The sequence below is a fragment of the Bacillus sp. DB-2 genome, assembly GCF_003315125.1.
Lineage (GTDB): Bacteria > Bacillota > Bacilli > Bacillales > Bacillaceae_G > Bacillus_A > Bacillus_A mycoides.
The window spans coordinates 1-57,671 of sequence record NZ_QNRN01000010.1 but is presented as its reverse complement, the minus strand read 5'-3'; the positions used below and the strand labels follow the sequence as shown (position 1 = coordinate 57,671).

Annotated in this window: 37 protein-coding genes and 5 pseudogenes (1 of these 42 running past the window's edge); 29 read left to right on the top strand and 13 right to left on the bottom strand. The window is 31.2% G+C overall.

Features of this window, described 5'->3' with window-relative positions; translation table 11 throughout:
- Positions 1-679: the 3' portion of a quorum-quenching N-acyl homoserine lactonase AiiA gene (gene aiiA / locus DET63_RS17725; RefSeq protein ID WP_113937346.1), read on the top strand. It extends 74 nt beyond the left edge of the window; 679 of the gene's 753 nt are visible here — the last part of the coding sequence; its start codon lies beyond the left edge, outside the window; it ends in the stop codon at positions 677-679.
- Positions 680-1,565: 886 nt separating this feature from the next.
- Here the strand turns inward: aiiA and DET63_RS17720 are convergent.
- Entirely contained in the window at positions 1,566-2,054 is a 489-nt protein-coding gene (locus DET63_RS17720; protein ID WP_113937345.1) for a hypothetical protein, read from the bottom strand.
- A gap of 836 nt (positions 2,055-2,890) precedes the next feature.
- On the opposite strand from DET63_RS17720, the gene DET63_RS17715 reads away from it, so the two are divergent.
- Both DET63_RS17715 and DET63_RS17710 read left to right on the top strand, forming a co-directional pair.
- Positions 2,891-4,072, top strand: coding sequence for a DUF7018 domain-containing (lipo)protein (locus tag DET63_RS17715; RefSeq protein WP_113937344.1), 1,182 nt, complete (start codon positions 2,891-2,893; stop codon positions 4,070-4,072).
- Positions 4,073-4,346: 274 nt separating this feature from the next.
- Positions 4,347-4,661 (top strand): fucose 4-O-acetylase, encoded by a 315-nt coding sequence (locus tag DET63_RS17710; protein WP_113937343.1) that lies wholly within the window; start codon positions 4,347-4,349, stop codon positions 4,659-4,661.
- 88 nt (positions 4,662-4,749) lie between these two features.
- Here the strand turns inward: DET63_RS17710 and DET63_RS17705 are convergent, their stop codons facing one another.
- The gene (locus DET63_RS17705) at positions 4,750-4,860 is read right to left on the bottom strand and encodes a YjcZ family sporulation protein (RefSeq protein ID WP_000540371.1); all 111 of its coding nucleotides are present in this window, start codon (positions 4,858-4,860) and stop codon (positions 4,750-4,752) included.
- 247 nt (positions 4,861-5,107) lie between these two features.
- Here DET63_RS17705 and DET63_RS30700 point away from each other — a divergent pair, with 247 nt between their 5' ends.
- Together DET63_RS30700 and DET63_RS17695 are read left to right on the top strand one after the other, a co-directional pair.
- A complete protein-coding gene (locus tag DET63_RS30700) occupies positions 5,108-5,242 on the top strand; it encodes a hypothetical protein (RefSeq protein ID WP_258550636.1) in 135 nt (44 codons plus the stop codon).
- A 1,144-nt stretch (positions 5,243-6,386) separates the two neighbouring features.
- Positions 6,387-7,913, top strand: coding sequence for an FAD-dependent oxidoreductase (locus tag DET63_RS17695; RefSeq protein WP_113937342.1), 1,527 nt, complete (start codon positions 6,387-6,389; stop codon positions 7,911-7,913).
- A 297-nt stretch (positions 7,914-8,210) separates the two neighbouring features.
- On the opposite strand, the gene DET63_RS17690 is transcribed toward DET63_RS17695, so the two are convergent.
- Both DET63_RS17690 and DET63_RS17685 read right to left on the bottom strand, forming a co-directional pair.
- Positions 8,211-8,483: an HU family DNA-binding protein gene (locus DET63_RS17690; RefSeq protein ID WP_001043941.1), complete on the bottom strand. Its 273-nt coding sequence runs from the start codon at positions 8,481-8,483 to the stop codon at positions 8,211-8,213.
- 138 nt (positions 8,484-8,621) lie between these two features.
- Positions 8,622-8,987, bottom strand: a complete 366-nt coding sequence (locus tag DET63_RS17685) for a hypothetical protein (RefSeq protein ID WP_113937341.1) — start codon at positions 8,985-8,987, stop codon at positions 8,622-8,624.
- 859 nt (positions 8,988-9,846) lie between these two features.
- On the opposite strand from DET63_RS17685, the gene DET63_RS17680 reads away from it, so the two are divergent.
- Positions 9,847-10,734, top strand: coding sequence for a hypothetical protein (locus DET63_RS17680; RefSeq protein ID WP_113937340.1), 888 nt, complete (start codon positions 9,847-9,849; stop codon positions 10,732-10,734).
- Positions 10,735-11,027: 293 nt separating this feature from the next.
- Here the strand turns inward: DET63_RS17680 and DET63_RS31055 are convergent, their stop codons facing one another.
- Together DET63_RS31055 and DET63_RS17670 are read right to left on the bottom strand one after the other, a co-directional pair.
- Positions 11,028-11,180 carry a protein NO VEIN domain-containing protein gene (locus tag DET63_RS31055; protein WP_113937457.1) on the bottom strand — a complete coding sequence of 51 codons (153 nt, stop codon included), beginning with the start codon at positions 11,178-11,180 and terminating at the stop codon, positions 11,028-11,030.
- On the bottom strand, positions 11,177-11,452 hold the full coding sequence (locus DET63_RS17670) for a hypothetical protein (protein ID WP_113937339.1): 276 nt from the start codon (positions 11,450-11,452) through the stop codon (positions 11,177-11,179). The genes DET63_RS31055 and DET63_RS17670 overlap by 4 nt, the downstream gene beginning before the upstream one ends.
- Before the next feature lie 365 nt (positions 11,453-11,817).
- Between DET63_RS17670 and DET63_RS17665 the strand changes: the two genes are divergently transcribed.
- From DET63_RS17665 to DET63_RS17650, 4 genes are read left to right on the top strand one after another with little or no spacing between them, the layout of a single operon-like run.
- Positions 11,818-12,858: a Wadjet anti-phage system protein JetD domain-containing protein gene (locus tag DET63_RS17665; RefSeq protein ID WP_113937338.1), complete on the top strand. Its 1,041-nt coding sequence runs from the start codon at positions 11,818-11,820 to the stop codon at positions 12,856-12,858.
- A 17-nt stretch (positions 12,859-12,875) separates the two neighbouring features.
- On the top strand, positions 12,876-14,387 hold the full coding sequence (locus DET63_RS17660) for a hypothetical protein (protein WP_113937337.1): 1,512 nt from the start codon (positions 12,876-12,878) through the stop codon (positions 14,385-14,387).
- Complete coding sequence (locus DET63_RS17655; protein WP_113937336.1) at positions 14,380-15,129, top strand: DUF6063 family protein; 750 nt, start codon at positions 14,380-14,382, stop codon at positions 15,127-15,129. Before DET63_RS17660 ends, DET63_RS17655 begins: the two co-directional genes overlap by 8 nt.
- Positions 15,130-19,689, top strand: a complete 4,560-nt coding sequence (locus DET63_RS17650; RefSeq protein ID WP_113937335.1) for a coiled-coil domain-containing protein — start codon at positions 15,130-15,132, stop codon at positions 19,687-19,689.
- Between the two features lie 188 nt (positions 19,690-19,877).
- On the opposite strand, the pseudogene DET63_RS30695 reads toward DET63_RS17650, so the two are convergent.
- Together DET63_RS30695 and DET63_RS30955 are read right to left on the bottom strand one after the other, a co-directional pair.
- Positions 19,878-20,160 (bottom strand): annotated as a pseudogene (locus DET63_RS30695) (RNase A-like domain-containing protein); the annotation flags it as partial.
- Positions 20,149-20,557: pseudogene (locus DET63_RS30955) on the bottom strand (recombinase family protein); the annotation flags it as partial. The pseudogenes DET63_RS30695 and DET63_RS30955, both read right to left, overlap by 12 nt.
- Before the next feature lie 247 nt (positions 20,558-20,804).
- Between DET63_RS30955 and DET63_RS17640 the strand changes: the two are divergent.
- Together DET63_RS17640 and DET63_RS17635 are read left to right on the top strand one after the other, a co-directional pair.
- Positions 20,805-21,497 carry a hypothetical protein gene (locus tag DET63_RS17640; protein WP_113937334.1) on the top strand — a complete coding sequence of 231 codons (693 nt, stop codon included), beginning with the start codon at positions 20,805-20,807 and terminating at the stop codon, positions 21,495-21,497.
- Positions 21,498-22,002: 505 nt separating this feature from the next.
- Positions 22,003-22,329: a hypothetical protein gene (locus DET63_RS17635; RefSeq protein ID WP_113937333.1), complete on the top strand. Its 327-nt coding sequence runs from the start codon at positions 22,003-22,005 to the stop codon at positions 22,327-22,329.
- Between the two features lie 133 nt (positions 22,330-22,462).
- Here DET63_RS17635 and DET63_RS17630 read toward each other — a convergent pair whose 3' ends face one another.
- Positions 22,463-23,713: a hypothetical protein gene (locus DET63_RS17630; protein ID WP_113937332.1), complete on the bottom strand. Its 1,251-nt coding sequence runs from the start codon at positions 23,711-23,713 to the stop codon at positions 22,463-22,465.
- Positions 23,714-24,343: 630 nt separating this feature from the next.
- Here DET63_RS17630 and DET63_RS30685 point away from each other — a divergent pair.
- The 4 genes from DET63_RS30685 (at position 24,344) to DET63_RS17610 (ending at position 29,427) form a co-directional block, all read left to right on the top strand.
- Positions 24,344-24,487 carry a hypothetical protein gene (locus DET63_RS30685; protein WP_235661802.1) on the top strand — a complete coding sequence of 48 codons (144 nt, stop codon included), beginning with the start codon at positions 24,344-24,346 and terminating at the stop codon, positions 24,485-24,487.
- 1,573 nt (positions 24,488-26,060) lie between these two features.
- A complete protein-coding gene (locus DET63_RS17620; protein WP_113937331.1) occupies positions 26,061-27,905 on the top strand; it encodes a P-loop NTPase fold protein in 1,845 nt (614 codons plus the stop codon).
- A 228-nt stretch (positions 27,906-28,133) separates the two neighbouring features.
- A complete protein-coding gene (locus DET63_RS17615) occupies positions 28,134-28,439 on the top strand; it encodes a hypothetical protein (RefSeq protein WP_113937330.1) in 306 nt (101 codons plus the stop codon).
- A 52-nt stretch (positions 28,440-28,491) separates the two neighbouring features.
- Entirely contained in the window at positions 28,492-29,427 is a 936-nt protein-coding gene (locus tag DET63_RS17610) for a hypothetical protein (protein WP_113937329.1), read from the top strand.
- Positions 29,428-29,594: 167 nt separating this feature from the next.
- Here DET63_RS17610 and DET63_RS17605 read toward each other — a convergent pair whose 3' ends face one another.
- The gene (locus DET63_RS17605; protein WP_097807950.1) at positions 29,595-29,921 is read right to left on the bottom strand and encodes a helix-turn-helix domain-containing protein; all 327 of its coding nucleotides are present in this window, start codon (positions 29,919-29,921) and stop codon (positions 29,595-29,597) included.
- A 144-nt stretch (positions 29,922-30,065) separates the two neighbouring features.
- Here DET63_RS17605 and DET63_RS17600 point away from each other — a divergent pair, with 144 nt between their 5' ends.
- Both DET63_RS17600 and DET63_RS17595 read left to right on the top strand, forming a co-directional pair.
- On the top strand, positions 30,066-30,284 hold the full coding sequence (locus tag DET63_RS17600; protein ID WP_098618351.1) for a helix-turn-helix transcriptional regulator: 219 nt from the start codon (positions 30,066-30,068) through the stop codon (positions 30,282-30,284).
- A gap of 125 nt (positions 30,285-30,409) precedes the next feature.
- A complete protein-coding gene (locus DET63_RS17595; protein WP_113937328.1) occupies positions 30,410-30,820 on the top strand; it encodes a hypothetical protein in 411 nt (136 codons plus the stop codon).
- A 530-nt stretch (positions 30,821-31,350) separates the two neighbouring features.
- Here the strand turns inward: DET63_RS17595 and DET63_RS17585 are convergent.
- The 3 genes and pseudogenes from DET63_RS17585 to DET63_RS17575 form a co-directional block, all read right to left on the bottom strand.
- Positions 31,351-31,995, bottom strand: a complete 645-nt coding sequence (locus DET63_RS17585; RefSeq protein ID WP_113937327.1) for a GNAT family N-acetyltransferase — start codon at positions 31,993-31,995, stop codon at positions 31,351-31,353.
- Between the two features lie 104 nt (positions 31,996-32,099).
- Positions 32,100-33,752 (bottom strand): pyridoxal phosphate-dependent decarboxylase family protein, encoded by a 1,653-nt coding sequence (locus tag DET63_RS17580; protein WP_113937326.1) that lies wholly within the window; start codon positions 33,750-33,752, stop codon positions 32,100-32,102.
- 483 nt (positions 33,753-34,235) lie between these two features.
- Positions 34,236-34,611 (bottom strand): annotated as a pseudogene (locus DET63_RS17575) (aldo/keto reductase); the annotation flags it as partial.
- Positions 34,612-35,924: 1,313 nt separating this feature from the next.
- On the opposite strand from DET63_RS17575, the gene DET63_RS17570 reads away from it, so the two are divergent.
- The 11 genes and pseudogenes from DET63_RS17570 to DET63_RS17520 all read left to right on the top strand — a co-directional run bounded on the left by DET63_RS17570 (position 35,925) and on the right by DET63_RS17520 (position 57,140).
- Positions 35,925-36,092, top strand: coding sequence for a type A2 lanthipeptide (locus DET63_RS17570; RefSeq protein WP_016090584.1), 168 nt, complete (start codon positions 35,925-35,927; stop codon positions 36,090-36,092).
- A 91-nt stretch (positions 36,093-36,183) separates the two neighbouring features.
- On the top strand, positions 36,184-39,012 hold the full coding sequence (gene lanM, locus DET63_RS17565) for a type 2 lanthipeptide synthetase LanM (protein ID WP_113937325.1): 2,829 nt from the start codon (positions 36,184-36,186) through the stop codon (positions 39,010-39,012).
- Positions 39,013-39,026: 14 nt separating this feature from the next.
- Positions 39,027-41,129: a peptidase domain-containing ABC transporter gene (locus DET63_RS17560; protein ID WP_113937324.1), complete on the top strand. Its 2,103-nt coding sequence runs from the start codon at positions 39,027-39,029 to the stop codon at positions 41,127-41,129.
- 72 nt (positions 41,130-41,201) lie between these two features.
- Positions 41,202-42,107, top strand: coding sequence for an ABC transporter ATP-binding protein (locus tag DET63_RS17555; RefSeq protein WP_078205483.1), 906 nt, complete (start codon positions 41,202-41,204; stop codon positions 42,105-42,107).
- A gap of 2 nt (positions 42,108-42,109) precedes the next feature.
- Positions 42,110-42,835: an ABC transporter permease gene (locus tag DET63_RS17550; RefSeq protein ID WP_002016820.1), complete on the top strand. Its 726-nt coding sequence runs from the start codon at positions 42,110-42,112 to the stop codon at positions 42,833-42,835.
- A 15-nt stretch (positions 42,836-42,850) separates the two neighbouring features.
- Positions 42,851-43,564, top strand: a complete 714-nt coding sequence (locus DET63_RS17545) for an ABC-2 family transporter permease (protein WP_033729679.1) — start codon at positions 42,851-42,853, stop codon at positions 43,562-43,564.
- Between the two features lie 331 nt (positions 43,565-43,895).
- Complete coding sequence (locus tag DET63_RS17540) at positions 43,896-44,204, top strand: helix-turn-helix domain-containing protein (protein WP_078175295.1); 309 nt, start codon at positions 43,896-43,898, stop codon at positions 44,202-44,204.
- Positions 44,205-44,449: 245 nt separating this feature from the next.
- Positions 44,450-44,929: pseudogene (locus DET63_RS17535) on the top strand (IS3 family transposase); the annotation flags it as partial.
- Positions 44,930-45,196, top strand: a pseudogene (locus DET63_RS30680) (ArpU family transcriptional regulator); the annotation flags it as partial.
- Positions 45,197-45,736: 540 nt separating this feature from the next.
- On the top strand, positions 45,737-53,335 hold the full coding sequence (locus DET63_RS17530) for a non-ribosomal peptide synthetase (protein ID WP_113937323.1): 7,599 nt from the start codon (positions 45,737-45,739) through the stop codon (positions 53,333-53,335).
- A gap of 1,039 nt (positions 53,336-54,374) precedes the next feature.
- The gene (locus DET63_RS17520) at positions 54,375-57,140 is read left to right on the top strand and encodes a hypothetical protein (RefSeq protein WP_113937322.1); all 2,766 of its coding nucleotides are present in this window, start codon (positions 54,375-54,377) and stop codon (positions 57,138-57,140) included.
- Positions 57,141-57,671: the final 531 nt, after the last annotated feature.

Genomic DNA, 57,671 nt, shown 5'->3' with positions numbered 1-57,671 from the left:
TACACCGGGTAAACTACTAAACTTACCTGTTTGGTGTTATCTTTTGGACACAGAAGAGGGACTTATTTTAGTAGATACAGGTATGCCAGAAAGTGCTCTTAATAATGAGAATCTTTTTAAAGGTACATTTGTTGAAGGACAAGTTTTACCTAAAATGAATGAGAACGATAGGATCATAAATATTTTAAAGCGTGCCGGATATGAGCCAGAAGATCTTCTTTATATCATTAGTTCTCACTTGCATTTTGATCATGCAGGAGGAAATGGCGTTTTTACAAATACACCAATTATTGTGCAGCGTGCTGAATATGAGGTAGCACTCCACAGAGAGGAATATTTGAAAGAATGTATATTGCCGAATTTAAACTATAAAATCATTGAAGGGGATTATGAAGTAGTGCCAGGTGTGCAATTAATATATACACCGGGACATACGCCAGGGCATCAGTCATTATTAATTGAGACGGAAAAATCAGGTCCAGTGTTGCTAACTATTGATGCATCATATACGAAAGAAAACTTTGAAGATGAAGTACCGTTTGCTGGATTTGATTCGGATTTAGCTTTATCTTCAATAAAACGTTTAAAAGATGTTGTTAAGAAAGAAAATCCGATTATTTTCTTTGGACATGATATGGAGCAAGAAAAGGGCTGTAAAGTGTTCCCAGATTATTTGTGATATAGCATATAAAAAGTCATAGGCTCGTTTGAGGTGACCCCCGAAAGTTAGCTCATGACTTTTTGTTTTGAGGTGTTATAAAATTCGTAAGTTGATGGGCATGGGGTAATAATATGAATTGGAGGTTCCTTTCTAAGAGTAGGGAGTCTCTTTGATCTTGCTACCGATAATCAAATGATATGTTAATTAGATTTGATTATTGTATGCATCGTTTTTTCTTCAATAAATATTAAGTGATAAACTTCATATGTAGTATATAAGGAGATTATCTCATGGGTTATTTGCAAATATTAGATGGAGAGTATAGGAATATTAAATAATTGTTCAGCTTTTGAGATGCTTTGAGGGAATTTAGCACCTTACGCTAGCTTTGCTGCTTTTCTAGCCTCTTTAGCCTCCAGTAGACCTAATCCAGTTATGTATTGGGGAAACGGTGAAGAAATAGAAACTTTAGTTGATAGTGAATTTTTATCTTAATGTGGAAGAAAAACAGTTTTGGAAGGTGCTCAATTATATACCATATTCATTGGCAAGAGGGAGAAAAAAAGTAAAGAATCATGAATGAAAAGGGGGGAATATACTATATTACGACAAATGAAGCCTTTGTATATGTGAAGTAGAAAAAGTAAAAGATCACCTGTAAAGGGTGGTTGAAAATTGGTCTTACTATTTATTTTTTTAAGCTCTTTTTAAGAGTTCAACTATTTGTACTAGCTATTCTATAGGAGTGAGGTTTAAAGCAGGAAAATAAATTTCGGTATTATATGTAATGAATTCTTCTTTTTCATGAACAGATAAACCACTTTGTAGGATAGCTGTAATAATAAAACTACTATTTTATAGGAATACATTTCCGAATAATCTATTACCATCAATTTAATATTTTTCAAGTTTCCCAAAAACTGAAGTAATTACTAAAGTCTTTATAAGGAAATAGAAAGCTTTTTAATTCTTGACTAATATCCTCTAGATTCCCATATATATTATCTGCGGCTAAATTAATTTCCTCATTAAAATTATATAGCTGTTCATCTACATAACTGAATCCCTCACAGCAATTATTATGTATCAAATTAGATATAAATGGTTTTATTTTCAATACATTTTCTTCATTTAGGATAAATTTATCCCATAACAGCCCCAGTATTATTTTTACTGGTAATTTTTTATCATACGTTCCTTTTACGTTTTTTAATTTCGGTACGATGTCAACCAACTTATCATTACTAGATAGAGAAACTTCTATAATTTCAATAGAAGGGCTATCTAATGCTTCAATTGTCTGATCAGCCCAATCAATTATTTCAGTTTTTGAAAATAAACCAATTTGTAACCCTATACTCAGAACCTCAGCTATTATTTTTATATTAGCCATATATATAACTCCTTAGATTTTTTGATAATTATACATCGGAGTAACCTGAATTTCAAAAGGTTGTTGCTAGTATGTAGTAACTAAAGGGATTTTTAAACCTAGGATATCTCCACATTGTTATCAAGCTAAAAAACAAAATCTCTCCTAAAACGAAAAAAATGAACAAAATAATAAAAAAGGCTCATTTCTATTTCTTTTTTAGATTCCATTTCTTAGTAAGAAAACTTAGTAGATGAAAAGGTTAGAATGCACAATTAATTGGGAGATAAGTACGAGTAACTTTGAATCTCTTGAACAAATAGTTCTAATTTATTTTAGGGTGTATTTTGTTTTGTTAGGTTGATAGCGATGTGGCGGTAACCCATGCACATCAATTTAAGAATTCAGAATTTCCCCGAAACGAAAAAATGAGGTTTTTTGTCACAAGTTAGCACAAAATTATGTTTGGTTATTTGCTTTCTTAGGTTGATGAAGACATGTTGCTACTCCTGTAAAGATAGTAGAGGGTACTACAATGAGAAATTCTCTAGTATCTTATTGTGGTACCAAGCATAACTTGACAAGTAACTAATAAATTATGCCTGTTTTGTATAATTTTCGCAAAATCACTTTGACTCATTAATTATTATCATTATAAAATAATATAAGGATATATCTTACTAGCAGTTATATGTTTAGGTATATCCTTTTTGTAATTATAAGGAAGAAATTCAAGTTAAGACTGAAACAATAAGTTAGGAAAGCTAAACTGACGCAGCAGACAATGTAAAAACTCATGAAGGCCTGTCTATTGTTGAAGAAAAGAATTACTAAAAGAAAAAGGGGATAAGTTTAAAATGAGTATTAATAAATCATTTAAGGGTATCGCAATAGCAGGGTTAAGTGTTAGTTTCATGCTAGTAGGTTGTACATTAAATACATATGGACTTACACAGTCAGAGTATAGAAAAGTAGATAAGTATTATGATGCAGATAAAATGGTATCTGACCTAAAGAAATTGCACTATAGTGATGAGCACATTGAAAACCAACTAAGAAACGCATTGTCTAGAATTGAGTATGAAAAGGGAAGTAAGGAAGAGGAATCAAGTAGTAAAGAAAGTAAATCAAATGTATTAGACACGGAAGTTGAAAAGAAGGTAAAGGTATCTGAAAATGATTACCCTTATCGTTTGACTGAACTGCACTTAGAATTCCAGTATCATTTGAAAAAACTAGAAAAGAAAACTGATGAATTATTTACAGAAAAGAGTGTCTACATAGGTGAGATAGATTCTTTAATTAGTCACATTAGTTTGGATATAAACCGTTTTGAAAAAATCAAGCCACCTACAAAGTATGAAGACTACCAATTCTTAATACAAGAAGGGGTAGAAGAGATTAGAAAACACCTAATAAAAGTAGAAGATGCAGTTAGACAGTATGATGACCGTAAGTATGATAGTGAATATAATAAGGATAAAGCAAAAGAAATCATACAAACCGGTATGTTTGGGATAGATGATGGTGTTTCTAAATGGGAGACAGTATTTAAGGGGATAAACGAGAAATACCCTGATATAGAGCAAGAGGTAAAGGAAGAGAACCAGAAACATGCGAAAGAGGGTCATCGTGAGGATGATTTAAATGAAAAAGTTAGTGGTTCAGAAGTTGATAAATACAAAGCAGCCATCATAGGAAATACAAATAAGATGGATGAAGTTATCAGACTGATACAAGATATAGGACATTCAGATGTAAAGGATTATGAGTCAAAGAAAAGTGAAATCCAACTGAGTTTGGATATGGCAAAAACACACGTAAGAGACATGAAATACCTTGAGGCACCTAAAGAGTTAGAAGTTGAACAAGAAAAGATAAAACAGGCAATGGATAATTACTGGGATGCTCTGCGATTACTTTCAGAAGCATTAGAAGAACAAAATGATAGTAAGTTGGAACAGGCAAATAATAAAGCAGAACAGGCAATGAAACTATTTAAAAAAGCAACTGAGAGTATTAAAAGTAAAACGAACTAATCATGAGAATGGGTGTATGGCGGTAGCCCTATTGCAAATTAACAAATAAAAAAAGGTAAGATCGGAGCTAGGATCTTATCTTTTCACAAAAAAGAAAAAAACTTAAGGGGTCTTCGGGCGACTTGAATTATTTTATAGTAAAGTATATTAATTAATAAAACAAACTATACAAATAATTTATTATACTTCTGTGTACTCTTGCTGATATAATGTTTAAGGTAATTATTGGCTAATTAGTAATACATATATGTTATATTAGGGGGATACATAAGTAATGTTAGATGCTATTTTTGCAGTTGTAGAAATACTCTTAGGTTTTTTCGCATTTATAATAGCTTTATTTGCTTATCTCTTTTCAACAGGAGAAGAAAAGCGACAAGCAAAAGAGGATTTAAAGGAGCTTTCTAAAACTGCTCTCATCCCATTTGTTGTGTTTGTAATCGTAATATTATTTTTTGTTATTAAGGTGATTGATCATGATAATAAAGTTGAACAAGAACAACAAAGGCTACATGAAGAGAACTACCAACGCTACCATAATGATAGTAATTCTAATCTTGATAAAAATCTGGAACAAGATATTAAATAATATAGGTAAGAACCTCGTCATTTCCATAAGATGGCGAGGTTCTTACGCATAAAGAAAAGACACCCTAAGGTGCTTTTCTAATAGTTTTTTAGCAGAAGCAACTGCATCCAATAATGATTAAAAGTATAAAGAGTACAACGAGTAAAGCAAAGCCTCCAGCAAAACCGCAGCCTTCGCCGCAACTACCACCATATCCCATAATAATAGTTCCTCCTTTAGATAAGAGAAAAAGACTAGGGGTCATTCCATGTGTTTTAATGGGTTCACTTTACCTTATGTTTTTACGTATGAATTGAGCAGGTCCTTTTGAAAATAAGGGAGAGATCATTTAATGTGCTTCCCCGGAATATTGATTACCCATTTTCTAAAAAACAAAAAATTTAATTATATTAATAATAAGATTATTTAATATAATGTATTAATCCTAACAGAAGGGAGGATTAGCCATGCAATTAGTTTGTTTTAAATTAGTAAATGGTCAATACTTTTTAGTTGTAGAAGGTATCGAGATTCCTGCGCCAATTCCAGCGTTTGCTGCAGCTTTATTAATTGGTTTAAGAGTAATCCCGCTTTGTTCTTAATTTAAGGAATTCCAAACGGCACTAACTTTCAATCGATAAACCCTTAAGCATATGAATGCTTAAGGGTTTTCTATTAATAAAAAAAGACGCCATAAGGCGTCCCCACAATTAGGTAGATAAAACTTTAGTTTTCCAATTTAAAGAAATTTTGTATCAGCTCTTTGAAAGTATATCATAATATCTGATTGGCTTATTATGCATTATTACATACTTTTATCAAATCCTCTATTTTCTATTTGATAAAATAGAATTCTAATATTACTAAAAATCAAATAAATATTTCTAAAAACCCAAAATATTTAAAAGGATAACAAAAGTGATACATTTAAGGTGCAAATTATAAAAAATATTAAAGGGGGAAAAAGCAGTATTAAAAAAGCAATTATAAGCGGTGGGCAGTTATACAAGTTATATGAACCTGAATTTTGTTGAAAAAGGATACTCATTTAAGTGTACTTTTTCTGACTTGGACCAACTTAATTTTAATAATATGAATGTTGGATACAGATCTAATATGGGTATATTGAAAGGAATTACCAAGATTGCTTTAGGTATCCTAGCATACAGTATAATCTTATTATTTAAATGAATTGTATTACCTAAGCCAAAGGGTTGAAAAACGTATTTAAAATTGTAATACCTTTGCAGAGATAATAAAGTTATCTAATTAAAGCACCTGTTCGTTAAAGTGAGTTTTTCAACAGATTACTATTTTAGGGTGAACTTTGCAATGTAATGATACGGGGGCATTTGTCAATTGAGTTTTCAGAAGGATTTAAAATCGTATATCTAAAAAAATGTAAACATATATATTTAAGAGAGAATTAAACTTCAAAGTATAACTATAAAATGTGCTGGGTGTACTGACACATTTATTACTGGAAAAACAAACTATTTAAGAACAGTGCTATCAGATACTACAATTGTACTGGTCACGTTAATTATTTCTCACTTGTAATAGCTTATAATAACAGGGGGAATTGTAGTGTTTTGATATGTATCTGTTTCACTATATTAACTATTATTTCATCGGGCTCCTTACTGAAATAATGAAGAATCATTATTTGTTTATTCTGATTTCTGGAAAAGTTTTAATAGATTCATGCTGAACAAATATACTTTTTAGGAAGAGGAGAGATTATTGATGGATAATCAATTACTATATCAACAGCAAAAAAGAGAAAAGGCACTCGTGATTGGAGCTGGTATTGCAGGTTTGCTTACTGCACGCGTGCTTTCCAGTTATTTTGAGACAGTGATAGTTGTTGAAAAAGATGAGTTACCTCAAAAACCATCTCAACGTCCAGGTACACCCCAAGACTTTCATCCTCATCGTGTATTACCACGCGGAGAAATAATTATGAACCGTTTCTTTCCTGGATATGTTGATGATTTATTAAATCTAGGGGCCCATAATGTCAAGAATGATAAAATGATTCGATTTTCTCCTTATGGGGCACTTGAACTAGTTATAGAACGAAAAGGTGCAGCGAGCAGTCGAGCGTTGTTAGAATGGACAATCCGCCAACGTGTACAAGAAATTCCTAATGTACATTTTCATTCAAAGCAAGCGGTGACAGGTCTTCTAACTTCGTCTGATCACAAGCGCGTTATTGGAATCAATATTCAAGAACGAGATGAATTAAAAACAAAGCGAACTGTGTTAACTGATTTGGTAATTGACACATGTGGTCGTCAATCTAAACTTAATAAATGGCTTACATCTATGGGATATGATGTTCCAGAACCAGAACGTTTAAAGGTGAATTTTGGATATAGCACGAGATATTATAAAGTACCCCCACATATCAAAGAGAAATTGAGTGCAATTTCTGAAGGAGATCCTGCTAAAAGCGTTGGTGCTGTAGGACTATTATATATTGAAGATAACATAGCTCAAGCGCTACTATTTGTTGCTGGAGGTACGCACTATCCGCCAACCAATTCAAAAGAATATGAAAAAGAACTGGATTCATTAGTTACCCCTATGATGAGGGAGTTAATCAAAGAGTTAGATCCAATTAGTGTCCCAAGAGGATTTAGAGCGCATGAATCAACTCGTCAACATTTTGAACAAATGGAAAATTGGCCATCTGGATTATTAGTGTTAGGTGATGCTTTTTGTAACTTTGATCCCATTTATGGACAAGGGATGACCGTAGCCGCCATTGAAGCTGAAATGTTAGATACTTGTTTAAAAGAACATTCTACTCATAAACCCGGATTCGAACGCAAAGTGCTGCAACGTATGCAAAAGGCTATTGAGCCGGCATGGTGGTTGAGTTCAATTGCGGATTTACGTTGGAACGGTGTTGAACATGTAGGAGCCGTTCCACTAAAAGGTGTGAAATTTGCACAGAAATATTTTGATTTATATCTTAAACAAGCTTTGAAGCAAGCAGATGAGGGTAATTCATCCATGCTTCAAAAATATATAATGATGAATGGGCTAGTCCATTCACCTCATGAAGTGATTAACTCAGATATGTTAAACATGTTAATCACTGGAGATAAGTCTTCGGAAGAGAATGAACTTTTAGACGAACTTGGAGCAGCAGATAAGAGACCACTGCAAGAAAGAATACATGAACTAATCCCTTCCTTTACATTAGCTTTTGAGAATAGCATTCCAAATCTATTCTCTTCCATTTCAATTTCTAATGCCAAATGAGGAAAAGGTAGTACAAATCAATGAATATTTGTATTAGATATACTCTAATTTTGTATATCTTACACACTATATCAAAGAAGAAACATAACCTCTTATTTTCTGCAGGTATATGTTTCTTTTTATCATTTTAGCCAAGAAGACTCCTTCCTTAAGGAACGTGAAGGGTCACAGACCAGTGGGTAGGTGGGAGAGGAGGAATCATCTAATATATATTGGATGATACTTTTTTATTTTATGAACAAAAAGGATATTGAAAGGGTCTTGATATGAATATCAAACCCTTTTCAATATGTATAATTATTTCACTGCCTCTTTTAATTCTTTTCCAGCCTTAAAAGCAGGTGCTTTTGAAGCCGCGATTTGCATTTCTTCACCTGTTTGTGGGTTACGTCCTGTACGTGCAGATCTTTCACGTACTTCAAATGTACCAAAACCAAGAATCTGTACTTTCTCTCCATTTGCTAACGCATTTGTTATTGTATCTAATAACGCTTGTGTTGCTGCAGCAGCATCTTTTTGTGTAAGTTCAGCTTTTTCTGCTACTACTTTTGTTAATTCTGTTTTATTCATTTTCTGCACCTCTTCATATGTAATTAGGTGACTATTATAACGTGTGATTACTCATGATGCAATTATACTGTACATAGGAAAAGCCATAGCAAGAGCTAGAGGACAATTTCTGTGTAAAAGGCATAAGAAGGATATTAATTATCGCGCTAAACTCTGTTCATATTTCTTTACATCTTCCAAAGTTTTAAATATTAACACATCAAAAACTCCTTTTTCATTCCCACATACGACAACAAAACCATCTGTCGCTTCCAAAACTCTACCGACGCCACCATCTGTAAGTGTAATACTGGTGAGATGTTTTACGTTCAGTTTTTCTTCTTTTCGAATGTAAGTAGTTATGGGTGTTCCTACAGGAAATGCGTCTGTGATCTCTTTTGTTGTATATGTGCCATCATCTACTGATTGAGTTTTAGTTGTAATAGAATCAGTTTGAGTGGCACATCCTGTTGAACATATTAAAAGAATTCCAGTAATAATACTTACACAAGCTGTTTTTACCATTAACAAAATCCTCCTATAACTGTTCGTATTGTCAACCCATTTAGGGTAACAAATTATATATACGAAGTTTGTTGGTTTATGTGAGTCGTAAATTAACAAAGATACAGGTATTTTGCCAGAATGTGTTTCAAACAAAAGAAAAGACACCCAAAGGTGCCTTCCTGCGACTGGAACCATCGTAATATGGTATTGAGTGCCAACCCGATTATTATTTTACCAGATTAAGTAATTTGGGTTGTTGAGAAATATAATTCAAATCTATATTTTGTTTATTTTTGCTTCGTTAGCTTTTTTGTAGTGGATTCTTCAATCTGTTCAGATTTACTTTTAATTTCATCGGTTATTGCTATCTTGCTACCCGGGCGCACACAATAACAGTATTTGTTGCACCAGAACCGAAGAGAAAGATGATTAATATTTATTTTTTGTTACTAATTTATCCAATACGGAAGAATCTTAAGTAGCGATATCAATCTATTTATCCATAAAAAGGCTGTTTTTACTTCATAACTTACTTGTACTTTGCTATTATGTCTTCTCGAGTTTGTACACAATATACTGTATTTTTTGCACTCATAATTACGATAGAATGTAAATTTAGTTTTTGTATCGGATCTGTATATTTAACGATGTATTTCTATGGAAAGAATATTCCTATAGATTGAGATGGGATGCGACTTTTAATTACTATATTTTGATTTATAAATATTTATGATTTGTATTTTGTTATTTTCGGCCGGTTTAAACTTATTTAGTAGATTTGAATCATTTAAAATAATTTAAATTACGTTTATTGTATTAATCTATCAACGTAATTTATTATTGATAATAAATATAAATATCAGGGAGGGATATTAGTATGGCTTTTGAAAAATATTCTGAATACACATGTGTGAATTTCAATCTTTTAAATAAAAATTTGAACACCAATCAACAAGGATTATATTATTCTCAGTGGAAGAAAAAATATGATAAGATTCTGGCAGATAACAATGCAATCATAGAATGGGATATTAGAAGTAGAAAAGCATTGAAAGAGATAGCTACATCTGCAACTTTCTTTAAAGAAGCTGAACTGGTTAGAAAATCTAACTGTTATTCAGCATATTATTTTCTTTGTAATTATTCACTGTTCCATGCTATGTTATCAACACTGTATTTAAATTGTGAAATTGAATTAGAAAAACTAATAAACATTTCTCACAAAAAGGTTCAAAGTATATTTGTTAGTACTTATAGAACTAAAAATAATCCTATTATTTCAACTGATATAAATAAACATTTTACTTTGTTAAAGTCATTACGAGAATATTATTCGTACTCAATGCCTATGAACGAATTTTTCCCCGATTATGACTTTGAACAACCAGGTACTTTTTTGGAAATAGATATAAAACAATGTTTCCAACTTACTAGCCTTCATTCCTTAATATTATCAAATAGTTGCCTAGGGGAGCACAAGGTAATTAGAACAAATGAGTTAAGTCAAAGTGAATTACATATGTTTAGAGGTTTATTTGAAAAAGTTAATGCAAAAAAACACCCACTAAAAAATTACTATATATTAGACCCGGCTGATAAAAATGTATTAGATGAGATGTATCATTATGGGTTTAAAGTCGAACATATAAACTTGGACATAGATCATTTCATAGATGAATTTAAAACATATCAATCGGGCCATGATAATGAAAATAGTTTATCCATAAGTGAAATTGATAGTTTTTTTTATAGCACGTTAATATAAAAAAGCATTTGAAGAAAAAGGACCGTTGAAGACGGTCTTTTTTAATTGGATATGATTATTTGGAAGTTTCAAGAGTTTTTAGTGACGTATATCTTTTTTAGGGGAAACTGCAACAGGTTATACGTGAGGAGAAATTTATTTCACTTAAAGAAAAAGAGTATTAAGTACTTTTAGTACAATTTATATTCAGTAGGAACAAGTAATCTATACTTAGATACGTCTCCTTGTAGAATATAAAAATCACCTGTATTCGTATTTTTGTCGTAGTTGAATACACGATAAATATAATAATTCTAAGCTTTTAAATTTGAAAAAGCTACCTCATTTGCACTGATCATAAAAGGAGTTCTTTTACCACCATTAGTTGTTTTAACTTCAATATATTTTGGATTGCCATCTAGATCAAAGGACGATATATCAAATCCTACACGATTACCTTCAACTATAGATGTAGATTTGCTAAGTCATAACGTCCATTCTGTGTTAAACAATCTATCTCATATTTATAAACAAGCTTTTCTCCGGTTACCCCTAATTTTTTATTTTGTTTCATCGCATCTGCAAAATCTATTTTCTCTGCTTTAAAGCCTGTAGAGGTATTTCCTTGTTTATTTGTAACCCGATTTTTTACGGGTAGTGTGCTTTCATTTAATGACGAACCAGATTTTTTTGTTACGGAACCGCTTTTTACAATTTGATGTTTACTTGAAAGTTCCAATCTTGACAAACTTGCTAAAGTAGCTTCTTTATCCCATTCTAGTATTTGCCACTTAAAATAGACTGGTTCTTAGAATTAATTATCATGTGTTATGTAGGCCAATTTCCCTAAGTATGTATATGGTTCAGTTTCTTTGGTTATCATTCTTTGCTAAGTTTGAGATTTGTTCACGAAGCTTGAATCTTTTCATAAATTTTGAGACGGTCATGAGTTACCCCTTGATATAACAACTTCAAATAACGGCTCAGGAACTATACGAAAACAGCCGTAATCTTATACTTTCGCACCAAACTTAGTAATGTTTACCAGGTTTGGTGTGACCTGAAAAAGGGGAAAATATCGTCATCTTACTAACAGGTGATGTCATGTATTCAAAAATGCTGAAAGTTATTGTCGATATAACAAAGAAAAAGACGAAAAAGACAAAGCATTCCGTAAAGGCTTTGGAACTATCCGTAAAGAATTCTTATTATAATGAGAAGGAATATCAAGAGGCCGGAGGGTACCGCCGTTTCTATGAATCCCTCCTACAAATAGAGGAAGAGGGATTGGTCCAACGGGTTAAATCATCCAGATTAAACAATCTTGCCCCGGTACTACACGAACAATACTGGTTATTTGGTAGGAAACAAAAACAGAGATGGAACGATAGCGTGATTTTAATGCTATTGGATGAACTGAATGTAAGGAAATACCGCTCACTATCTTTTCTTCAAACGGAAGACAACTTATCTAAACTATTAGCCCTATATCGTTTTATGAAAACGAAAGATGAGTATAACTGGATAAATAGAGAAGAGCGGTCACTGATGCTTTTTGGTGACGAAAAATTTTTGAGCTCAAATAAGGGGAAGTTGTTTTTAAAACGCATTGACCTAACTCTTCATGATTTGAAAATAGAGGAGAAACAAAATGAATTTGAATATTGGATATCTGCCGATTTCGATAAGATGTCCAACATTCGCGTGTTGATTATTGAGGGTAAAGCGACGTATCGCACTTTAAAAAAACAATTAGCTAAGAACGAATGGATTTTTGAAAAACGACCGGGTTTATTGATTTTTGGTCAAGGCAATGGGATTGTTTCTACCTTTCCATATATCGAGAGGCTGTTGCGAGAAAAGAATTCTACCATTAGCTACGCTGGAGATATTGACCCTTCTGGCCTAAGCATTTATTACACTTTAGTCCACCGATTTCCCGATTATCACATACAATTAGCTGAAGATATCTATGACTTTATGATGAAACAACAATATTATCCACAACAAACCAGTCAAGTCTTGGCGAGCGGGGCTGAACAATATTTCAAAACTCATTTTCCTCATCTTTATCATCAAATTGAACCTCTTTTTACAGAGGGCTTGCGAATACCGCAAGAAGTGATAAATTTTGACACTATATAAAAGTTGGAGGTTAAATTGTGGAGGTAGATTACAATAATATTGAAAGTCGTGGAAAACGATTAAATCCCATATGGAGTTTAGGGACAGGGATGGAAGTCGGCGAATTGTCACCGTATATACGGCACATTTGTCTCGACATTTTATTAGAGATTTTTAAACGTGAAGTACGAACAGATGAGAGAAGGACAATACCCGAATTAGAGCATCTAACCAAACAAGTCCTGACCAAATATAATTTTCAAGCGAGTAAGGGAAGAAGTGAGCGCATTGTTGAAGGGCTTATCTGGAGTGGGGACCCACGCTACTTGAATGCTTTTAAAGCCCCTTATTTCAACGAAAAAAAACAACAATGGGAAGAACATTCCTTTCGATTTTTAGAGGATGAACTTGAAAGTAGCAACTTGGAAGAACAAATCTATGTCTATAAATTAACAGAAGAATCATATGAAATTATCTTTATGAGCCATGAAATTCTAGATGAATTAGATATTGATATTCAATCCTGGGTGGCATTGCAATTAATAAAGAGCGGGAATTATCGGGATGCACTGGATAGATTACAGAGGTTAATTATACGGGTTCGAAAATTAATCAAAAAAGAAAGCATATTTTCTATTGAGATTAAACGGAACCCTAAAATTATCAATAGTTACACTCGTCTCACCGGTCAGGACCATAAGAGGAATGTCGAAACTCAATTTGCTGAAGAAAAAGAGCGGTATATGGAAATGGAACGGTTGTTAATTAAAATTAATGATGTGCCTGATTTAGAAGTAGAGGTCACAGCACTTCTTGAGAAAATCAATGAAACAAGAGAACTTCACGATAACCTTGCGCAACTGGTCATTGAAAATATTAAAACGGAAATCACAATTCGAAAAAATCATTTCCATCTGCTTTGGAAAAAACCTCGTATCTCCTTTAAAGAATCCATCTGGGAGGATTTAATCCTTCAAAAAGGTTTTGCAGAACCAGATGACATGTTTAAACTACTCTCCATGTTATTTTCACCTAAGAAACCATTGATTTACCCTTTAGATTGGTCGATTGACCAAGATGTGACGATGCCTGCCATCGACATAGATGGCGATGACGATGATGGTTCTTCGGATGATGACGATGAATTCATTATTCCTCCTACTGATTGGAAGCCGTTGGTGGAGCTATGGAAACCTGTTTTTTATGAATTGTTGAAAAAAGGCACCATTCATCTTCATTCCGTTTTTGATAGTGTTGAAAGCAGGAGCGTTTGGTTAAACAATAAGTATGCCATCGAGCTATGGAATCAATTTGTGAATAACTCGCTTTTCGTTACCAAGCAGGACCTTCTAAATTCTAGTGATCAGCGAATTCGCCTTTTAAAAGAGCTCATACATGAGGATGAAACCTTTGAAGAATTATTAAACCAGTACATTGTAACGGGATTCGTAGAAGGGGAACATGTTTCATTTACATTGGATGACCGTACGGGATTAATCATAACCGACTACCAGCTGCATTTAAAGGAGGGTGTCAAAAATCATGCTTAACATGGAAAGTGTGGAAGTCGCCAATGAGATTTATAGTGCTTTGTTGGAAAAACGTGCCCTTAAGGATGAAGATGCATTGGTTTTTAAATATAAACAAAATGAATCAGCACGACTTATTCTTAAAAATCGCTGCAAAGTAGAAGGAACTGAGATACTACTCGGCAAAGAGTATCTCCACTTGGTTACCAAAGACGGTTCATTATATTCCTCTGCGTTTTCACAAATGAAAGAAAAATACTATGTGATAGAAAATAAGAGGATTTTACATTTAATTGGTTTACTACACTTTGTCTTTTTCTCCGAAGCTAGTATCGAAATTTCCACTACTCAAATAGAATGGCTTCAAAACGGTGTTTCGTACTATAAACTTATCGAACAAGCTGACAAAGTTTTCAAACAGTTCTATGATACGCAGGTAAAAAGCAATGGTGAGTTTTCAAAAAAATTCTCTATTGCCATTGACGAAATATATCATATGTGGAAAGACCTTGACATTGATTATCCTTTACGCCAGCGTGTGACCATGAATCGTAAAACGAAATTTGGATTGATCCATACAGCTATGAAAATATTAGAGGATGACGGATTGGTTTTTATCAAAATCTTCAAGAAAAACGCCGAAGCGATACCAACTCGTATTCTCAATGAGCGTTTGGATTTGCAATTTAATAACAATGCGAAGTTTCATGAAATTAAAAACTTGATAAATCAAATTAAAGATGATGAGAGGAAAGATGAATAGATGGATTCCTTGATAAAGCAAATACGAATCGTGGGTCTGAAATATGCCAAGATGCAAAAACAATATAAAGATACGTTGCTCCCTTTTCACCGTGATGGGGAACCGGTAAATACGTTGATTACACTAGTTAATATGGGCGGGAAAGGTGTTTTGCTACAAGCCATCTTTCAATTGCTAGACCCTCTCATTCGTTGGGGAAAAGAAGAGAAGATGGTGGACAGCTTCTTTTTTAATGACAAGCGTAAATTTGTTCCTTATTCCTTTCACGTACTCATTGAATGGCTAGTCGGTTGGGAACCCCATACGAAGATTATGACAGGAATCGCTGTATCCGCCAAACCAAAGATTAGCAACAAAAGAGATGCTTCACCTATTGAACCGGAATATCTCTTATATATTGTGGAGCAGAACGAACAGACTCCCTTTGATATCGCCTCTATTCCGGTATGGAATGAGGACACTCAAATCGCGTTATCGATTGATGATTTAAAGAATTACTTAAAAAAACATGAAGACCATGTGAAAATCTTTAATCGAAATCAAAAACGAGAGTATTTTTCCACTCTCAAAAACTACGGGATTGACCCGAATGAGTGGCGTGTATTGAAGAGTATCAATAAAGAGGAAGGGGATGTCTCTGCTTTTTTTGCTAGAGCAAATGATAACCATAGTCTCATGTCTAATCTCATCATCCCGACACTTGATAAACAAATTGAGCCAGACTATAAGAAAAGCTATGTCGAATCCAAAAGCTTAGCTGAAACTTTCAAGGATGTAGCGATAGCCAATCAAGAAATGCCAAAACTGTTGGAACGGGAACTTACGTACAAAATTATGATGGACGAACTAACACCGGTGGCTGTCTATTTAAAAAAATGCGCTGAGTTAGAAAAAAACCTACTAGAACATCGTAAAAACGGGTATATCATCAAGGAGTTTATGAAAGGTCAAGTTCAAATCAAAGTCGAAACCGACAAGGCGATTGCCAAAAAACTTGAGGGTATCGAGAACCAGCTGCAAGAACTAAAGTGGGAATCGGCAAATCTTGGCTATGCAAATGCGTTCCAAAAAGTATCCGGTTTAGAACAAGAGATTAATTCACTATCAGTCAAGTATGAAGAAGTAATGGGTCTTCTAACTAAAGAAGAAGGTCTCTTTAATGAATATACCGTTAAATTACGTTTATTCGAACACGCCAAATTAAACAAAAATCGAGATAACAAACGCCAGCAATATAATGAGTTGAAAAATCTGCTTGAAATAGATGACTTAGAAAATGAAATGAAAAAATTTAAAGGGAAATTAAAAAACAATTGGGATCTTATTCAAGGGGCGTGGTCTTCTATTAAGCAACAACATCTTGATTATATGAAACTATGCGATGAAGAAATTAAAAAAGACAAGCTGTTGCTTAAAAATATCGAAGATTCCATTAAAGGGTTGGAAACCAAAATCATTCAAATCAACACACTCTTGGAAGTACATGAAAAGAAAAAAGAGGAGCTTCAAGGTCTCATCGGCGAAATGGTTGCCGATGACCCCCATTCTCTTCTTGATAATTTGAATTTAAAAAAACAATCACTTCAAGAGAATTATGACGTCTTAATTACAGAACAAAATAATTTGCAGACAGAGCAAAGAGGACTTCTGCCTAAGAAAGGTGAAAGTTACGCAATGGTTTCTTCCCTGAATAAAAAGATCAAGGACTTAAACCGGGGCATCCAATTAAAAAGTCAGAAGGAAAACACTTTAATTGAAGAGATATCGGATATCACCAATGAACGGGTAGAAGCTTACTCAAAAGAAGTTATGGGTACTTCCATTAAAATATTAGAGAAATTATGTACGTTAACGGAAAATATCATTGATTCCAAATCAAAAGAACGATGGTCATTGGAATCCCAATATGATTTACTAAAAGATTCGGATTATTGGATACCGAATAAAGATATCGTTTCGGTAAAAGAACAGATTTCTTCCCAAGGTATCACCTGTGAATTGGGCATGGAGATTTTATATAAAATATTGGATAACCTAGGCGAAGAATTAACAAAAAAAGAAATGGAAAAATACCCTTTATTCCCGTATGGTGTAGTGGTTCATTCTGAGGATTTAGAGGATATTGATTTCTCGTTCCTGGAAAAACAATATTATCAATCTACTGTTCCCATCTTTGTTCGTGAGGATATGAGAAAGCATGGAGCTGACATAAAGCAGGAACATGAACGTCTCTATCCGTTCCAACAGGGATCATTTGTTGCTATTGATGGGTGGCTACATCAGGCTCTTGATTTGTATTCCTTCAGAGAGAAGAAAATTGAGTTGGATAAAAAAGTGGATGATTACGCTTATTTGGTCGACCATCAAAAAGAGTATTTAGCACGTTTGAAGGAATTGATTGGGAAATGCAAACTATCACTAAATGAACCGGACTCTCACTTTCTTCTCTTAGCTCGTAATGGACTAGTTGAGGATCTACAAGTACACACCAGCTTGTTACAAACGATTAGTGATCGGTTGCCGGAAATAGAGATGAAGACAAAAGAAAATGCGGCTCAATTAGAAAAAATCAAAAACGACCTAGGTTTGGTAAAAGACGACATCAAAGTCGTCACTTCTTGGATAGAGGAAATGAAGGGAAATAAACTACTGATAAAAGAAAAGACCGGAATCCACAACCAAATTAAAAGTTTCAATGAGCAATATGAGTCAATGGGGCGTGTGATTCGGAATAACGAGTCTAAAGCTGCAAGTTACCGTGAGGACTATAAAGAGTGGAAAAGGGAAGCTGAAGAACAATTTAAACTCCTGGTACATATTTTTCCTTGGGCAGAAAATCCACTGAATAAAAACAGCGATTTTTCAGTCAAGAAAAAGGATGTGAAAACCCCTACCTACCGAACAGAGGAAATTGACTTGCTAAGAAATGAAATCTTTAAGTACAACAGTTTAAATAATGAAATCGAGAAAAAGAATTTCGACCTACAAGCTATTTCCAATGATATTCGCTACTTAGATGAAAAAATTCTTGATATTCAGACAAAACTTGATGAACTTGATAAAAACTGGAGGACTTTAACGGCACCAAAGGAATCAAAAAACGTGATAGCACAGTCCATTCGAATTCATGAAAAGAATGCTACCGAGTTTAAAGAAAGAGCAGACAACTTAAAGATGGGATTTACTAAAAAACAGGGTACTAAAGAACTAGCCGATGAGTTTTTACAAAATGAAAAAACAAATGTCATGAAAATCAATCCGACTAAGGAGCCGGAAAATTGGTCTGAGATAGATTTGGATGAAAAAGATAAAGAAATCAAAAGGAATCGTCAGCAAGTCCTTGCCTTGAAAAAGAAAACCGAAGATGCTCGAAAAATCAATCAGGGAGCAATGAATACATTAAATATCAATATTACACAACTAGAGGACATGGATTTAGAAAAGACCAACATCAAAGATTTTAATGACATCGAATGGCTACAGGGAATCAAGGAGAACTACCAGCAGAAAACTTCTTCTTGGACCAAGGAATTCACTTATATGAGCAAACAATTGCAGAAATCTGGAGCGGAGTTTAAAGCGAAGTATGATGAATATCGCAGAGCCATCGCCCAAACAAAGGATATGGATAGGGAAATTGTCTCGAGAGTAGATGCCTATTTCGATGACATCAATACACAAGATTATCTGCTACGGCACGAAGGGGTCAACAGCATACTTGAATCTTTTGAGGTGGAACTACAAAAAATTCGCGAGAATAAGAATGAAGGTCTCGCTGTATTAAAACAGTGGACAGATAGAGCAACCTATCGAGTAAATCTTATCGTGAAGAAAATGAAACAAATGGTTCATAAAATGAAAATAAAAAACTATCAAGACCACTCTTTTCCACTAGTTAAATATTCAAATCATTACAAGTTTAATGAAAGTTTGGAGCAGTACAATAGTATTCTAACGGATTTCTTTATTAAAGTTTTGGACGAGCTTCAGAATGACTATGAAGACATCAATGATGTTCCTATCTTTGACATCGAAAAACGAATTGAAGTCAGTATATTGGTGCTAAAAGTCTTAGGAAATCAGTATCCCACGCTGTTTATTTACAATCCTGGTGGCAAAAATCACTTGCTATACGAGAAGCCGAGAGACTCCTATTATTCTGATTGGGAAACCATTATGAACGGGGATTATGCTGAAGCTTCCGGCAGTGGTGGTCAAAAGTTGATGACCCAGATGATTATCATGGCAATGTTGATGAAGAGTAATAAAAAAGGCTGGTCTGTTTTAATATCGGACAATCCTTTCAGTAAAATGGTATCGGAACATGTCATTACACCAATTTTCGCATTATGTGAATTGTTAAAAATACAATGGATTGTAGTATCTCCTCCTGAACTGACATCGACGTTTGAATTGACAAGAAGATTCCCAGTCATTCATCGTTTGTCCTTTACACGAGATAAAGGGAAGGACTTTATACAAGAAGATATTCAAATGAATACCCGTATCTATATAGATAAAGACAACATACTAAATGAAAAGCATGCAGTGTCCGAATAAATACCTAATTTAAATAAAAGTCAATCTCTAAGTAAACAGTGCTGGTCTTATATTAAACAGTGCTGTTTTTCTTATGTTATGGTTCTATTTAGAGGTTTATACTCTGTAATAACAAATCACAGAATTGAAGGAGTTTTTAAGATATAGCACGTATTCATACGTGAGTGTATATAATTTAATCATTTTAGAATAATCACTTGGTTTCTAGAATTATATAAAATATTGTTGGCTATATTTTCAGCTGTCGCTCTATCTGTAAAGGTGGATGCACCTGTTAGTCTAGTATTGCTTTCCATTATTTGCAATAGCTCTTCGTCCGTTTTCCTACATGTTTTTCTAGTAAATGCTCACTCCAAGCTTCATGAGCCTCAGTCCTCCTTCTGGGGCAAGTGAACTGCTATCACCAGGTTTTATAGTGGTATTTTCACCTTTAGCAAACTGGTAAGTTGAAAGTTTTTCTTCGGCTTGTCTTTGTCTTATTGTCACACGCTCTTGCTCTGCCATGGACGTATAAACCTCGATAATTATATTGTTTATCACATACCCATTCATGGCCAGGTGGAATGTCTTGCATTATTGTAGGTAGATCAATGATTTTAACTCGTATTCCTTCCAGCTTAAACTATTCAAGGTATTCTTTTATTTGTTGTTTGTTACGTCCTAAGCGGTTGATAGACTTAATATAAAGTGTATCGTTTTCACGTATAGCTTTGAGCATATTTTGAAACCCTTCACGCTCCATGTCTTTTCCGCTCGCTTTATCGCTGTAAATGTATTTCTTATCTACAAATTGTTTTAGTGTTTCTACTTGTCTGTTTAATTTTTGTTGATCTGTTGAGACACGAATGTATCCAAAATTTCTACTCATTTTCAAAAGCATCTTCCTATACTAAGTATATATAAATAGTATATAAAGATCGATTTTTAAATAGACATTTAATAAGGTTTATTTTTATATATTATATACGTGTATAAATAACTTTTATAGACAGTATAAAAAGATACACCTTTCTAGAATCTAAAAACAACAAGTTAATAAAACAATAAAAAAATATTGTTTTATTAACTTTTTTGATGTATGATTTATTTAATTACTATGGGAGGGGATAATTTTAATGAAATCAAATCAGATTCAACGTACAGTTAACCAAACACTCTTAAGTCAGTTACGGCAAGCATTTTCAGAAGAAGGTGAGATTACTAAAAATGTAACATTTTCCCTATCGGATGATGTAATACAAAAAATTGAAGAAATCAGCAAGAGTAATAAGCTTTTAGAAGATAAATATGGAGTTTCAGGGCTGCCGACCACAAAATCAGATATTTTATCTAATGCAATTGAAACATATAGTAATGGTTATTTTGCTGCTTTAAATAATTTAGAATTAGAATTTGATGGAGAAAACCTTATTGAAAGTGGTGAAAAAAACAGTAATACTGATTCACCGTTATCAGCAGATACTTTGATTGCTGCTGGCCATGTTGGTGGATTTAACGAAGTCTTTTTAAATAATCATGAGTGGTATGAAGTTAGGATGGCTTCATGGAGATTACAACATCTTAAATATTTGGGTATATATGTTAGTGCTCCAGTATCAAAAGTAACACACTATGCACCAATTGAAAGCTTCCAAGTATTAAAAAATAAAAAATATAAATTTAAGCTAGGAGAGCCTATTCGATTAGAACAGCCAATTGAATTATCGGAATACGATCTTGTAGGTGTACGACAAACTTTATATACAACACTAAAACATTTGAAAAAGTCTAAGCATTTGTATCAATTATCTGACTGGTGGCGTGAATAGCGGGAATATATATAAATAAGCGGAGAACAGATTTAATATAAACATGTTCTCCGCTTATTTATAAATGATTTTTCTATTATCGTACAAAAAAGCACGTTATATTATCGTTCTACTTCGTGACATATTTATGTATTTTTCCATTTGGGGAAATGATGGCTTTTACCTATCATTTGCTATCGTAAAAACTCAACAAAATAATAGACAAGAAGGATAATAATATGAAAGATCTAAGAAATTTAAAGAAAGCAGAGCTAATTGAAATACTAGTGAGGGGGGTGGTTACGAAAAAGTAGATTTGAAAAATAAGGTGAATAATGAATTGAAAGATATGATACGCAAAGAAGAGGAATTTTCGAAAAAAGAAAAACACAAATAGAATGGAATCGGAACGTTTGACGATGACTACTTAGTACAAGTGATGTGTTCTACGTCGGGGAGGGTTTCATATGATTCTGATGTTACGCAGAATTTTTATGTGTGGGTTAATTACGGTGACATACAAATCATGGCATATTGTGAGCTGGTAGAGATTAAAAGACGTGATCCACGTTACTTAGATAAGGGTGGGTTATTTATTTTGGACGATGACGTGCGAGCTAATTTATGCAGTGACGACTCTATCTTTATTAAGCCGGAGGAGATTGAAAGAATCTTTAATCTACCAACAAAAGAAATGGTAGAAGAGATACGAAAACGTAAGTACGCTGCATATGGAATTTTAGCCCACAATGTATTTTTGAGATGTAAGAATGGGGAAATCACTGACTTAGAAAAAATGAAAGCATTAGTCAATGATTTTGGATATTATCTTGAAAATTTTCTAGAGTCTTAATATGAGGGCTCTTTTTTTATGAAACTATATGAATTGATAGTAGGATTTAAATAGCGGATACAAAAGAGTCCCACTCTATTTGAGAAGGAGAGGGACATGTTTTTTTCACTCAGTAATCATTATTGATTTACTATTACTCTTTAGACTTTTTAGTTTGCTGATTATTTCTTTTGAATCTGCATTTTTGTGTAGTTCTACCTTTTGTATTTCCTTGAGGATTTCTTTTTGCTCTTCTTATTCGTCTTTGTCTAATTACTTCCTTACTTTTTTCAATATCCTGATATGACCGATTTAGTTTATCAAAAATATAATCAAATACTAAAATTGCTTTTAAAGAATTAATTTTCGTTCCGTAATTTATATCTCCCCCGTGTAAAATTGCATGACGACTTAAATCAGATTTGATTTCTTTTCCTCTATCAAATCGAGCTAAAATTGTTTTTATGTAAAAATTCTCAATCTGCTTATCAAAAGAAAATGAACTATTTTGTCCTAATAAAAATTGGCGTAAAAAATCTTTTTGATCTATATATCCAATATCTTCATCTAAATCAACTGCTTCAAGTTTAAGCATACCATCTACTAAAATCCCTTCGGTTTGTGCAAGAATAGTAGGTATTGTCAAAGAATAATAGGAGTTGATATGACCATCAATAGCATTGTCTAAAATCGCCATACGTTTTCCTAACCATTTTGCACATTGCCAAGAATCACGAATTTCCTTCAAAGTATTATTATTAAAAATAAAAAGAGTCATGTACCTTGTAACAAAGCGTTTTGTATATTCCATACCTTTTTCTTCATATAACATAACAATTCGTTTCATACCTGACAGTGGTATATCATCATGTGGAGGGAAATCCATTTTTAGCATAATAGTTTTGAAGTTTAAAGTGGTTTCTTCTGCTAGTTTAGCTTGTTCACGTAATACTTTTAATTCTTCTTCAAAGTTAAAGGTTTTTAAAGCCTCTCGAATAGTTTCTCCTATGGAGCCAACGGAATTAAAAGCATCTCTAATTGTATGGATGGTGTCTCTCAATTCCACTCCTAAAGAGGGAATAGCGAGTTTTATTTGTTCTTTGACAGACGCAACTTGTCTAAAAGCTTTCGTCATTTCATTCTGAACCAATTGTGCAGTTTGGAATAGTCCTCTAATATTAGCACCTACCTGTATAGGCTGTAAGATATCCTTTAAAGGTGATTCGAATATAAAAATTTTAGGAAACAATCTTGTTAATGAATCAGTATTTATTTCTCTTTGATCATTTTCATGTTCTATATTATCTTGTTTATCTGTATTTCCTTCTAAACTTTTGATTAATTTAATTTCCTCAACGGGTGTTGTATTCTCACTATGTTTTTCTTGCTTTTCGTTTTCTTCCATACCTGCAAAACCTCCATAGTAAAATATTTCTAATTTAATTTTACTACAAATCCATGTTTAATGTACTGACTATCGATTTTATTACTATTGATTATAGCTTAGAGTAATTAAGGGTTTGAGCACCAAACAACTCCCTTAAAACAAAAAAAAATCCAAGTAAAAACAGACAATGACTAGTACCTAGTCCAAAAAAAAATGATTACGAAGTTACTGTATATATGGAATAGAAGTGTCGTTGTAATATCGTAGGAGATACAATGTGAATGGCGAGGGTTCAAAAAAAGATTGATAAAAAAGGAAATAGTCTATATGTGCATCTTCGTTTTAGAAAAGAAGGAAGCAATGGAAGAATGTTAAACAACGATGAAAGGCAAGGTGTCTGATTTGGAAATAAATAGAGGTATGACCTGCGATATACAATTTGTAAAAAACATACTGTATGTATTAATGTGAGAGGGAAGAGGGCTGTGTTAAAATTGGATAAACGTTTTATATTACAGCAGACCCAATATCTCTTAAAGTAATATAAAGTTTTTATATATAGGAGCCTGCTTCTTTTTAGTTTGGAATTATTTACGATATGATTTTGATTGTACATAAATTTACATGAAAGGTTTTAGAGGAGATATAATGAATAAAATAACAATTGAAACGTTTGCGGAAATAATTTCAGTGCATAATACAGGACTAATTGTAGGGAACGGATTTAGCATGAATTTTGATAGTTGTTTTAGAAGCATTTATGACTCTTTAAAAGAAGGGGATAACATTTAAAAAAGTACGGAGAATTTACAATTTCCCCAGCAGCAACCTTCAATACAAGAAAAAAATACAGATAATTACAAAAATGTAGTGAAGTATGTTCTCAAATTTAATCAAAAGCAATTTGAGAAGATCTTTGAAGACGCTATAGATTTTGCTAGATTTATCACTTCAAATTTTAGTATCCATAACTTTTTACAGAATAATAAACATTTAAATCGATCAAAATTAGCACCAGACTTGTTAGAGATAGCAAAACAAATCTATATGATTGGTAGTACAAAAGGGTTTAAATTGGTTAATATTGAAATTTGGCCAACTCTCATATGGTTATATCACCTTATCGAAAATTTACCAGCTTTTAAAAAAATACACACAAAAAAGTAATAGTTTCATAAAACTTCTGAGGAAAGGATGGGAGAAAAGCGTAATACCTTTTGGGGAAAAGGGAAATGTGATGTATAAAACAAGGTTTAATGGTTTTTCTATTTATTATCTCCTGCTTATGGTTACAATTATCTTTGGAAATGGTAAAGCTATTGATATAAATTAGAAAAAATAACTACAATTAATCAAGAATCAATAACGAATTGGTTACAAGGATTTAAAGAACTTTTTAGTTTGAATTATTATTCAATTCTTGGACAGATTGCTAGTAGAAATATTACGTATTTGCATGGACATTTTCAAACTAGCGTACAAGGGTTTTCATACTTTCAATAATATGTTATAAAACATGGCAACGATAATTATTATACAAACGATATTATTTTAGGCGAATATACTACTACAAAAGTATTAGATGATTTAATGCATTCTCTTGTAATGGTAAAGCATGCTTTTACACAATCAAGAGTTAAAACTTTAGATGAATTATCTTCTAAGATGCAAAAATCTAAACTAAGTCACGTTGTTTTCTTTGGTGTGCATCCAGAGAATGATTACCATATATTAAGTGAGTTATACCATTATTTTTTAACTTCAAGAATAAATAATCCTGCAATCACGTATTGTTACTATAATGAACAAAAATAGAAGATGTCACTAAGAATTTATATCATGTTGTAAACTCAATTTATAGAAATAAGGACTATATTAAATCGATTTCTGTATCTTTTATTGATTCAAAAGAAATTATAAGTCACTACTTTTATGCTAATACTACAAGTAATTGTACTGTATAAGATACTATTAAATTATAAGAAATGCAGACTTCTATAAAATGAAGGCTGCTTTTTTTACAAGATTATTTAGGGGGATCCTCTGTAAGCCTTGTTGTTTTTGTTTTTAATTGATGTTCAAGAACAAAATTATTATTAATAGCATGCCAAATGATATCATCTTCAGTATAGAGTTTTTTACAAAAATAGTAATATAAGGTCACATGCAGTTTTTTATTTGCAAAATAAAGATCTAAATCTATAAAGTGGTGATCTAATATTTTGTCGTAATACGTATGGTAATCTTGAGTTGCTGTAACATTACGAGAAAATTTAAGTGTAAATGGGAGGGTTTCTATATTTTTAATTTTTGATATAGTAATGTTAGGTTGAAATAAAAATGTTAGTAAAGGACAGGTTAAGAAATGGATACTATTTTTGAAACAATTCATGAATATATAAAGTTAGAAAAAACAAACTACGCTATTCAAATTAATGGACCATGGGGGATAGGAAAAACACATTATGTAACTAAAGTATTAAAAGAAGAAATAGAGGAGATAGAAGCAACGCCAAAAGATAAATATAGGGTTATTTATATTTCATTAAATGGTCTAAAAAATGTTGATGAAATTGGTGAAAGTGTATTTCTTAGTTCTATTAATAAGACAGGGAGTTATACATACACGATTGGTAGGGCAGGCTTAGAAATAGGTTCAAAAATACCAGGATTTAAATTTTTAGAAGCAGTAGATAAAAAGATATCAAATATAACACAATATCGTGAGCATTTGCAAAAATGTGTGTTATGTTTTGATGATTTAGAGAGGATTGATAAATCTGTTACTATTCAACAGGTATTAGGATATATAAATTCAACTTATATTGAACATGAAAATATTAAGACGCTTTTTATTTCGAATGAAGAAAAGTTAAAAGAGAATACAGAGTTTTATAAAATTAAGGAGAAAGTAATTGGAAGGACCATACAATATATTAGAGGTACTAATGAAGTCTTACCAGATTTTATGAAAGTTAATTATGGAAAAAACGAAAAAATTATTGGATTTTATGAAAGAAACTACAATACAATCTTACAGATAATTAATACTATAAGTGAGAAAATTAATCTAAGAACTTTAAGGTTTGTATTTGATAGTTTATCTCAGGTGATAAACAAATGTAATTCATTGGAAAAAAATGCTGATATAATTTGTCTATCTATTTTTACTAATATTTTATTAATTTCTGTAGACTTTAAGGAAGGGATATTAAAAAACAAACAAGAATTGGAGCCATTATATGAACTAGATGCGCTTGGTTTTATGATAGAATTTGAAAAAAAAGGTATCAAAGTGGAAAAAGAGTATAAGAGAATTTTTTGGGATAAGTACTTAAAAAATAAAACGATTTTAAAGGAATTTATGCATATCTATAAGTCTGTTTCTGAATATATATTAACAGGGCATTTAGATATTGAATTATTTAAAGAGGAAATAAAAAGGGAATATAATCAAGAGGAAGGCTCAAAAGATAAAGCAATAAAAGTGATTAATAATTATATGGAGTTTGAGTTGGATGAATTAAATACTAATGTAGACATAGTTATTCAGAGTCTAGAGAAAGGCGAGTATCATCCTTACAGATATCCACGAACATATTATTTGTTATTTGAGTTTAATGAAAAAGGATTTGTTGAAATTAATTCACAAATGTTATATGAAATTTGTAATGATGGGTTAGAAAAAGCTATTGAGTCATACGAGATAGACCATGATGATTATGAGGATAGATTTAATCGATATTTGAACGTGGACTTTGTAAATGAAGGTTATGAAATGTTAGTAATTAAATTAAAACATAAAATAATTGAGGAACTAAGAGAAAAAAAAGAAAGTATTCTAGAAGGCTTTTTTAAATCAATAAAGGAAGGAAATATAGAAAATTTTCGAGTTTATATAGATAAAATTAGATACGAAAATGATTTCTTCACCATAATAAACCAAGAAGTAGTTTGTGATAATTTAATAACATCTTCTAATAAAGGATTAGGTTTCTTTTTTAGTTTTCTTCGTGAAAAGTATCTAAGGGTTAGCAATGCTCATGAATTCTATAGTCATGAAATAGATCGGATTATTGCTTTTCAAAATACTTTAAGTAAGAGATTAAGTGAAGTCACTATTGATGCTTTAAAGAAAAGTATCATAGTAGATTTAATTAATTGCTTAGAAAATATAATAAAGCATCTTTCGAAAGATGTAGAAAAATAGAAAGTTATGATTTCTAACAAATGCTAAATAATAAATATAACTATTATTTGTAGATGGGTGTTAGAAATATATATGCTTTTAAAAGTATGGTTATTATGTAGCAAAGAACTCTGTAAAAATAACTTAAAAAGAATAAATTTGTGTTTGGTATTTTTTAGGATGTACCAGAAAAAATTATATAATTTGTATGTATTTATATTTTATTTTGGATGGGAAAGGAGTAAGAAAATGAATTTACAACAAGCAAAAGAGCGGATTAAAGAATTAAATGATTTTATAGAATTAGTTTCAAATTATAAAGTTACTTCTTTAGAAACAGCTGCTATATATGAATATGCTTTAGAGAATAATGTTTCCAAAGTATCTTCTAAATTAAATGAAAAAGGTTATAGAGCGCAGGGAGTGAAAGGGCCAAGACTACTTAGTAGCAATGATATAACGGAGATATTAAAAGGGAAAGTGATAGATGAACTACATGCTATTATAAAAAGTATGTTTGAAAAAAATAAAAGGAAAGTGAGAAAATTCACGTGAATTTTACTTAATTCATAGGTAAATAGACATTCAAAATGAGGAGGTTTGATTTATGAAAAAATGTGCTTACTGTGGTACTGACAAGAACTTTACACGTGAACATATTATTCCCGCATCATTGATCGAATTTTTTCCGGAGCAAGATATTACCATTAATTCTCAAAGGGTATTTAAAGATAATCGAGGCCCTGTTATTAGTGATGTATGCCAAGATTGTAATAATGGCTTTTTATCTCGCTTAGATACTGAAGGGAAAAACTTGATAAGTAAATATTTTTTAGCGAAATATGATGAAAATGATGAGGTACAAATAGAATATAACTATTCAATGCTTGCAAGATGGCTGATGAAAATAGCTTACAATGGTGAAAGAGCAAGCAAAGAGGACGTGACTTGGTTCGAAAATAATCTTAGCTATATTTTAGGGGGAAAATATAGCGCGAAATTTTCGATTTTTGCAGGAGTTTATGTAGACATGTCTCCATTTGGGGAAGGAGTGATGAGCGATTACATTCCTTTAAGAGTTACCCCAAATCCAAAGTTATTAGAAGAGGGAACAGCTAAAGAGGAACAATACAAGAAATTGCTAGGTTCTTTCTTATTTAGATTTGGATCTGCAATGTTCCTATTATTCTTGTGGAAAGATGATATAAATAGAGAATTAAAAAAGCAATTAGAGTTGAAGTTTATTAAAAAATTCCCTTATTCGCTATTAACAGACGAAGGAGGAGCAAAATTACATAGGGCTACAGATCCTATAGCGTGCATGGAAATTGCGTTGATATATGGATATAAAGGAAGAATACTTAATGAAGCGAAAGCAAAAAAAGCATTAGGAGGTCGGGATTATAAAGATATTCGAGCAGATATTGAGTCTAAATATACAGGAGATTTCCTTAAAAAAGGAAGACTAATGAATGAGCACTTGATGTTCCCAAAAGATAAGAATGTAAAAAGAGAGTTAGATAAATTTTTTTCTAAGGAATAAGTTAAAAAGAAAGGAAAATAAAATTCCTGCCCTAAAGGTACTGTATCATCAATTGAAGCGAACTGTTATACACAAGAAAACCCCTTAATAATCAAGGGGTTTTTCGTATGATTCCGACTGGTCTCGAACCAGCGACCTCCACCCTGTCAAGGTGGAGGTTTATTTGTTTACTCTTCTTCTTGCATTAAAAATTTCCAAAAACGTTTTAATTCTTCACGCTTTTGGGAAGGTGCAAATTTTATATCTTTTAGCCATTGATCTAGTTCTATTTTGTTTCCGTCCTCTGTAACATTAAAATCTCGCCCTAGAAGAAAATCGGTAGATACATTAAAGTAATCGGCTATACGTATCAAGGTATTGTAATCAGGTTGACGTTCATTCCGTTCGTACATACCAATTGTACTTTCACTTAACTGAAGCGAGTGAGCAAGTTCTTTTTGCGTAATTCCTCTTTGTTTTCTTAAATCACGAATTATATTTCCAAACGTTTTCATTCTATCACCTGATAATATATTAACACAATATGTGTTAAATAATTAAAATTTTTAAAAGTTGATAATTAGAATCTATTGACAACACAAAGTGTGCAGTTTATATTTTAAATAACAACACGAAATGTGGTTTTAGGGGGAGAAGACATGAATTATGAAAGAGTGGCCAAAAATCTAATTAATTTAAGAAATGAAAAATCTAGAGAAGAAGTGGCAAGGGCTGTGGGAATCAGTGTTAGTACATTGCAAATGTATGAAAATGGTCAGAGAATTCCACGGGATAATATAAAAATAAAATTAGCGAATTTTTATGGTGTTACAGTCCAAATAATTTTTTTTGATTCAGAACAACACGAAGTGTGTTGAATAATGTTAGATTTTTAAGATTATGTAGTTATTTTTTAGAAATGTAAGTTTGGAAAATGTTTTAGGAAATTTTACATGAAAAAAATATTTTTATCATTATATATAAATAATAGGAGTGTATTTGCATGAATATGAAAACATTTGAAATGCGTGAAAAACGATTAGCAGAACTATTAGGTGCAAAAGTATTATGGGAATTTATTAGTGCTGTAACAGAGGAAATCGAAAAGCAAGAATTAGAATCTACACCAGGTTTATTAGAAGATCTATTCATACATGTGAAAGAAACTATACAAATTCAAAATATGAATCAACCCATAATAAAAGCCCCTGTAAAAACAGAGGCTGGTAGTATAGATAAAGACACATTATTTATGGAAGCATATGTAGAATTAATAAATCATAAGTTTGTTATTTCTGAATTAGTTGTAGAGCTTTCATCTGTTCTAAAAGAATTAAATTGTTTTGTTCAATCATCTTTGCCACTGCTTCAAAATAAGCTTGATTCTCAAGAATCTCAATCTGCTTCTCTTTAGGGAACGTTTGAAGGATTTCCTTCATTTCTTTACACTCGTATATATTATTGTCTGCTTCTTCGATTAATTTATTGCGACGATTTGTGTATTCAAGTGCACCTAAAGTCGCTAATGCGCGTGTATCTAGTCCTAGGATTTCCATGCATTCATCTCCTTTCCCTCTACAATAATTCGATAGGGGAAAGGAGATTCCTTTAATGATTTGGTAGAGTTTTTATATAGTTATATAACATGCTATTTATTAGCAGGAATGTAATAGAGTTGGACTTAAAATAGGGAAAAGTATTTAAGTTACTTGTATAGATGAAATAATGGAGCGTATTTATTAAAACATGATGAAACATGTTTTAATAAATAGAAGGGGATCTTTAGGTAGGTTAAGCAGAGAAGTAAGGCATGCTGAGAAAGTAGCTATTGAATTCGAAGAAGTTAAAGTGTGAAAGGTGTCACTTATGTTAGAATATCTATTACTAATTTACTCTATATAAAAAAGCAGCTGCACAAAAGTACAGCTAGCCTTCTTCACAAATTTATATGGCCTTGATGACGAATTGGGATTGAGGTATATATAGTAATTGAGCTGCTAAGGAAGTTGTTGTGTTAGCAAAAGGATATGTTTCTTTATAAGGAAATTTACTATACACTATTTCATTAACTTCAAAAGTTGTATACAGCTTTTTTAAGATTTTTCGAGAAATTTTATTTGTACAAGCAGCAATAAAATCAAAGTCTCTTTTACTTATTTCTTGAATAGCATGTGAAAGAAGAGTAGTGACTACCCCACTTCCCATCCAATCTGGATGACAAGCGCCCATATCTAGATAGACCAATTTTTCTTTATCTAAATGAGAAAACTCAATAGATTCTGTCTCTAATGTATCTAAAAGTTGAAAAATAGGATCCATTTGTGGGCATAGTTCAGTCGCCTTATCTTTATCTATTAGTGGTTGGGTTACTTTTCTTGTTAAAAGAACCCCAACAATTTGAAAATTTTCAATTGCTACAAATGACATAGCTTGAGATACAGCTTGTTTTATCATTTCTTCGCACATTTTGTGAAAAGGAGCAAAAGGAATTTGTAAACTGCTTACAAGAGGTTCGTTATTCACAAAAGAATGTGCAAGTAAATGTGCTGCATCTTTCACGTGGTGTATATCTAGTAGCTCTATATTCATATGTTTTTCCTCTTTTCCTGATATAGTTAATAGTGATTAAAAGAATAAAAAGTTTTATTTAATTTAGTTAAATTTAATTATTAAAGCGCTAACAAATATGGTTATTAAACATATGAATAAATCTGTTTAGTAGCAATCGAAATATGTTTATAAAGAAATTCTACGATCTCATCTACACATTCAACAGTTGTATATGGAGAGATAGAAAAGAATTTTAATGTAGAAATCGGATTTCTATCATAACTGTTTATTACATCTACTACACAAGAACGAGTTGTATCACCAAAAAATACTTGATCGCGATTTTTTCCTAGGTAATTAAATAGTTCTATATTTAATCGGTTTGTATCCTCAATCTCTTTTTTTGTTGCAAGACCTATTCGTTCTTTTTTCCAATTTTCTTGGCCATCTCCATTCATATAGAAACGGAAGGTTGTAATTGGTCCATATGTAAAATCATTTGTGATTGCGACTTGAGGTAGAGCCTCACGCAACTTCTCTCTAAATAATAGATTTACACGAACATAATTTGCTAGTAATTTTTGATATCCTTCAATTCCAAAGGCTAATAGATTGATATACATCGGAATAGCACTACCAGCTCGTGAACATTCTAAAGTATAGCCTGTATGATAACTCCCATATGATCTATTACCAAGATAAGGTGTATCATCTTGTTCAATGTCCATCAGTTGTAAATCAGTATGATTTTTTACGATTAAAATACTTGAAGCATAAGGTGTTTGTCCTAATTTATGAAAATCAAAACATACACTATCAGCAAGGGACATATATTGCATTTTATCTTGTACGTATTGTAAGGCATTTTTCACATTAGGTTCAAATGAGAGTGAATTTTCTTCAAAACTATAATTATTAAAGAAACTATAGAATCCGCCCATTGCAGAATCAGCATGGATATAAATAGGTTTTAATTTATATTTCTCCTGTATTGTTTCAGCACTCTCTTTAATTTTTTTTATATCATCAATGGTAAAAGTATCTGTCGACCCCATAGTAGCTAGAATATAAAGGGGAATACCGCCATTTTCAATAACTTGTATCATTTTATTCTCTAAATCTTCTATATCCATAGAGTTTGTATAAGGATCAGTTTTCACTTTTATTAAGTGATTTGTCCCAATGCCAGTTGCTTCAGCTGACTTTAATAAACTATAATGTGCATTTTCAGAAGCAAAGCAATATACATTTTGTGGAGCGCCATGTTCTTTTGCTGATGGGAATTGTTTAGAAATTGCTAAACGTAAGCTCGAAAATACACAACCTTGTCCACCCCATGTTGTATAACCACCGCTATTATGTGGATTATAACCAATCAGTTTTGAAAGCATGGATACAACTTTTACTTCTGCTTCAGCTGCCCCTGGACCATAAACGTCCCAGACGCCATTACCATTTAAAAGTGCCATGGTTAGTATACCCAATAGTGATGGAATACTTGGTAGTGGTACAGCGTTAGACAAGTAGTATTTATTTGGATAAGGATGGCCATTCATAAATTGGTTTAGCTCTTCTATAACCTCAGACATAGTAATTCCAGCTAGTGGTATATGGCTTTGTTGAATTAAGCTATTGTAGTAACCTTCTGACTTCTCCTCACATTTACCTAAAGTAGCTCGCCCTTCATCTTTTAATCGGTCAAGATTTTTAATTATTTTCTGCATAGATTCTAATAAAAGTTGTTGTTTTTCTTCATTTCCGTCAACGCTCGGAAATAGTTTTAAAATATCTTGCATGCAGTCACTTCTCCTTGTGAAAATCTGGATTTTTATTTTACTTGGTTAAACAAAAGAGTATAATAATTTGTAATTATCCTTTCAAATATTTAGAAACGAGGAGATATTTAGAAAAAAATGTAATTCCATAGAAAATTATATGAACTATGGAATTTAAAGTAAAGAAAAATTTTTTGATTGATTTTAAAAAAAGTAATTGTGAGATAATGAAGTTTCTAAAAATATATCTGAATTAATTGTTTATTTAATTTGTATGTTGTCTAACATGTATTCAACTAGTGTAGTAGATATTTTAATATAATGTAGAACTATTATAAGGTAGTTGAATATAAGGGCTTAACTACCTTATAAACTGTAGATATTGTTGGGAAAAGATAAAAAAATAGGGTGGAAGTGTTAAAGATATGTTCTAGAGGAGAAGAAGTAGTAGTATGGATTTGGTAGTAAAATCAGCATGATTTTTTTGGAAGAATAATTATTCGATCAAAGTTTTTTAATGAATTCAATTTCATTATCTAATAATAATGGGCGAGTTAAATGTGAAGAGTTTTCTTCAACCTGATTAGAATTTTTTGCACCAGGAATAGCAACTGAATCGGCTGGATGGCTTAAAACATACCGCAAGGCAATTTGCGTGAGACTTCGATTTGATCGTATAAGTGAACGTAATTTCTCTACTTTATTTAAGCTTATCTTTAAACCAATTTTCTTTTGGGCAATCTTTTCTTAAATCGTCGCCTGGAAATTGAGTTTCATGATTAAATTTCCCAGTTAAAATCCCCATCTTAAGTGGACCTCTAATCACAGCACCTAAATTATGTTTTTCAATATAAGGAAGGATGTCTTTTTCAGGTTCTTTATAAATCTTAATTATTTGAGTACATAAAATATAAGAATGTATAGCGGGGAATTAAAAATGAAAAAGAACCTGTTTTCTATAGAAAACAGGTTCTTTTTCTGGAAAGATAACGAAATTTAGTAGAATATTTTCCTGTATATTATCATTATTAGGTCTTAATTCCATACGTTTTGAACTACTCGCCACTTTTCAAAGCTTGAAGTGGGAGCTTCTCGTCTCCCTGGGCGTTACTTTGGGGGGGTTCAACACTAGATGTCCAACGCTTGGATGCTCTCTTGGTACGGTTGATATTTTACGCAAGAACCGAATGGCTTGGTTTTCACACTCTATTTTCTTCCTGAAACCTCATATATCAAGTTATCAAAGAACTTCATATAGCTAGTTTATCAAAAGTTTTTGGCTATGCCAAACCGAAATTCATCTCCCATCTACCGTTGGGCTAGCTCCCTTCACACGCTTGAGGAAGGAGAATTCTTTCGTTAAATGTAAAATAATATAAACCTATAACTAAATAATGTGTTGCTTTTAATTTGGTAGAATAGCGAGGATCAAGAGAATTGATTATATACAATTTTTGGAAGAAATGAAATTGAGAATTGAATATACTTTCAATCTTATCTTTTTTATTTTTAACATGTTGTGCAATTCAAAATTGATACATAAAGTCTTACAGAGGCTTATACGCATCGTAAATTCTGTAAGATAAATTAAATATATTAAAATAATTTCGTGATTAAACTTATTTGGTGATGCCTTATATAATAAAAAAAGAGTTAATTAGTCCTTTTTATGGTAAAATATTCTTGGGGGTATATCTTCTATAAATCTGATTTCTATTTTAAAAAATTAATAATTTATCTAAAACAGTATTAGATAGATTATCAATCTTATGAAATAGGTTTATGTATATAAGTGAAGTGACAGGACTATTATGAATTGATGAACAGGCAATCACTTAAAGTTTTTTCTTAGAAATTTTAACTTAACAAGTTTCATTACAATTCTCAAGTGTCATCTCAGGTATTAAAAGAACTATTTTAATTAATAATCAGCAATGATGGTAACAAATCTATGAAATACAAAATATCAGTTGGAAAAATGGTACTTAAATTTTAGCCAGTTAAATAATATATATGTTTATTATTAATATATTTTTATAATAAATTATCTTATTATTTTATTTTTTTAGATATTTTTTAAAAATACGTCTTTTTTTTTTGAATATTTGATGGTATATTATTTCCAGACAATGTTGTGGTAAATTATTGAATTTATAACATCATTTTCAAAAAAACAAAAAGGTAGGTATTGAAATGGAAACTGAAAAATATTTACAAGTTGTAGAAGATGAAGAGATTGAACAATTAGTTGGTGGTGCGGGACCTGGTTGGGTTGAAACTTTAACTAAAGATTGTCCTTGGAATGTGCCTGTGGCATGCGTCACGATTATGGGACAAAGAATTTGTAAAAAATGCTACTAATAGTTAAAGAGAGTAAGGCGAAAGGCCTTACTCTCTTTAATGAGAATGAATTTTTAACTGTTTCTCCTACCTATAAAAAGAAGAGGTTATTATGAAAAATAATTCACATGGAATTTTGAATACAATAGATAATGGATCACATTCTTTAGTAACAAAAGAATACCTAGAAAAAAATTTTGTTATCTTTTTAGAGGATTTTTCATGTAATGATGTCATTAAGAATGACGAAAACTATAACTTTCAAAAAATAATACAAACATATGTAGTATTCTTTAAAAATATGATAATAAATAAAATTGATTTTTTTGGTAATGTTGAGAGGGTTTCTGAATCGATAATGTTTGATTTAGAAAAAAGACTATACCAAGTATTAAGGCCATCCTTAATTGTATACATAAATAAACTTAGAGTAGAAAATGCTTTAATAGGAATGGATACCAATGAAGAATATAAGTATTTTACAAAGAATTTCTTTCATTTAAAAAATTTTCATATGAATTTTTTTAAAATGTTACCTGTATTAAACGAAAAAATTTTTACAATAATTGAAAATGAAATAAATTATATGATTTGGTTACAAGGAGCTCTTGAAAAAGATCAAAAAGAAATTCATAAAATGTCGGGTTTTAATATTATGCATGTAGAAAAAATTATTAACCTAGGTGACTATCATAATAATGGAAAGAGAACAATACTTTTAGAAGATAAATTTAATAATAAGGTAATTTTAAAACCAGTCGATTTGAAAAATTCTATCTTATATCATAGTTTAATTAATCAACTGAATAAGGATTTAAATACAGATATCTTTATTCCGCAAGTAGTTAATAAAAGAAATTATGGATATATGCAATACATTAATCATGAATCATGTGAATCTAATGAGCAAATTAAAGATTATTATTATAATTTAGGTGTAGTGCTTTCTGTAATGTATTTGATTAATGGAAGTGACATACATAATGAAAATATCATAGCTAAACAATCCTCACCAGTCATAATTGATTTTGAGACATTAGGAAGTACATTAAATCAAAGTATTACTGAAGAAACCAGTAGTTTTATATTATCTAATTCAGTATTAAATTCTAGAATGCTACCTATAAGGTTTAGTGGAGGTAGAGAGGTAATAAGAGATTACAGTGCAATTGGGAGAGTAATGAAGACTTTGGTAAAAACAATTAAAATAAAAAATGAATTTACATCGAATCCAATTGAAATAAGAGAAGAGACAATAGTAGAAGATACAGTTCAGAATTTACCGTTTTTTAACGATGATATATACGAGTATGATAATTATATAAATGATATTATTAAAGGTTTTGAGAATGCATATAATTCAGTTTTAAAAAATAAAGAGGAATATATGCATATATTGAAAAAAAGTGTTTCTAAATGGAATTATCGAAAAGTATATCGAAATACAAAAGTCTATACTCTTTTATTAGAGAGACTAAATGTTCCGGATTTATTAGAGAATAAATTAAAGACTATAAAGTATTTGCGGAATATTCTTGAAAAAAACATATACTTGGCTACTAGGAAAGATATTATTCAAAAAGAGATAGAGGCACTATTATCCTATGATGTTCCATATTTCTTTAATAAGTATGAATGGGAGTCTTGCGAAAGTTTATCAAGTAATGAAATAGATTTAGAAATGAAATTTAAAAAAATTTCATATGCTGACTTTTTATTACAAAGAAAAATTATAGAAATATCCCTTTCTAATCAAAATGATAATCTATATAAGCTGAATACAGTAAAGGAAACAATTAATTTTCGAACTAATTTACCTACAAATAAAATAAAAGAAGCAATTACAGGGAAAATTCTTGATGGCAGTTATATATCAAAAGACGGTGATGTAGATTTTATTGCATTAAAAACAAATTGGCAAGGGGAGCTTGAGATAAACCATTTGAATAGTGGGATATATGATGGATTATTGGGAATAAGTTCATTACTGAGAAATAATGCTGATCCTAATCAGATTGAAATTATAAATAAACTCGAACAAAAAGCCTTGCAAGAAATATTAAACAAAAATAAAAATAATTATGGTTTTGTAAATGGTGTTAATGCCATTATTTCTTACTATTTAACAAATTTACCGCATATAACCTCTATCGATGAAAGGGTGATATTGCAAATATTTATGGATATCAACTCCGATATTGAAAAAAATAAATATAACGATAAGCATTTTGATATATTAGGGGGTTCGGCTGGTCTAATTTTAACGGCAGTTAAGTTCTATCAAATTAATCCTAAGTATAAAATATTGCTTAAAGTGGCTGAAAATCTCGGTGACTACATTGTCAATAATATGCAAACACATGATGAATTTGTATATTGGAAAGCTCACGATACTCTAAATTTAGAAGATTCATTAAAGGGGTTTGTTCATGGATTATCAGGACAACTTCTCGCATTTTATAAGTTAAAAGACATATTAAAAACCAATAAGTACGATAGAGTAATACATGGTATACATAAAAGTGAGAAAATGAGTATGAGTGAATATGAGTATACAGATAGCTGGTGTAAAGGGTTTAGTGGAATGGGAATATCAAGAATTAAAATTTTAGAATCATATCAAAATGAAGATATACAATCAGATTTAATCTTTTTTAAAAAACAAATCTTAAGTACATTACATGAAAATAGTGATTATTGTTTATGTCATGGTTTAATGGGGAAACTAGACTTTTTATTGGAGTTAGAAAATAGAGGTATGCTAGAGAGAAATGAAAAACAAATTGTTATGAAAGTAACAAATAACTTTTTGGATAATTTTGATATAGAAGATTTTAATCCCCATAAAATCGCATTATTTACAGGTTTAGGAAGTGTTTTGTATTTTTTACAAAGGTTAGAGAATAATAAACTAAATAGCATTTTATACTTTAATGCCTAGAATAGGTGATAAATATGTTAAGAAAGAAAATTAAGTTTATACCGCAAATGACATCTTTTGATTGTGGGCCTAGTTGTCTAGCGATGATTATGCATTATTACGGTTTAACAGTACAAGCTTCGGAAATTAGAAATAGTAAAATCATTAATAAAAAATCGGCATGGAGTTTGTTGGATATTAAAAAAGTTAGTGAATCGTATGGACTCTCTGCAACTGCATATCGGATCGAAAATATAACTGATTTACAAAGAATACAAAAGCCGATGATAGCATTTTGGGGCTTTAATCACTTTGTAATTATTGAAAGGGTTAAAGAAAATAAATTTTATATTGTAGATCCTAAGGCAGGGCCAATGGTAATCGATATAAGAAGTTTTGAAGAAATGTTCTGTGACTACATCTTATTAATAGAAAACAAAGAAGATATACAGCCAAATACTAAAAGGCGTGAAAAACATATACTACTTAGATATATTGATCATTTTGTATCTCCTAGCCAGATTATTTTACTAGCACTATTAGCATTGTTAGCACAAATCTCAATTCTTGCTTTCCCCTTTATTTTGAAAAAATTTATGGATATTTTGAATGCTTCAAAGGAAGTGGATGTAAGATACCTTTTAATTATATTGGGAAGTTTAATCGTTGTTATAGGGATAAAATCTATAACTTCAATTATAAAAGTAAAATTTCAAAAAGAAATTGATAGAAAAAGTACAACAAAAGTTTTTGAGCATATGTTTAATACCCCCATAGAAAAGATTACTACACGTCATGCAGGGGATTTAAATGTAAGAATCATGAGCCTAGAATCAATACGAGGATATATTTTAGAGGATCTAATTGAAATGATTATATCAATAGTAGTGATCATTCCATTATTGATGTATCTATTATATACTGAGACTTTTTATACTTTAATATTGATATTTTTTATTGCTAGTTCCCTATTTATCAATATTTCCTTAGGGAAATTTATATATAATGCTAATTTAGTCGAAACGTATTACCTAGGAGAACATAGAGGGAAAATTAATGAATCATTAAAAGCGATGTATTTTGTAAAGGCTACTGGGATTTTTTCTAGAATTAAATCTGTATGGCAAAAAGATTATAATAAATACCTAGATACGGTACATAAACGAGCGCTAAAACAAAATGCTTTAGAATCATTTAATAGTTCCCTATCAACAATATTTATTATCATAATGCTTGCTGTAGGATTTTATAATTTTAGTAAAGGAGAAGAGGATTTAAGTAATATTTTCTTCTTTATTGCTATATCTAGTATTATATTTTCTCCGGTTTCAACAATTATAGGATCAATTTTAAATTGGAATTCAGTTAAACCACTTTTATTAAGAACTTTAGACATCTTGGAAGAGGAACTAGAAAAAGATGGATCGGATACTAAAGTAAACATTCTTAGAGGCTCAATTCAATTCAATAATATCTCATTTAGTTTTGATGACAAAAAAATAATAGAAAATTTAAGTTTGAACATTAAAAATAACGAAAGTATTGCCATTGTTGGAGAAAGTGGCAGTGGTAAGTCCACTTTGGCTAACTTATTATTAAAATTGCATACTCCCGATAAGGGGAATATATTAATAGACGATAGAGATATTAAAGATTGGAACAGTGAGGAACTAAGAAAAAAGGTAGGACTAATGACTCAGGATGGAGTTTTATTTAGAGGAAGTCTATCTGAGAATTTATCTTACTTTAATATAAATTATGACCCTTCAAATATCCAGAATGCTATAGATAAATTAAATCTAAGTAATTATATTCAATTTCAAAGTATAAATGATATTTTTATCTCTGAGGGAGGAACAAATTTCTCCGGTGGTCAAAGACAAAGGTTAGCTATGTTACGTCTTTTCATGAAAGAATATCCGATTCTTATCTTAGATGAACCAACTAACCATTTAGATAGAGAAACGGCAAATGCTGTTATTGAAAATATATTTGCCATACCATCCACTAAGATTATTATCACTCATGATGAAAATATTTTAGAGCGTGTAGATAGAGTCTATGAACTTACTGATAAAAAATTAGAACAACGAGAAATATTTTCTAAATCCAAATTGCAAACATCAGGTAAAGGATAAATAGAATATCTAATAAATCCAGAATTTAATAGATACTTACTTTTATTTCGTAATGAGAAAGTGAGGAACAAAATGAAATTAGCAATTCAAACTAAAAATTTAACAAAGTCTTTTGACAATCAATCCATTGTAAGGAATTTAAACTTATCTGTTCCTGAAGGAAGTTTATATGCTTTTATTGGACCAAATGGTGCAGGGAAAACAACAACAATGCGAATGCTATTAGGATTAATTCCATTAGATAAAGGATCGATATTATTTAATAATAAAGATATCAAAGAATGGAAAGAAGAATTATTTGAAAATGTGGGTTGTTTTATTGATTCACCTACCTATTATCCTAATTTGACAGCATATGAAAATTTAGCCTATGTACAAAAAATGATTAATAAGCCTTTAGATGAAATAGATAGAGTATTAAAAACTACAGGAATATATAAAGCAAAAGATAAAAAAGTTAAAGATTTTTCTTTAGGAATGAAACAAAGGCTAGGTATTTCCTTTGCTATTCTTAATGATCCTAAAATACTAATTCTTGATGAGCCGACAAATGGATTAGACCCAGAGGGAGTACACGAGATAAGGCGTTTATTACTTCATTTAGTAAAAAATGAGGGGAAGACAATATTTATTTCTAGTCATAATTTAGCTGAAATTGAAATGATAGCAGATCACATAGCATTACTACATAAGGGTACCATACTCTATGAAGGGAATTTAAACAGTATTATTACTTCTAGAGAATATATTGTTCATGTTAATGACACTACTGCCACAGAAAGGATTTTAAATACAGAGGGTATACCTTATAGCATAGAAAAAGAAGGGGTATTCAAACTAATAATAGATCAAGATAGTGTTCCTAATTTAACCAGAATATTAATTAAAAATGATATAGATATTTTTGAAGTTAGCCCTAAAAAGCTAACATTAGAGGAAGTATTTTTAACTTTAACTAAACAAAAGGAGTTACTCTAATAATGCAATTTATCTTTAAAAGTGTGAATAGTGAGATGAGGAAAATTGGTGGGAGAAAATTATTATTATATTCTTTGTTTTTTTCATTATTATCAAGCTTTTTGTGTATAAGTTATTTTATTTTTAACAAGAATAATCCTGACATGTTTCAATCTACAAATCTTATAGCAATTACAGTAAACTTTAATACACTAACGTTAAGCATTTTTTCTGCTTGTATGTGGTATCTTATCATTTCTTCTGAAAATAAATATGGCACTTGGGCCATTATTTATACAAAGCCAATTTCAAAATTAAAATTATTGGTATCTAAAAATTTATTGTTTATACTGTTCTATTTGATTTTTAATATTTTAAATTTTTCGGTTATGGGTATCTATATTTTTATAAATGGATATGAAATATCCATACTTTATTTTTTAAAAATGTTTATACTTTGTACCATTCTATCTTTAGCAATACCATATTCTCAATTGCTTTTTCATTTAATTATAAAAAAGGGAATTCTTGCGGCGTCCTTGTCAGTTATTTGGATTTTTTTTAGCGTAACATATGGATTATTCCCTGCAATATTCACAAAGACATTTCCAATATTTTATGCATTGAATATAGTAAGTGACGTAATGATTAAAGAAACAACTATTTTATTATATCTTGCAAGTTCTTCAATATATATTTTAGGAATTATGTTATTGACTGTGAGTTTTAAATATTATACATATGAATAATAAAGGGTGAAACAAGTGGGTATTTTAGGTGAATATAAAAAAAGTCTTCATAATGGATTGTATATCCTGTTACTAGTATTTCTGTTGATACCAATTAGTTTTCAAGTTTTTCTAACTGTATCGGCTCAATTAAAAGATGGCGTTGCCATGCATATAGCGATTCTGAGCCTTTTTTGTAGGTTATTTTTACCTATTGCGATAGGTCTATTAGTGTCATTTTCTTTTGTAAATGAATTCAGAAGAAAAGGATATATGTCTGCTATTTATCATGGGATCACTTTAAAAACTATATTAAGTAATAAGTTTTTCTTTTGCTTAATAATTACTTTTTGTTATTTAATATGTGCTTTAATCATAACTAGTATACCTATAGTATTAACGGTTGATAATCTAGGGACTGTTTATCAAAGTTTAAGTTTTTCTATACTTTTTCTGGTAATTAGCTCTTTAATTATTGTGAATCTACATTTTTTAATAAATATAATATTTTATAAAATCCCGTTACTTTCATTATTAGTAGGGGTTATAGGTGGACTTGGTAGCTTTTTTATCTCTCATACAAACTATTGGATACTATTCCCTTGGTCATATCCAATTATGAGTCTTTATTTTGATAGCATTGGAACAAAACAATTGTATATTATTCTCATTGTATATCTATTATCATTACTAAGTTGTATATTTATGTTTTCTACTTTATATAATAAAAAATCAATGAGATGGAATTAAAGTTAAAATGGGGAGAGTAGCATTAATAATATTAAAACATGTTGTAGTTACTACAACATGGGTCTCGATACGTTAAGTCGAGGCTGATCAAGTGCTATTGAATTCTAAGAAGCTAAAGTATGAAAGATGTCACTTATGGTCGTTCGAATATCTATTACTAATTTACTGTAAAAAAAGTAGCTGCACAAAAGTAATCTGTATCCTTTGTAAAGGACATTTTGAAAAAAGTTAGGCAACATCAAAAAGATGATTTCTGTATCCTGATATGATCCCCTTATAGTAGACAGTTGAAAGAAAGTTACTTTACTGTTTATTATGGAGGGGATTTTTTATGGGGAAAATTAGAAGAACTTTTTCAATTGATTTTAAAATGAAAGCTATTGAATTGTACTTACATAGAGGAATTGGAAGCAAGCTAATCGGAAAGGAATTAGGAGTTACATATTCAGTTGTAGATAGATGGATTAAAAAATATAAAAATGAAGGTATTCTGGGCCTACAAGAAAAACGGGGAAGATCTAAACAAACAAATGAAATAAGTCAAGATGCTAGAATACAACGATTAGAAGCGGAAAATGCATACTTAAAAAAACTATTAGATACGAAAAGGGGGATGAGATCAAAAAAAGTAAATCAGTAGAATATGAGGTCATTCATACCTTAAAACAGGATTTTTCAATTGTATTGCTTTGTGAAATTGCAGGTGTTTCAAGAAGTGGATATTATAAGTGGGAAAAAAGAATCAACAATCCCTCTGAAAAGATGAAAGAGGACCAATTTATCATGTCTAAAATAGGAGAATGCGAACGAGATCCAGATATAAATGATAGCTATGGTTACCGAAGAATTTGTATATGGCTCAAAAATTATTATGGTTTATAGGTAATTAACAAAAGAGTATATCGTTTAATGAGGAGAATGGGGCTACAAGCTAAGATCCGAAAGAAAAAGTGGCAGCATTTTGGTTTGAAAGAACAATGTATCGTGTCGGAAAATCTGTTAAATAGAGAGTTTTCAACTACAAGGCCAAATGAAAAATGGGTTACAGATATAACCTATCTTACCTTTAATAATAAGCGCATATATCTTTCAGTGATACTAGACCTTTACAATAACGAAGTTGTGGCCTACCAAATGAGCGAATACAACAATTTGAAATTAGTTACAGATACAGTCAATAAAGCCTTAAGAAAAAGAAAAGCCCACGAAACAGTATTACGTAGCGACCGAGGTTATCAGTATACGTCAAAAAAATATAACCAATTACTTAAAAAGCACAAAATAACTGTGAGTATGTCTAGGAAGGGGAATTGTTACGATAATGCATGTATAGAGAGCTTTTTTAGTCATTTTAAGGCAGACTTCATGGAGAGACAATTAACTTTATTACCAGCTATCGATGATAAGGAAGTACAAAAGGAAGTAGTAAGCGTATTAAAGGAATACAGGGCACTTAAGATGTGATTCAGTAATGAAGTGGAGCAAGAAGGAATCAGTTTGTTCCCTGAGTTGCGTGATTCAAGGAATCCGAGTAAATGGAAGGTGCAGCAGGTAGAAAAGGCGCTTAATAATTTACTTGATGAAGATGAGCGTAATATTGTAGAGCGTAAATTTCTGACAAACGAGAGAGTCTGCCCATATTGTGACTGGTATGAGATAGAGATAGCGGGTGTATCAATAGATCATTTCTTACCAAAGTCCAAGTTCCCGTTGTTTTCAATATATCCCAAGAATCTAGTTATGTCTTGTCCTACATGTAATGATAGAATTAAAAGACATTATATTAAATTGTCTATTTTTCATCCCTATTATGATGAAGTAGCTAATTATTTTAAGTTATTAGAAATATATATAGTGATCAGTTGGAGTATTCTTGAATTTATTTTCGGGATATAAATTAGAGTGTATATTTTAATAAATATATATGAGATTACTTTATAAAAAGTAATTAGAATTATTAGTTAAATGATTTTTTATGCTTGAATTGAATAAAAGTATGAACTTTTACGGTATAAATATGAATTTTATTCATCATTTTAATAACTATGCAATAAGTGAAATAAATGTTGAATTTAGTCGGAAAATATACATTTGCAAATCGTAGAATATGTACATATAGTTGTAACTGTAAATATTATCCGTTTTAAAATATTTATAAAAGGAGAAATTCATATGAAAGAAATACAAAAGCAATATGAAATTGTAGAAGAATTAGATGCAACAGTAGGGCAAGAAGCATTATGGATAGCTCATCAAATGGAATTAGAAAATGGAATGAACAATGAAGCTACCATAATAAAGCTAAAAGGAAATCTTCAAATAGATACTTTTAAGAAAGCGCTTACTGTAATGGTGCAATCTCATCCGGCGCTACGTACACTATTTATTAAGAGGGACGAAAAAATTAAACAATTCATTCAAAAGAGTATAGATTTTGATATACCAATTAAGGATTTAACCGCTTTTAAAAACACAGAACAAAAATTTATTTTTAAAAAATTCTTAGACTCTATAGTGAATGAGAAATTTAATTTAGAAGAAGGGCCTTTGTTTAAATTCCACATCATTAAATTGTGTGAAGATGAATTTATTTTACATATGATTCTTCATCACATTATTTATGATGGATGTAGTTTAGGGATTTTTATCCGACAATTGTCTCATACGTATTGTGAATTACTTCAAGAAAATACGGGTTTAGTATTAGAATCTCCTTATAAGAGCCTTGTAGAATTTGAGGAAGGTTTTATTGACAGTGCAATATATAGAGAAGGATCATCCTATTGGAAAGATTATTTACAAGGTGAATTACCTCCTACAGAGTTTCCTGCTACTATTAATAAAATAAATGAACCGATATATACGAATGAAAATATAAGTAAGAATATTGATGCCGATCTATTTTATCAAATACAATGTTTTGCTAAAAGAAATAACATAAGTGTCTATCGGGTTATGTTAAGTACCTATTGTGCCTTGCTTCATCAAATGACAAACGCTGAAGAAATTATTGTAGGTATTCCAATTAATACTAGACCACACACGGAAGAAGGGAATGCTTTTGGTTATTTTGTTAATACATTACCTATACGTATAACAATAGAAAAGGGGGATACATTTAAGGGGATACTTAACAAAGTGAATAAATCTGTTCATTTGGCTATTAAGTATAAACATAATCCATATTCACATATAGTAAAAGATTTAAATCTAAATAATAATACACATCATAACATGATATATTCAACAGCATTTAATACGGTAAGGATACCTCAATTGAAAATTCCAGGTATTGAGTCCAAAGTTCTAACAGATTGTAAAAGAGTAAATCCTTTTAACATGACATGGAGAATGATGAGATATGAAGGGAAAACAGAGAATAAAATTGAGGTTGACTATAATTCAGCGTTATATAAAGCAGAGAGTATTAGTGATTTAGTTGAAAGATATATATATTTGTTACAAAAACTAATGAAGAATGTAAATGAGCCTATCCATTCATTGGATTTACTTTTAAAAAAGGATCATCGTTTATACAAAGATATAAACTCAAATACTCTTGCATATCCTAATTCAAAAACACTAGATCAATTAATCGATCTACAAGCATTAAAATCGCCAAATCAAATAGCGATTTCAATGGGGGATAAATCGATTACCTATTATGACTTGCAGCAAAGGTCAAATCAAATTGCGAATTATTTACGTGAAAATGATATAAAAAAGGGACAGCGTGTAAGTATTACTATGGTGAGAGAGATCGATACAATTGTGTGGATTCTAGGCATACTAAAATCAGGTGGAGTTTATGTACCAATCGATCCAAAGTTTCCTGAAAAAAGAATAGAATATATATTAAAAGATAGTGAAAGTCAAATGATTATTACAAAAAAAGAATTCAGGGGATTAATTGAAAGTTTTGCGATTCATACAATTTATCTAGAGGATTTTCATTACGCTAATTCTATAGAAAATATTGTACCTACACATACCATAGAAGATACAGCGTATATTATCTACACGTCAGGTTCGACAGGTTTACCAAAAGGAGTAGGTGTACCACATAAAGGAGTAATTAATTTATCATATTCATTAATAAATCAATTTAATTTAGACAAAAATGATGTATTTTTACAATTTGCAACGATGATTTTTGATGCCTCCATTATGGAAATGTTTCCGGTTTTGTTATGCGGAGGGAGAATGCATTTAATTTCTGAAATGGAAAAACGTTCTGCAGAAGAATTTATAAATGCAATTAACAAGAATGGTATTACATATGTTCTTTTACCAACTGCATTTTTTAAATTAATAGCTGATATGCCAAAAGAAATGTTACTTACATTAAATTCTTTAAAATGTGTATTTGTGGGAGGGGAAACCCTACCTGCTGAATCAGTTCGTAAATGGCAAAGTAAATTAGGGTTAAAGATTCCAGTTCTTAACGCATATGGTCCTACTGAAGCTACTGTATGTACAACCATTTATGAAGTAAATCATGAAATAAAAGAAGAAAGTTCTAATATCCCAATAGGTAAACCAATTGCTAATAGTAAAGTTTTCGTGGTCAGTCCGTTCAACACGTTATGTCCGTCAGGAGTAGTAGGTGAGTTATTCATTGGTGGTGATGGGGTTGCCAAAGGATATATAAATCAAAAGGAAAAAACAGAAGAGGCATTTATTTCTTTCGAAGAATCCTATAATCGCAATAAAAAAATGTATCGTACTGGAGATTTAGTACGTCTTTTACCAAGTGGGAACTTAGAATTTATCGGAAGGAAAGATAATCAAGTAAAACTACGTGGGTATCGAATTGAGCTTGATGAAATTGAAAGAGCATTATTTAAACACCCAGAGGTAAAAGATGCAGTAGTAGTAACTTATCAAAATGACAAAATTGCTAGCTTTTATTTATCAAAAGACAATACAGAGATAAAACAAGAGGACTTAAAAACATTCTTAAGTGAAAGTTTACCAGATTTTATGACTCCAAATTATATATTTCACCTTAAAACATTTCCATTATCACCAAGTGGTAAGATTGATAGAAAAAAATTAGAATTACAAATCCCATCTTTACTTGAAAATATGAAGAATCAATATGTACCACCAATAAGTGAAACAGAAAAAAGGTTGGTAAAAACATGGTCAGAGATTTTAAATTTAGGGAAATATAGAATCAGCAGAGATGATGACTTTTTTAAACTTGGGGGACATTCATTAATTGCTGTGCAAGTGTTAAATCAAATTCAAAAAGAGTTTCATTTAAAAATAGAAATTAGAGATATTTTTGAGCATACAACAATTGCTAGTCTATCTGCTTACATTGATAAATTAATGGAAGTAAATACGGATAGAGAAGTACATGATATGCAAGTATTAAAGGTTGCAGATAAGGAATGTTATAAGTTATCCAGTGCTCAAAAAAGAATCTGGTTTTTAAATAAGTATAACGCTATTAATAGAGTATATGATACACAACTACACATAAATATTGAGCCAAGTTTAAAAAAGAATATTTTACAAGACGCCATAAGATTTTTAGTTGAACGACACGAGATGCTACGAACAGTGTTTATTGAAAAAAACGGGGAGCCTAGACAGGTCATATTAAAATCAATATCTATTGACCTTATTCACGATGATATTGAACACATAACTAAAAAGGAACAACAAGAATATATACGTAGAACAATAAATCAAACGGATCATACACCATTTGATTTGGAAAATGGACCACTTTTCCGGATTAGAATTTTTAATCTTGATAAGAAAAGATCCTATTTATATATCAATTTACACCATATTATTACCGATGAGTGGAGTGTAAGGAATTTATTAGATGAATTAATGAAGGTATATAATGCCTTTGCTAATCGAAGAAATCCCGAGTTACCAACTATTCCTAATCGATATGTGGATTATGTTGAGTGGGAACAGAAGCAGCTAAAATTAGGCCGGTGGGATACAGAAAAATCTTATTGGATGACCGAGCTTGCAGCGCCTCTTCCCCTACTAAATCTTCCGTTAGATTTTAGTAGGGATCGTCAAAGTACAAATAAAGGTAAAGTCTTTGAAATGAAGTTAGATAATAAAATGAAAGAGTCTTTGAAACAAGTATGTGAACAAGAGAATGTGTCTATGTATATGCTATTTTTGGCAGCATATATACAATTGTTACACTATCTAACGGATCAAAAAGATATTATTGTAGGTACACCGGTTGCTGGAAGGAATTATCAGGAATTTGAACAAATACAAGGATTTTTTGTAAATACTTTAGCTATTAGAATACAATTAAATGATGTGAAAAATTTAAAACAACTAGTACAAGTCGTTAAAGAAAAATGTTTGAATTCTTTCCAAAACCAATTGTACCCATTTGATAAAGTAATTGAGCAAATAAATCCTGATAGAAGTTTTGGAAATAACCCTATCTTTTCTACAATGTTTAGCTATCAGAAAGATATTTTGCAACAGCATGATGCGTACAAGCTTCAATTGTTACCTAATAAACAAGATGTTAGTAAGTTTGACATTTCTTTAGCTGTTGAAGAAGGATCGGATTATGTAGAGATTTCATTTGAGTATAATATTAATCTTTTCAAGGAAGAGTCAATTAATAGGTTTACTCAAAATTTACTTAATATACTGGACGCATTTATTCATCAAAGAACAGTGGCATATGAGAATCTTTCATTCCTATCACTGGAAGAGGAATCTCTATATAGAAAGGTAAATGATACAGAAAGACCGTATCCTTATTTTCAAAATATACAGGAGCAATTCTATAAGCAAGTAGAAAGACAATCAAATAGGATTGCTATAGCGACTGAAACAGAGGCTTTAACATATAGACAATTAAATAGGAGCTCTAATCAAGTAGCGCAACATTTACTCGAAAAAGGTATAAAAAGAGGAGACAAGGTAGCCATATTTTTAGATAGAAGTATCAATAGTATTGTCTCTATGATTGGAATAGTAAAAGCCGGTGCTGCCTATATACCAATAGATGTAAAATACCCCAAGGATAGAATCAATTATATAGTAAGTGACAGCGAGGCATGTAGAATTATAACGAATAACAAATACAAAATTCATTTGAATTTAAGTAATTATAAGGTTTCAATAATAGAGGATATATATCGTACGACTATAAATGATGATGTGAAAATTTTTAATAAACCAGATGACTTGGCATATGTGATTTATACTTCAGGATCAACAGGTAAACCAAAAGGTACATTATTAACGCATAAAGGAGTATTAAATTTAGTTGAATGGAGAAATGAAGTATTTCAGATTTCTCCAAATGATAAAGTAACACAGTTTTATTCCCATAGTTTTGATTCTTCTGTATCGGAAATTTTTTCTACCTTGTTAAATGGGGCGGAACTATATGTATTAAGTGATGAGCAGCGCTATTCAGCTGTAGCATATGCCCAAGCTGTCCAAGAAATACAAGCAACTATTTCTGATATACCAACAGTATTTTTCAATGAATTATCTACTTCATTAAATAAACTGGATAGTGAAAAGATACGTTCGATTAGATTTATGATAATGGGAGGGGAAGCTGCATCAACAAATGCTATTAGGGGTTGGCAAAATACTTTTAAAAACCAAGTGCAACTGGTAAATGAGTATGGTCCTACGGAAGCAACTGTTTCAGCGATGTATTATTTCATACCAGACTTAGAAGGCGAAAATAATCTTTTAGGAAGTATACCGATTGGTATTCCAATTTCTAATACAAAGGTTCATATTTTGAACTCATATATGCAACATTGTCCGGTAGGGGGCATGGGCGAATTATATATTGAGAGTTTAGGATTGGCCCAAGGGTATTGGAAACAGGAAGAGAAAACAAAACAGGCATTTATTGCAAATCCATATTCAGAAGATAATAGTAAAAGGTTATACCGAACAGGTGATTTAGCAAAGTGGTTACCAAATGGAAATATAGAATTTATGGGAAGAAAAGATAAGCAGGTTAAGATTAGAGGGCATAGAATTGAATTAGGGGAAATAGAAGATTCCATATTACAATTTGAGGGGATAAGTCAGGCTGTGGTAACACAAACGAAAGATGGAATGCTACTGCAAGCTTATTATAAAACAGTGGACGGTATAGAAATAGAGAAAAATAGGTTAGCTTTGCATTTATCAAATGTATTGCCAGAATATATGATCCCAAAATATTACTCTCATGTATTAGAAATACCAATAACAGCTAATGGGAAAATTGATTTCGAAAAACTGCCAGAAATAGAGTTTGATAATGAGCAAAACGATGAGTGTATACTTAAGCCTCAAACTAAAGTGCAAAAAAACATTGCAAAAGTATGGTCTGAAGTTTTAAACATAAAATCTATTGGCTTAAAAGATGATTTCTTTAATTTAGGTGGGCATTCTTTAAAAGTTATGCCGGCATTAGTTAAATTAAAACCGTTATATCCTAACTTAAAAATTCAAGACTTTTTTAAGTATAGAACAATAGAAAAATTAGCCTCTCATATTGAAGAGATGGAAAATATGTCGTTAAAGAAAGAGAAAAATATTAATGTAGCATGTATTGAAAATGAAACGAAAACGCCCCCTGTTTATAAAAGAAATAAATTGGAAGAATGCGGGATAGATATGGTGAATTATCCACAAGCAGTTTTTCTTACAGGAGCAACAGGATATTTAGGAGCTCATATTTTAGAACGATTATTACAGTTGCCATCTACGACTATTTACTGTTTAGTGAGAAAAAATGAAAATCAAGTAATTGATGAAAAGTTAAAAGAAAGAATGAGATTTTATTTCGGTAAAGAAATTCTTCAAAAGTTGCAGGAGAGAGTTGAATTAATTGAGGGAGATTTATCTTTGATAAATCTAGGTCTGGATTCAAATAAAGTCAATTGTTTAAAGAGTAACGTAGAGTCGATAATACATTGTGGTGGAGAAGTTAGACACTATGGAGAACGTGAGCATTTTCAAAAGGTAAATGTTCAGTCTACAAAATACTTATTGGAATTAGCTAAGAATACAAATGCACGCTTTCATTATATATCGACTTTAAGTGTGGTAGGACAGGCTGAAAGCGATCCAAAAGAATTTAAATTCTTTGAGTCTAATTTTGATAGAGGACAAAATTTAGATAATGTGTACTTAGAAAGTAAGTTTCAAGGTGAAAAAATGGTCAGGGAGGCAATGGGAAAAGGAGTTCGTGCTACGATATACCGTGTGGGGAATTTAGTGGGTAACTCTAAAACGGGTAAATTTCAATTCAATATTAATGAAAACGCCTTTTATAGATTATTGAAAGGGATATGCTTATCTAACATAGCACCTGAAATCAATACGTATGTAGATTTAACGCCTGTGGACTATGGAAGTTTAGCCATTACTGAACTATCTTATAAGGCCAACACAGTAAATAAAACCATGCATATTTGTAATCCAACTCAGCTTAAATGGGAACAATTTATTAATTGTTTACAAGTTTTTGGATACGATATCATGTTAATGAAGCAAGAAAAGTATATAGAGAAGTTTTTTAATACTAATCTAACTACTGATGAACAGAAAGCTTTAGAGCTTATAATGCCTTTATTAGAATCTGTAGAAGAGCTATCAGTAGCTATACCATCTTGTTTGTATACGCAAGGATATTTGAAGAATGTACATTGTTTAGAACCAAATCAAGAGTATATCAATTTGTTATTAAATTATGCCATGAGTATCGAGTTTTTACCAACCATTAAAGAACCAATATTGTTATAGAATATACTATCAATTTTGAACAAATTGGTCTATAAATATGAAGTTTTGAATGTTCGTTTACTTCTCCTTAACGTTTGGAAAATTAAAAAGAACTTGTAGTTTTATCTACAAGTTCTTTTCGATTAAAAGGTTTATACATTTAGTTGGTTGGATAATATTTCAATTCTTCATATTACTAACAGAAGAAATTAACCAAAACAAATAATTCTTTTCAATAAGAGAAAAAATACAGTTTTATATTAAGACCAAACCCATCGATCATCAGTTAATGTTTGAGAATCATTAACTTTTTCAATCTCATCTGTTATCGACCACTCATTACTTCTTTCAGCGTTCGCCATATGCACTTTAACTTTTTCACCTACATTAAATTTTTGCCCCAGAGCCCAAAAAATTGCTATGGAACAACTAAAGGAGTGTTCAAGGGAAGGTTTTAAATAGCGGATTAGTAATAATTAAATATACGTGAACGAATTTGTTAATTATTTTTCTAGACTTTTTACATACAGGATTCTTACTCCTTATAAAAGTATTTTCCCTATTGATAATCAGAATATGCAATTGTGCATATTCTGATTATATTTATTTATTTGTATAAAAAAATATTATATAATTCAAGGGTTTTCAATAAAATTTTTAAAGAAGTCTGTATATAAAGGAATCTATAGTTTCTCTTTATAAACACAATAAGTTTCAAATCATTAAAAGAAAAGATGATTGGTATACACGAAAGCATATAGATGGAGGAGCGTAGCTATGAGTTTTAGAGTTTGTATCCCTCAAGGTTGTCTTTGGTACTCGTGAGGACCATGAACGAAAGATAGCTAAGGAGCGACTAAAAGAGTGTTTAAGGTAGACAGTATAAGAAAAATACACTATTTGAAAGGGGGTGATTTAATAGAATACGGGAGTTATTAGAATGAAATCTGAATTCTAAGAAAAGTATATTTGCGCGCGGAGAGGAAGTTTTTTAATAACATTATTTGAAAACTTCGGTCAAATGGTAATTCACTTGAAATTTTAAAGTTGGAGGAAAATTATGAAGAATAGGTTCATTTTAAGTTTCTTATTTGGAGCTGTATTAATTGTTGGGGCATTGTTATATACACCCAGAGATATTTTTGCAGAGACATTAGAAAAGAAGGATAGTGTAAATGTAGATGAAAATCAAAAAATAACACAGGAAGCATCGCCTAAAACAGATACGCATGTAGCAGACAACTATGAATTTAGAGTAGATAAATTAAACGATACAGATTATAACGTAATGATGAAGAATAAGAATACCGGAGAAGATATACAGCTAGAATCGTATAAAAATATGAAGGGTTCCTATGCTGCACCGGGATTACAAAACATGAAATTTCACCCTTTAAAGTGGCTAAGTAATGAAGACTATGAATATGTGTTTACGTATGCAGATGCTTATTATTCTCATGCCCCAACTATATATATTGTTAATTTAAAAACGAATCAGGTTACACCGTTTTATTTATATGGATCGAAATGGAATGGGATTAACTTTGAACATTCTATAGAATTCACAAATTCAGATGCGCCTGTCAATGATTTTAGAGGACAAAGTATGTTTCTTAAGAAATACTTCGATGACTTTATAGCGGGAAGAAATATACAAAGATTTGATGATGAGATTCTTTTCCGAATGAGTGATAATTTGGGTGCGTCAAACGAACGATACCGACAATCTTATTATGTAAAACTAGATTTTAAACATTTAAAAGCGACTCAATATTCTAATAGAATGCCTCTTGGTGGGTCTAGTTTTTCAGATCGATTGCCGACGCATTTAAGCCATTATATGGATGCAGAAGGAAACTATGTGTTGGTACGAGATGATAAACTAAATAAGCATATTGATCCGGAATCTAAAAAAATAAGAGCGACTGGTGAATGGGTTAGCATTAAAGATGCAGAAAAAGAAGCGATGAAAAATACACCAGAGTGGAAAAAGTGTATGAGTTCTTTCGATTCTTATGCGCCACCAACAGGAGAATGGAATTTCCATCCTAGTATGATTAAGCCGGAAGAGCCAAAAGACTATGATTTTAAGGTAGATAAATTAAACAATACAGATTTCAATGTTATGATGAAGAATAAGAACACTGGAGAAGATATTCTACTGGATTCATATAAAAATATGAAGGGTTTCTATGCTGCGCCGGGATTACAAAACATGAAATTTTACCCTTTAAAGTGGTTAAGTAATGAGGAGTATGAATATGTGTTTACGTATGCAGATTCACATTATTCTCATGCCCCAACTATATATATTGTTAACTTAAAAACGAATCAGGTTACGCCGTTTTATTTATACGGATCGAAATGGAATGGGATTAACTTTGAACATTCTATAGAATTCACAAATTCAGATGCGCCCGTCAATGATTTTAGAGGACAAAGTATGTTTCTTACGAAATACTTCGATGACTTTATAGCGGGAAGAAATATACAAAGATTTGATGATGAGATTCTTTTCCGTATGAGTGATAATTTGGGTGCGTCAAACGAACGATACCGACAATCTTATTATGTAAAACTAGATTTTAAACATTTGAAAGCGACTCAATATTCTAATAGAATGCCTCTTGGTGGGTCTAGTTTTTCAGATCGATTGCCGACGCATTTAAGTCATTATATGGATGCAGAAGGAAACTATGTGTTGGTACGAGATGATAAACTAAATAAGCATATTGATCCAGAAGCTAAAAAAATAAGAGCGACTGGTAAATGGGTTAGCATTAAAGATGCGGAAAAAGAAGCGATAAAAAATACACCAGAGTGGAAGAAGTGCATAAGCTCTTTCAATTCTTATGCGCCACCTGCAGGAGAATGGAATTTTCATCCTAGTATGATTAAGCAGGAAGAACCAGAAGAGCCAGAAGGCGATGGGAATGTTAAGCCGGAGCAACCAAAAGACTATGACTTTAAAGTGGATAAATTAAACGATACAGATTTCAACGTTATGATGAAGAATAAGAAAACAGGAGAAGATATTCTACTGGATTCATATAAAAATATGAAGGGTTATTATGCTGCACCGGGATTACAAAACATGAAATTTTACCCTTTAAAGTGGCTAAGTAATGAGGAGTATGAATATGTGTTTACGTATGCAGATGCTTATTATTCTCATGCCCCAACTATATATATTATTAACTTAAAAACGAATCAGGTTACACCGTTTTATTTATATGGATCGAAATGGAATGGGATTAACTTTGAACATTCTATAGAATTCACAAAGTCAGATGCGCCCGTCGATGATTTTAGAGGAAAAAGTATGTTTCTTACGAAATACTTCGATGACTTTATAGCGGGAAGAAATATACAAAGATTTGATGATGAGATTCTTTTCCGAATGAGTGATAATTTGGGTGCGTCAAACGAACGATACCGACAATCTTATTATGTAAAACTAGATTTTAAACATTTGAAAGCGACTCAATATTCTAATAGAATGCCTCTTGGTGGGTCTAGTTTTTCAGATCGATTGCCGACGCATTTAAGTCATTATATAGATGCGGAAGGAAACTATGTGTTGGTACGAGATGATAAACTAAATAAGCATATTGATCCAGAAGCTAAAAAAATAAGAGCGACTGGTGAATGGGTTAGCATTAAAGATGGGGAAAAAGAAGCGATGAAAAATACACCAGAGTGGAAGAAGTGCATAAGCTCTTTCAATTCGTATGCCCCACCTATGGGAGATTGGACTTTCGATCCTAGCGTACTTATGTTGAAAGAACCACAAGTACCGGAGGTCGCGGCCAGTGTAATAAGATGAGGTACATGTAATCTATTTAAATTGGACCAAATGAAAGATTAGTACTATATTTTGGTAAAATAATAAAAAAGAGCGTGGGTAAGTAAAAAACCGTAGAAATAAATTATTTCTACGGTTTTTATTGTGTTACCTCGAGGCTCTTTCCTAGTGTACTTCAAGAGGTATCATGCTATTGAGCCACCAAAAAAATTTTCATCTTAAATTTTAAAATACTCTATTCTATCTGTAGAATCCTAAGAAAGTATGACGTTTTATTACTTGTGAAAGAACATAAATTTTTCGCAAGTGAACTTACTAGTATTAGTTTTCTGACTCGAATCCTTTTATGAAAATATAGTAGCAAATTTCGTTTAATCTTATTTGTTTTATGGGAATTATAAGGTATACTAAAAGTAGGTGCAAAAATGCACTATTTGAAAAAGAGTGCAAGGCAAAATAAAATGTACCCTATAGAATAGACACTGAAAAAAAAGTCTATTCTATAGGGTATTTCTTGTATAATGAGAGAAAATTGGGATCGGAGAAAGTTCA

What these genes read in the sequence shown, in the direction of transcription:
- DET63_RS17720 (WP_113937345.1), bottom strand. Translation starts at nt 2,054, where the DNA reads ATGGCTAATATAAAAATAATAGCTGAGGTTCTGAGTATAGGGTTACAA.
- DET63_RS17715 (WP_113937344.1), top strand. Translation starts at nt 2,891, where the DNA reads ATGAGTATTAATAAATCATTTAAGGGTATCGCAATAGCAGGGTTAAGT.
- DET63_RS17710 (WP_113937343.1), top strand. Translation starts at nt 4,347, where the DNA reads ATGTTAGATGCTATTTTTGCAGTTGTAGAAATACTCTTAGGTTTTTTC.
- DET63_RS17705 (WP_000540371.1), bottom strand. Translation starts at nt 4,860, where the DNA reads ATGGGATATGGTGGTAGTTGCGGCGAAGGCTGCGGTTTTGCTGGAGGC.
- DET63_RS30700 (WP_258550636.1), top strand. Translation starts at nt 5,108, where the DNA reads ATGCAATTAGTTTGTTTTAAATTAGTAAATGGTCAATACTTTTTAGTT.
- DET63_RS17695 (WP_113937342.1), top strand. Translation starts at nt 6,387, where the DNA reads ATGGATAATCAATTACTATATCAACAGCAAAAAAGAGAAAAGGCACTC.
- DET63_RS17690 (WP_001043941.1), bottom strand. Translation starts at nt 8,483, where the DNA reads ATGAATAAAACAGAATTAACAAAAGTAGTAGCAGAAAAAGCTGAACTT.
- DET63_RS17685 (WP_113937341.1), bottom strand. Translation starts at nt 8,987, where the DNA reads ATGGTAAAAACAGCTTGTGTAAGTATTATTACTGGAATTCTTTTAATA.
- DET63_RS17680 (WP_113937340.1), top strand. Translation starts at nt 9,847, where the DNA reads ATGGCTTTTGAAAAATATTCTGAATACACATGTGTGAATTTCAATCTT.
- DET63_RS17665 (WP_113937338.1), top strand. Translation starts at nt 11,818, where the DNA reads ATGTATTCAAAAATGCTGAAAGTTATTGTCGATATAACAAAGAAAAAG.
- DET63_RS17655 (WP_113937336.1), top strand. Translation starts at nt 14,380, where the DNA reads ATGCTTAACATGGAAAGTGTGGAAGTCGCCAATGAGATTTATAGTGCT.
- DET63_RS17650 (WP_113937335.1), top strand. Translation starts at nt 15,130, where the DNA reads ATGGATTCCTTGATAAAGCAAATACGAATCGTGGGTCTGAAATATGCC.
- DET63_RS17640 (WP_113937334.1), top strand. Translation starts at nt 20,805, where the DNA reads ATGAAATCAAATCAGATTCAACGTACAGTTAACCAAACACTCTTAAGT.
- DET63_RS17635 (WP_113937333.1), top strand. Translation starts at nt 22,003, where the DNA reads ATGGCATATTGTGAGCTGGTAGAGATTAAAAGACGTGATCCACGTTAC.
- DET63_RS17630 (WP_113937332.1), bottom strand. Translation starts at nt 23,713, where the DNA reads ATGGAAGAAAACGAAAAGCAAGAAAAACATAGTGAGAATACAACACCC.
- DET63_RS30685 (WP_235661802.1), top strand. Translation starts at nt 24,344, where the DNA reads ATGAATAAAATAACAATTGAAACGTTTGCGGAAATAATTTCAGTGCAT.
- DET63_RS17620 (WP_113937331.1), top strand. Translation starts at nt 26,061, where the DNA reads ATGGATACTATTTTTGAAACAATTCATGAATATATAAAGTTAGAAAAA.
- DET63_RS17615 (WP_113937330.1), top strand. Translation starts at nt 28,134, where the DNA reads ATGAATTTACAACAAGCAAAAGAGCGGATTAAAGAATTAAATGATTTT.
- DET63_RS17610 (WP_113937329.1), top strand. Translation starts at nt 28,492, where the DNA reads ATGAAAAAATGTGCTTACTGTGGTACTGACAAGAACTTTACACGTGAA.
- DET63_RS17605 (WP_097807950.1), bottom strand. Translation starts at nt 29,921, where the DNA reads ATGAAAACGTTTGGAAATATAATTCGTGATTTAAGAAAACAAAGAGGA.
- DET63_RS17600 (WP_098618351.1), top strand. Translation starts at nt 30,066, where the DNA reads ATGAATTATGAAAGAGTGGCCAAAAATCTAATTAATTTAAGAAATGAA.
- DET63_RS17595 (WP_113937328.1), top strand. Translation starts at nt 30,410, where the DNA reads ATGAATATGAAAACATTTGAAATGCGTGAAAAACGATTAGCAGAACTA.
- DET63_RS17585 (WP_113937327.1), bottom strand. Translation starts at nt 31,995, where the DNA reads ATGAATATAGAGCTACTAGATATACACCACGTGAAAGATGCAGCACAT.
- DET63_RS17580 (WP_113937326.1), bottom strand. Translation starts at nt 33,752, where the DNA reads ATGCAAGATATTTTAAAACTATTTCCGAGCGTTGACGGAAATGAAGAA.
- DET63_RS17570 (WP_016090584.1), top strand. Translation starts at nt 35,925, where the DNA reads ATGGAAACTGAAAAATATTTACAAGTTGTAGAAGATGAAGAGATTGAA.
- lanM (WP_113937325.1), top strand. Translation starts at nt 36,184, where the DNA reads ATGAAAAATAATTCACATGGAATTTTGAATACAATAGATAATGGATCA.
- DET63_RS17560 (WP_113937324.1), top strand. Translation starts at nt 39,027, where the DNA reads ATGTTAAGAAAGAAAATTAAGTTTATACCGCAAATGACATCTTTTGAT.
- DET63_RS17555 (WP_078205483.1), top strand. Translation starts at nt 41,202, where the DNA reads ATGAAATTAGCAATTCAAACTAAAAATTTAACAAAGTCTTTTGACAAT.
- DET63_RS17550 (WP_002016820.1), top strand. Translation starts at nt 42,110, where the DNA reads ATGCAATTTATCTTTAAAAGTGTGAATAGTGAGATGAGGAAAATTGGT.
- DET63_RS17540 (WP_078175295.1), top strand. Translation starts at nt 43,896, where the DNA reads ATGGGGAAAATTAGAAGAACTTTTTCAATTGATTTTAAAATGAAAGCT.
- DET63_RS17530 (WP_113937323.1), top strand. Translation starts at nt 45,737, where the DNA reads ATGAAAGAAATACAAAAGCAATATGAAATTGTAGAAGAATTAGATGCA.
- DET63_RS17520 (WP_113937322.1), top strand. Translation starts at nt 54,375, where the DNA reads ATGAAGAATAGGTTCATTTTAAGTTTCTTATTTGGAGCTGTATTAATT.